This is a genomic window from Acidimicrobiales bacterium, from assembly GCA_035547835.1.
Classification (GTDB): Bacteria; Actinomycetota; Acidimicrobiia; order Acidimicrobiales; family Iamiaceae; genus DASZTW01.
The window spans coordinates 230,686-271,901 of sequence record DASZTW010000001.1 but is presented as its reverse complement, the minus strand read 5'-3'; the positions used below and the strand labels follow the sequence as shown (position 1 = coordinate 271,901).

Genomic DNA, 41,216 nt, shown 5'->3' with positions numbered 1-41,216 from the left:
GTGCATGCCGGGTGACAACACGGAGATGACCGTGGAGTTGATCCACCCGATCGCGATGGACGAGGGGCTTCGTTTCGCGATCCGCGAGGGTGGCCGCACGGTCGGCGCCGGCCGCGTCACCAAGATCATCAACTAGTCAGGCAGGACCATGGCAGACGCGAAGCAGAAGATCCGGATCCGGCTCAAGGCCTACGACCACGAGATCATCGACCAGTCGACGAAGAAGATCGTGGAGACGGTGCTGCGCACGCAGGCCACCGTCCGAGGCCCGGTGCCGCTGCCGACGGAGCACCACCGCTACACGGTGATCCGTTCCCCGCACAAGGACAAGGACTCACGCGAGCACTTCGAGATGCGGGTGCACAAGCGTCTGCTCGACATCCTCGACCCGTCGCCCAAGACGGTGGACTCCCTCCAGCGCCTCGAGGTGCCGGCGGGCGTCGACATCGAGATCAAGATCCAGTCGGCCTGAGCTCCCAGAGCCGTTCGGCCTCGTCACGAGGGCGCCCTGCGGGGCGCCTTCGTCGCGTCGAGCCCGGCGCCAGAGCCGCGCGTTACGGTCGATGCTCGGCCGAGTCAGGAGGGTGTGATGCGCGGTGTGCGATCGGTCGCGGTCTTGGCGGTGGCGGTTGCGTTGATGGTGGTCGCCGGCTGCGGCAGCGGCGGCTCCACGCGCGCATCGTCGAGCTCGACGTCCGTGTCGCCGAGCGCTCCGCACGATTGGGCCAGCGTCCACATCGTGGCGATCACCCACAACGGTGGTGAGGACGAGTTTCCCTCCGACACGCTCTACGCGCTCCAGCAGGCACACGATCTCGGCATGCAGGTGCTCGACGTCGACTTGCAGGAGAGCAAGGACGGCCAACCGGTGCTGACGCACAACGACACCCTCGACGCGCGGACCAGCGGTCACGGCCCAGTGGCCAACCTGACCGCCGAGCAGTTGGGGCAGCTCGACGCGGCCTACTGGTTCGTGCCCGGCTGCGGGAACTGTTCCGGCAAACCGGCGAGCGCGTACCCGTACCGAGGCGTGCGGACCGGGACCAGACCGTTGCCGGCGGGCGCCAAGCGTCGTGCCGACTTCGGTGTCCCCACGCTGCGCCAGGTGTTCGAACGCTTCCCCGACAGCGTGATCGACATCGAGCTGAAGCCGCAGTCGCAGACCGCGACCACCGTCGCCGCGCTGATCCACGAGTTCCATCGCGAGAAGCGCACGATCGTCGCCTCGTTCGACGACGACCAGATCGCCGAGTTCCAGAAGTTGGCGCCGACGGTGGCGACGTCGCCGGGCCAGAAGGCCACGACGGCCTTCTTCTTGGGCAAGCCGCTGCCGGCCGGTTTCAAAGTGATCCAGATCCCGTACAAGTACGAGCTGTCGGGACAGCAGGTCACCGTGCTCACACCGGCGTTCGTGCAACGGGCCCACCAAGAGGGCCTTGCGGTGTGGGTGTGGGACGAGGGTGGCACGCCTGGCGCAGCGCTGTACCGCGAGCTCGTCGCCCTCCACCCTGACGGCATCTTGGGTGCCAAGCCTGGCGACTTGCTCCACGTCCTGCGCGCGACCGGCACCTTGTGGAACGGCAAGAGCTGACGGAGCCTGCGAGCTGGCACGCAACGGGGTTCCTGCCGGGCGTGGGTGGCGCCGTTCGCTGCGTTGCTTCCCGATCGTGACGGCGCGGTCGGTGCTCGGGGTCACGAGGCGCGAACCTCGACTTGGACGCCCCCGACCTGCACCGCTAGTGTTTCCTCCTCGTGCGTGTGGGCCCGCTGCGCCGGCCCGGACGTGAAGCTCCGCAACTGACGTCTGCGACGGCCTGGGTTCAGGTACCCCGCAGCACAACCGAGATGACGCTCCGCCGGGCCTGCCCGAGCGGAGCGTCCGCGTGAACGGCGAGTCCGTTCCTCCGCGAGAAGAAGAGGCAGCAGCCCCATGGCAACCAAGGCATTTGTCGGCGAGAAAGTCGGCATGACACAGGTCTGGGACGACCAGAACCGGGTCATCCCGGTCACGGTCGTCCAGGTCGCGCCCTGCCGTGTCGTCCAGATCAAGACGCCGGAGACCGACGGTTACAGCGCCCTGCAGGTCACGTACGGCCATCGCAAGGCCAGCAAGCTGAACAAGCCGCAGCTCGGCCACTTCGCCAAGGCCGACGTCGACCCCGGCGCCCGTGTCGTCGAACTTCGTCTCGACGACGTGTCGGAGTACACGGTCGGCCAGGAGATCAAGATCGACTCCGTGCTCGAGGCGGGCGACCTGGTCGACGTCATCGGCGTCAGCCGAGGCAAGGGCTTTGCCGGCGGCATGAAGCGCCACGGCTTCTCTGGTCAAAAGGCCAGTCACGGTGCGCACCGCATCCACCGTGCGCCCGGCGCCATCGGTGCCTGCGCCACGCCAGCCCGTGTGTTCAAGGGCCAGCGGATGGCCGGTCGCATGGGCGGCGAGAAGGTCACCACGATGAACCTCACGGTCGTCGAGGCCGACGGCGAGCGGGATCTCCTCCTGGTGAAAGGTGCGGTCCCGGGGCCCAAAGGTGGCCTCGTGTTGATCCGCGACGCAGCGAAGGGTGGCAGCCGATGAGCTCGGTCGACGTCGTGTCCGTCTCCGGCAAGAAGTCGGGCTCGGTGGAGCTCGACGATGGCGTGTTCGGCGTGCAGGTCAACGTGCCGCTCATGCACCAGGTGGTCACCGCTCAGCTGGCTGCCAAGCGCCGCGGCACCCAGAGCACCAAGACCCGCGCCGAAGTGCGCGGTGGTGGTGCCAAGCCCTGGAAGCAAAAGGGCACCGGTCGCGCCCGGCAAGGCTCGATCCGGGCACCGCAGTGGCGGGGCGGCGGCGTGGCGCTCGGTCCCAAACCCCGCGATTACGCCCAGCGCACCCCCAAGAAGATGATCCGCGCCGCCCTGCGGTGCGCCTTGTCCGACCGGGCAGCCGACAACAAGGTCATCGTGGTCGACGAGTGGGGTTGGGACGAGCCCAGGACCAAGCAGGCCCGCATCGCGCTCGAGCAGCTCGGCGTGACCGGGCGGGCGTTGGTGGTGCTGCGCCGCGACGAGGTCACCGCAGCCAAGAGCTTTCGCAACCTGCCGGGCGTGCACCTGGTCGAGCCGGGTGAGCTCAATGCGTACGACGTGCTGGTGTCGGACTACGTGGTGTTCACCAAGGCCACGCTGCCGAGCTCGGCGCCTGCCGAGCACGCCGGGCCGACCAAGACCACGGTCGAGGTCACCCCGACGCCGAAGGCGGCCGAGTCGAAGGTTGACGGCGACGCGGCCGACGCCGACACCCCTGACGATGCCGACACCGAGGAAGGGGGTGCCGAGTGAGGAACCCGCACGATGTCATCCTCCGCCCGGTGGTGAGCGAGAAGTCCTACGGGCTGCTCGACGCCAACGTGTACACGTTCTTGGTCCACCCGAGCGCCAGCAAGCCCGAGATCCACGACGCGGTCGAGCACATCTTCGGCGTGAAGGTCGCCAAGGTGAACACGCTCAACCGCAAGGGCAAGGCCCGTCGCAACCGGCGGACCGGCAAGCTCGGCAAGCGTCCTGACACCAAGCGAGCGCTGGTCACGCTCGCCGAGGGCCACAAGATCGACCTGTTCGAGGGATAGTCCGATGGCCATCCGCAAGCGCAAGCCCACCAGCCCCGGTCGCCGTTTCCAGACCGTCTCCGACTTCTCGGAGATCACCACCACCAAGCCCGAGAAGTCACTGCTCGAGCCCAAGCACGGCACCGGTGGCCGCAACAGCCAGGGCCGCAAGACGTCGCGCCACCGCGGCGGCGGCCACAAGCAGCAGTACCGCCGGGTCGACTTCCGTCGCAACAAGGACGGCGTGCCGGCCAAGGTCGCCTCGATCGAGTACGACCCGAACCGCACGTGCCGGATCGCGCTGCTGCACTACGTCGACGGCGCCAAGTCGTACATCCTCGCCCCCCGCGGGCTGAAGGTCGGCGATCGGGTGCAGAGCGGCCAGGGTGCCGACATCCGACCCGGCAACGCGCTGCCGATGCGCTACATCCCCGTGGGTACGGTCGTTCACAACGTGGAGCTCCGCCCGGGCGGCGGCGGCAAGATGGGTCGGTCCGCCGGTACGGCGATCCAGCTCGTCGCCAAGGAAGGCGTGTACGCGACGCTGCGCCTCCCGAGCTCCGAGATGCGCCGCGTCCCGATCGACTGCCGGGCCACGGTCGGCGAGGTCGGCAACTCCGAGCACGAGCTCGTGAAGATCGGCAAGGCCGGCCGCAACCGCTGGAAGGGCGTGCGCCCCCAGACTCGCGGTGTGGCCATGAACCCCGTCGACCACCCGCTCGGCGGTGGTGAGGGCAAGACCTCCGGTGGCCGGCCACCTGTGTCGCCCTGGGGCAAGCCCGAGGGTCGCACCCGCAACAAGAAGAAGCCGTCTCAGCAACTCATCGTCCGCCGGCGCCGCGGCCGCGGCCAGCGGAGGTAGGTCTCATGCCACGTTCATTGAAGAAGGGCCCGTTCGTCGACGACCACCTGCTGAAGAAGGTCGACGATCTCAACAGCAAGGGCGAGAAGCGGGTCATCAAGACCTGGTCGCGCCGGTCCACGATCATCCCCGACATGGTCGGTCACACCGTTGCCGTCCACGACGGCCGCAAACACGTGCCGGTGTACGTGACCGAGTCGATGGTCGGCCACAAGCTGGGCGAGTTCGCCCCGACCCGCACGTTCAAGTACCACGCGGGCCAAGAGAAGCAGGTCAGGGGGCGGCGCTGATGGCCTTCGGTGTGAAGACCAACGAGCGTCCCGGCACGCGCGCCTCGGTGCACCACGTGCGGGTGTCGGCCTACAAGGCGCGCGAGGTCCTGAACCTCATCCGCGGCAAGCACGTGAACGAGGCCGACGCGATCCTCTCGCTCACCGAGCGCGGCGTCGCCCCGATCATCCGCAAAGTGCTCAACTCGGCCGTCGCCAACGCCCAGAACAACGACGACCAGGACCCCGAGACCCTGTACGTGTCGGCCTGCTACGCCGATGAAGGTCCCACCATGAAGCGGTGGCGGCCGCGTGCGCGCGGGCGGGCCACCCGCATCCGCAAGCGCACCTGCCACATCACGGTGATCGTCAGCCGCATGTCGGACGACGACCTGCGGATCCGCGCCGACCGCGAGACCGCGCGGACGGCCCGGGGTGGCACCAGCCGCCGCAGCGCCGCCAGCGCGGCCGAGGCACGCCGTCGTCGTGTCGCCGGCAGCCGTCGTCGTCGTGGCGAGACGCACGACCACGACCACGACCACGATCACGAAGCGGACACGGACGAGGCCGATGCCGACGCCGAGGTCGTCGAGGAGGCGGCCGACGTCGCCACCGCGGAGGAGGCCGTGACCGACGAGACCTCCGGCGCGGCGACCGAAGAAGCCACCGCCGAAGAAGCCACCGCTGAAGTAGAAGAAGAGGCCCCATCCGCCGAGGCCTCCGGCGCCGACGAGGCCGGCGCTGACGAGCAGGCGGATGAGCCGCAAGAAGGGGCCGAAGACTGATGGGCCAGAAGGTCAACCCGTACGGGTTCCGCCTCGGCGTCACCACCGACTGGAAGTCTCGGTGGTTCGCTGATCGTGACGAGTACGCCCGCTACATCATCGAAGACTCGACCATCCGATCGCGGATCATGGGCGACCTGCCGCATGCCGCGATCAGCCGCATCGAGGTCGAGCGCACCCGCGACCGTGTGCGGGTCGACGTCCACACCGCTCGACCGGGCATCGTCATCGGTCGGCGCGGGTCGGAAGCCGACCGCCTGCGTGCCGAGCTCGCCAAGATCACCGGCAACAACCGGGTGCAGCTCAACATCCAGGAGATCAAGCAGCCCGAGCTCGACGCGGCGTTGATCGCCCAGGGCGTGGCCGACCAACTCGTCAACCGCATCGCGTTCCGCCGCGCCATGAAGCGCGCCGTGCAAAACGCCCAGAAGGCCGGCGCGCTCGGCATCCGCGTGCAGTGCTCGGGCCGCCTCGGCGGCGCCGAGATGAGCCGCACGGAGTGGTACCGCGAAGGCCGCGTGCCGCTGCACACCTTGCGAGCCGACATCGACTACGGGTTCCGCGAGGCACGCACCACCGCCGGTCGCATCGGCGTGAAGGTGTGGATCTACAAGGGCGAGATCCTTCCGTACAAGAGCACCGCCGAGGACAAGATCGCCCGCGAAGCGGCCATGGCCGTGGGCGAGACGTCGGGAGCCGAACGCCCGAAGCAGGTCGTGTCGTCGTCGGCTGCTCGTCGCCGGCCCGCCGCTGCCGAGGCCGTCGACGCCGCCGCAGTCGGCGAAGCCGAGTCCGAGGCCACGCCGTTGCTCAAGGAGGCCGACCCCGAGCTCGAGCGCCTTCTCGCCGAGGAGGAGGAGATCGAGCGCTCCACCCGCGAGCACCACGAGACCCCCCACTTCCGTCCCGGGGATGGTGATTGATGTCGCGCTTGCCAGCGGAACTCGCCTCGTCGGTCGCTCGTCTGGGCGCTTTGGAGGTCATCTCATGTTGATGCCACGCAAGACTGCGCACCGGAAGCACCACCGCGGGCGCCTCAAGGGCGTCACCAAAGGCGGGAGCGAAGTCGTGTTCGGCGACTACGGGATCGTCGCGCTTGAACCGGGCTGGCTGACGGCCCGTCAGATCGAGGCCGCCCGTATCGCCATGACCCGTCACATCAAGCGTGGCGGCAAGGTCTGGATCACGGTCTTCCCCGACAAGCCGGTCACCGCCAAGCCGGCCGAGACCCGCATGGGCTCCGGCAAGGGCAACCCCGAGCGGTGGGTGGCGCCGGTTCGTCCGGGTCGCGTGCTGTTCGAGCTGTCGTACCACGACCCCGAGATCGCCCGGGCCGCGCTCGAGCGTGCGATCCAGAAGCTGCCCATCAAGGCCAAGTTCGTCACCCGGACGGAGGGCGTGTGATGGCCCGCAAGACCGACATCCGCGAGCTGCCCGACGGCGAGCTGCTCGACGCGCTCGACGAGGCGAAGAAGGAGCTGTTCAACCTGCGGTTCCAGCTCGCCACCGGCCAACTCGACAACACGGCCCGCATGGGCGACGCCCGCCGCCACGTGGCGCGGGTCAAGACCGAGCTGCGTGCTCGCGAGATCGCGGCGCACGAAGCATTGGTCGACGAGAGGGAGAACGCCTGATGGCCACCGAGAACGCGGCCGGCGTCGAGCGCAACGCACGCAAGGTGCGTGAAGGGCTCGTCCGGTCCAACGCCATGGACAAGACCGCTGTGGTCGAGGTCGTCACTCGCAAGCCGCACCGCCAGTACGGCAAGACGATGGCCCGCACCGCGACGCTCTACGTGCACGACGAGGAGAACCAACTCAACGTCGGCGACCGGGTTCGCGTGGCCGAGACCCGTCCGCTGTCGAAGCTGAAGCGCTGGCGCCTGCTCGAAGTGCTGGAAAGGGCGAAGTGACCCCATGATCCAGCAAGAGACGCGACTGAAGGTCGCAGACAACTCGGGTGCCGCCACGAGCCGTGCGCGGCTCGTGCAACAAGCATCGTTGGGGTTGATCCGATGATCCAGCAAGAGACGCGACTGAAGGTCGCAGACAACTCGGGTGCCAAGGAAGTCTTGTGCATCAAGGTGCTGGGGGGCTCCAAGCGGCGCTACGCCTCGATCGGTGACGTCTTCGTGGCCACCGTGAAGGACGCCATTCCCGGCGCCGCGGTCAAGCGGGGCGAGGTCGTCCGGTGCGTCGTCGTGCGCACCAAGAAGGAGAAGCGTCGCCCCGACGGCTCGTACATCCGGTTCGACGAGAACGCGGCGGTGCTCATCAACGAGCAGCAACAGCCGCGAGGCACCCGCATCTTCGGTCCCGTCGGCCGGGAGCTGCGCGACAAGCGGTTCATGCGCATCGTCTCGCTCGCGCCGGAGGTGTTGTGATGTCCGGTCTCAAGATCCGCAAGGGTGACCGCGTCCAGGTCCTCACGGGTAAGGACAAGGGCAAAGAAGGCGTCGTGTCGCGGGTGATCCCCGAGCGCAATCGGGTGATCGTCGACGGCATCAACGTCGCCCGCCGTCACCAAAAGGCCCGGAACATGAACGAGCCGGGCGGCATCATCGACAAGGACATGCCGATCCACGTCTCCAACTTGGCGCTGATCAGCCCCAAAGACGGTCGGCCAACCCGGGTCGGCTACAAGATCAACGACGACGGCACCAAGGTGCGCGTCTGTCGCCGCACAGGAGCTGAGCTCTGATGGCTGACACCGCGACGCTGCCGCGCTTCAAGCAGCGCTACCAAGATGAGATCCGCACCAAGCTCAGAGAAGAGCTGGGCCTGGGCAACATTATGGAAGTGCCCCGGTTCGAGAAGGTCGTGATCAACATGGGCGTCGGGGCGGCGCTGCAGCAGCAGTCGCTGCTCGACGGCGCGGTCGCCGATCTCACGGTGATCAGCGGCCAAAAGCCCGTGGTCACCCGGGCCAAGAAGTCGATCGCTGGTTTCAAGCTCCGCGAAGGCAACGCGATCGGCGCCAAGGTCACCTTGCGAGGCGACCGGATGTGGGAGTTCCTCGACCGGCTGATCACGTTGGCGATCCCGCGGGTGCGTGACTTCCGCGGCCTGCCCGCCGACAGCTTCGACGGCCGGGGCAACTACACGTTCGGTGTCACCGAGCAACTCATCTTCCCGGAGATCGATTACGACAAGGTCGACACGATCCGAGGGATGGACATCACCATCGTCACCACGGCACGCACCAACGCCGAAGGCCGCGCCCTGCTGGCCGCGTTCGGCTTCCCGTTCAAGCGCGAGGGGCAGTAATGGCCAAGAAGGCGCTCATCCAAAAGCAACAGCGCACCCCCAAGTTCAAGGTCCGCGGCTACACGCGGTGCCGTCGCTGCGGTCGGCCGCGCGCCGTGTTCCGCAAGTTCATGTTGTGCCGCGTCTGTCTTCGCGAGCTCGTCCACGCCGGTGAGGTCCCCGGCGTGACCAAGGGAAGCTGACGGGGAGGTTCGACGCAATGACCATGACCGACCCCATCGCCGACATGCTGACTCGGATCCGCAACGCCAACCAGGCGATGCACGACGACGTCCGCATGCCGTCCTCCAAACTCAAGGAGGCGCTCGCCGCCATCTTGTTGAAGGAGGGCTACATCGCCGGCTTCGAGGTGACCGACGACCCGAAGGGACCCGGTCGCACGTTGACGGTGACGATGAAGTACTCGTCGGACCGTGAGCGCACGATCTCCGGTCTCCGGCGCGTGTCGAAGCCGGGCCTGCGTGTGTACTCGGCCGCCCAGAAGGTGCCCCGCGTCGTCGGGGGCCTCGGCGTGGCCATCGTCTCGACCAGCCAGGGGCTCATGACCGACCGCGACGCCCGCAAGCGTCGCGTCGGCGGCGAGATCCTGTGCTTCGTGTGGTGATCTGCGATGTCGCGAATCGGTAAAGCCCCCATCCCCGTCCCGAGCGGCGTCGACGTCACCGTCGCCGACCAGCGGATCACCGTGAAGGGCCCGAAGGGCACGCTCGAGCGCCCGATCCCGGGCGCCATCACGGTGCGCCAGGACGCCGACACGCTGTTGGTCGAACGTCCCGACGACGAGCGCGAGAACCGCGCGCTCCACGGGCTCGTCCGCTCGCTGGTGAACAACATGGTCGTCGGCGTCACCGAGGGCTACACCAAGGAGCTCGAGATCGTCGGCGTCGGTTACCGCGCCACGGCACAGGGCCCCACCAAGCTGGACTTGGCTCTGGGCTACAGCCACCCGGTCGTCTTCGAGGCGCCCGACGGCATCACGTTCGAGGTCCCGGCGCCGAACCGCCTGTCGGTCAAGGGGATCGACAAGGAGGTCGTCGGCCAGGTGGCCGCCAACATCCGAGCCCTCCGCAAGCCCGAGCCGTACAAGGGCAAGGGCATCCGGTACGCCGGCGAGCGGATCATCCGCAAGGCCGGCAAGGCCGCGAAGTGATCGACAGGAGCTTCACGTGAGCACTTCGAAGCAGCGCCGCGACGCACGAGTGCGTCGCCACAATCGAGTCCGCAAGCAGGTGGTGGGCACCGCCCAGCGCCCACGCCTCGCGGTGTTCCGTTCCGACAACCACCTCGTGGCGCAAGTCATCGACGACACGCAGGGCGCCACGCTCGCGGCCGCGTCGACCCACGAGGCGAGCTTCCGCTCCGGCGGGCACACCGGCAATGTCGCCAGCGCCACCAAGGTGGGCCAGCTGCTCGCCGAGCGTGCCAAGGCCGCCGGGGTCACCTCGGTCGTGTTCGACCGGGGCGGGTTCCTCTACCACGGCCGGGTCGCGGCGCTGGCTGACGCCGCCCGCGAAGCCGGACTGGAGTTCTGATGCCTTTCAACGACGTGCAGTTGCGCGACTCCCGGGTCATCAACATCAACCGGGTCGCCAAGGTGGTCAAAGGTGGCCGCCGGTTCTCGTTCACCGCGCTGGTGGTGATCGGCGATGGCGCCGGCCACGTCGGCCTCGGTTACGGCAAGGCCAAGGAAGTCCCGCTGGCCATCCAAAAGGGCACCGAAGAGGCCAAGAAGAACTTGTTCGCGGTCCCGCTCGCGAGCGGCACCATCACGCACCCGGTCATCGGTCAGACCGGTGCGGGCCGCGTGCTGCTCAAGCCCGCTGCTCCTGGTACCGGCGTGATCGCCGGTGGCGCTGCCCGGGCGATCCTCGAAGAGGCCGGCATCTCCGACGTGCTGTGCAAGTCGCTCGGCTCGTCCAACCACATCAACGTCGCGCGGGCCACGATCGCCGGGTTGCAGAGCCTGAAGCGTCCCGATGTGGTCGCGCGCCTGCGCGGTTTGTCGCCAGAGGAGTTCGTCCCCAAGGGGCTGCTCGAGGCGTACAAGGAGTCCGAGCGCGGTCCGGTCGAGTTCGAAGAGGTCAAGTGATGGCCGAACTCAAGGTCACCCAGACCCGGTCTGCCATCGGCACCAAGCCGAAGCAGCGCGGCACCCTCCGTGCGCTCGGCCTGGGTCGTATCGGCAAGACCAACGTCCTTCCCGACCGCCCCGAGATCCGCGGCATGCTGGCCAAGGTCCCGCACCTGGTCACCGTCGAAGAGGCATCGCAGTCATGAAGATCCACGACCTGAAGCCAGCTCCCGGCTCCAACACCCGCCGCAAGCGCGTCGGTCGCGGCATCGGCGGCAAGGGCGGTAAGACCGCCGGCCGTGGCACCAAGGGTCAGCGCGCCCGCGGCTCGGTCGCGCTCGGCTTCGAGGGTGGTCAGATGCCGCTGCACCGCCGCGTGCCGAAGCTCAAGGGCTTCAAGAACCCGTTCCGGGTCGAGTACCAAGGGGTGAACCTCGACGTGCTCGACGCGACGGGTCTCACGGATGTGACCCCTGGCGACCTCCACGCCAAGGGCCTGGTCCACAAAGGCGCCCTCGTCAAGGTGCTCGGCCGCGGCGAGATCACCCGCGCGGTGCACGTGAAGGCCCACGCCTTCTCCAAGTCGGCTGAAGCGGCGATCACGGCGGCCGGCGGTAGCGTCGAGACGCTGCCCTTGCCGTTCGGTGGTGGCCGCCCGCCGGCCAAGGGGAACCACCTCACCAACCGCTGATCCGTTGGTCCCGCCCGGTTCCGGTCATCTGCTCAGGAGCAGACCGTGCTGTCGAGTCTGAAGAACATGTTCAAGGTCCCCGATCTGCGGGGCAAGATCCTGTTCACCCTGTTCATCTTGCTGCTGTACCGGTTCGGCAGCCACTTGCCGGTACCGGGCATCGACATCAACGTCATCCAGCAGATCCAGAAGGAAACCGAGCACGGCGGCGGCGCGCTGCAGTTCGTGCAGCTCTTCTCTGGCAGCGCCATCACCGGGTTCGCGGTGTTCGCGCTCGGGATCATGCCGTACATCACCGCGTCGATCATCTTGCAGGTGCTCACGGTGGTGATCCCCAAGCTCGAGGAGTGGCAACAGCAGGGCGCGATCGGCCAGCGCAAGATCACGCAGTGGACCCGCTATGTCACGCTGGGCATCTCGGTCCTGCAGGGTGTCGGTCTCACCTTCCTGTTCCACAGCGGCGGTAGCGCATTCTTCGGGCCGGGGAACCAGACGGGTCATGACTTGTTCGGACCCGGCAACTTCACCGCGCCGCGCATCTTGTTGTGCGTGCTCAGCCTCACGGCCGGGGCGATGTTGCTGATGTGGATGGGCGAGCTCGTCACCCAGCGCGGCGTGGGCAACGGCATGTCGCTCATCATCTTTTGCGCGGTCGCCAGCCGGATCCCGTCCGACTTCGGCACGGTCAAGGCCGAAAAGGGCCTCACCACGATGTTCCTCGTGGCGGTGCTGTTCACCGCGATGATGGTCGCGATCGTGTTCGTGCAGAACGGCCAGCGACGAATACCCGTCAACTTCGCGAAGCGCGTGGTCGGCCGGCGAATGTACGGCGGCCAGAGCACGTACATCCCGCTGCGCGTCGACTCGTCCGGCGTGATCGCCATCATCTTCGCCAGCGCGGTGTTGTACCTGCCGGTGATGATCAGCCAAGCCGTGCCGGTGAAGGCAGGGCAGAAGGGCTGGGGATACGAGGTCCAACGCTTCGTGAACAAGTACCTGGTGTCGCCCACCAGCCTGTTGTACATCGCGATCTACGCCGTGCTGATCGTGGGCTTCTGTTACTTCTACAACGCGATCCAGTTCGACCCGCATCAGCAGGCCGACAACATCCGCAAGCAGGGTGGGTTCATCCCCGGGATCCGGCCGGGCCCGCAAACCGAGCGGCACCTGTCGAAGATCCTCAACCGCATCACGTTGCCGGGTGCGTTGTTCACCGCGGTGATCGCGCTGGTGCCCGCCTACTTCCTCGGGCGAACGTTGTCCGGTGGGTCGGGCGCGGCGATGGGCTTCTTCGGGATCTCGGTGTTGATCATGGTCGAAGTTGCACTCGAGACGGTCAAGCAGATCGACTCACACCTCATGATGCGCAACTACGAGGGCTTCTTGAAGTCGTGAACCCGGCGGCAACTTCTCGAAGGCGGGTTGGATGACGCGCGGCGTGAAGCTCGTCATGCTCGGCCGTCAGGGCGCCGGCAAGGGCACTCAGTGCGTGCGCTTGTCGCGCCACTACGTGGTGCCGCACGTCTCGACCGGCGACATGCTCCGAGCCGCCGTCAAGGAGGGCAGCCCCCTCGGTTTGAAGGCCAAGGAGTACATGGACGCCGGTGACCTGTTGCCCGACGACCTCGTGGTGCAGATCATCGACGGCTTCCTCAACACGTCGAACACCACGCAACGGGGCTTCATCCTCGACGGGTTCCCCCGCACCGTGGCGCAGGCCGGCGAGCTGCGCCGGATCGTCGAGGGGCGCGGCGGGCTCGACCTGGTCGTCAACCTCGAGGTGCCGACCGACGTCGTGTTGGACCGGCTCGCCAGTCGGCGGGTGTGCACCGACTGCGGCGCCAACTACTCCACGTCCGAGCCGCCCAAGAACGGCTGGGTGTGCGACGACTGCGGCGGCGATGTCGTGCAGCGCGACGACGACACCGAAGAAGCGATCTCCCGTCGCTTGGCGCTGTACGAGAAGGAGACGGCGCCGCTGGTCGACTGGTACCGCGACGCAGGCCTGCTGGCCGAGATCGACGGGCTGGGCGACGCGGCCGAGGTCACCGAACGGGTCGTGGCCGCCATCGAAGACCGCATGGGCCGGTCGCCGGCCTGATGGGCGGCGCTGCCCGCCGTCGCCGCGACGAGGTCGCCAAGATGCGGGTGGCCGGCCGTGTCGTGGCCGAGATGCACGAGCGGACGCGGGCGGCGCTGCGGCCCGGTGTCACCACCGCCGATCTCGACCAAGTGGCGCGCGAAGTGCTGGAGCGACGTGGCGCGCAGTCGAACTTCCTCGGCTACCACGGCTTTCCCGCGGTGATCTGCACATCGGTGAACGACGTCATCGTGCACGGGATCCCCGGCGAGCGGCGCCTCGAGGAAGGCGATCTCGTGTCGGTCGATTGCGGCGCGATCGTCGACGGTTGGCATGGCGACGCCGCATACACCGCGGGGGTGGGTGAGCTGCGTGCGGAGGACCGACGCATGATCGACACCGCGGAGGCGGCGCTGGCTGCCGGCGTTGCTGAGCTGGTCGACGGTCACCGCCTGGGGGATCTCGGCAACGCGGTGGAGCGGGTCATCGAGGGGGCCGGCTATGGGCTGGTGGCCGAGTACACCGGCCATGCGATCGGTCGTGCGATGCATGAATCGCCGTCGGTGCCGAACTGGGGGGAGCCGGGGAGCGGCCCCCGGATCCGGGTCGGCAACGTCTACGCGATCGAGCCGATGCTCACTGCGGGGTCCCCCGACAGCCAGGTGCTCGACGACGGCTGGACCGTCGTCACGCTCGACGGTGGCCGCGCGGTCCACGTCGAACACACCGTCGCCGTCACCGGCGACGGCCCCGAGATCCTCACCCTCCCGTAGACCGCCGAGCACCCCGCGCCCAACCCCCTTTCGCGCCTGGATTCCGACCGTGACGGTGGGTTTCTGCGCGCAGAACGCTCAGGGCCGTGTGCGCGCGGAACGGCTGGTTGGGCGGACTTGGAAGGGTGGGGGCGTCGCGATAGCATGATCCGTCGGCCCTCGCAGGGATGGACCGTCGCGGTCCGCCCGCGAGCGCACCTTTTGTTCGTTCGTCCAGGAGTAGCACGCTGCCCAAGCCCAAAGAAGACGCAATCGTCCTCGAAGGGACGGTCATCGAGCCGCTGCCGAACGCCATGTTTCGGGTCGAGCTCGAGAACGGGCACAAGGTGCTCGCGCACATCTCCGGGAAGATGCGGATGCACTACATCAGGATCCTCCCCGGCGACCGGGTGCAGGTCGAGCTCACGCCCTACGACCTGTCCCGCGGCCGCATCACGTATCGCTACAAATGATCCTCCAACGCTGAAGGCCTGACATGAAGGTTCGTCCGAGCGTCAAGAAAATCTGTGACAAGTGCAAGGTCATCCGTCGCCACGGCCGCGTGATGGTCATCTGCGACAACCCTCGCCACAAGCAGCGGCAGGGCTGATGAACACCCAGGAGCTGAGGTAACCATGGCCCGTATCGCCGGCGTCGACCTCCCCCGCGAGAAGCGGTTGGAGATCGCCCTCACCTACATCTTCGGCATCGGGCGCACCACCGCGCAGCAGGTGTGCGAAGCCACCGGGATCGACCCGGGCACCCGCACGCGCGACCTCACCGACGAAGAGGTCAACCGCATCCGCAACTGGATCGACCAGAACATCAAGGTCGAAGGTGACCTCAAGCGCGACATCCAGCAGGACATCAAGCGCAAGATGGAGATCGGCTGCTACCAGGGCCTGCGGCACCGCAAAGGCCTCCCGGTCCACGGACAGCGCACTCACACCAACGCACGCACTCGTAAGGGCCCGAAGCGCACTGTGGCCGGCAAGAAGAAGGTGACCCGCAAGTAATGGCAAAGCCAAAGCCCGGGGGCCGGCGTCCCCGCAAGCGTGAACGGAAGAACGTCAACTACGGCGTCGCTCACATCAAGAGCTCGTTCAACAACACCATCGTCAGCTTCACCGACCAGGACGGCAATGTGCTGTCGTGGGCCTCGTCGGGCAACGTGGGCTTCAAGGGCTCGCGCAAGTCCACCCCGTATGCCGCGCAGATGGCTGCGGAGACGGCCGCCCGCCGCGCCATGGAGCACGGGGTGCGCAAGGTCGACGTCGTGGTGAAGGGCCCCGGCTCCGGCCGCGAGACCGCCATCCGATCGATCCAGACGACCGGTATCGAGATCACCGGCATCAAGGACGTCACCCCGGTTCCCCACAACGGCTGCCGTCAGCCGAAGCGGCGTCGGGTCTGAGGAGGCGACGACATGGCTCGATACACCGGTCCGGTCTGCCGTCTCTGTCGACGGGAGCGCATGAAGCTCTTCTTGAAGGGCGCCAAGTGCGAGACGATGAAGTGCGCCATCGAGCGGCGGCCATACCCGCCGGGTGAACATGGTCGTGCCCGCCAGCGCCAGGGCTCCGAGTACCTCCTCCAGCTCCGTGAGAAGCAAAAGGCACGTCGCATCTACGGCCTGGTCGAAAAGCAGTTCCGCAACTTGTACGAGGAAGCCAACCGGCGGCCCGGCGTCACCGGTGAGAACCTCCTGCAGATGCTCGAGCTGCGACTCGACAACGTGACGTTCCGCGCCGGTTGGGGTTCGAGCCGGGCCCAGGCCCGCCAGTTCGTCCGCCACGGTCACGTCAAAGTGAACGGCCGGCGGGTCAACATTCCGAGCTACCGCGTGCGCCAGGGCGACGTCGTGGAGCTCAACGACAAGGCCCGCGCCATGATCGTGGTGCGCCACAACCTCGACACGCTCGACCGCCAGACGCCGGGGTGGATCGAGCTCGGTGACGGTGGCATGAAGGCCACGGTCACCACCTTGCCGGCCCGCGACGCCATCGACGTCGCGGTGCGCGAACAGCTCATCGTCGAGCACTACAGCCGGTAGCCCGTCCTGACACCCGTCCCTGCCGCCCGCTCGCGGCGGGGCCCGATCCCTACTCCTGTTGCTCGAAAGTTCCTGAGGTAGCCATCCATGCTGGTCATCCAACGCCCGACGGTCGAACTGATCGGCGAGGAAGAAGGCAACCGCCAGCGGTTCGCAATCGGTCCGCTGGAGCCCGGCTTCGGTTACACGCTCGGCAACTCGTTGCGCCGCACGCTGCTGTCGTCGATCCCCGGCGCGGCCATCACCGAGATCCGCTTCGACGAGGCGCTCCACGAGTTCACGACGATCACCGGGGTCAAAGAAGACGTCACCGACATCATCTTGAACCTCAAGGACATCGTCTTGCGGTACACGGGTGACGAGCCGCTGACCGCACGCGTCGACGTGCGTGGTCCTGCCACGGTGACGGCGAACGACATCGAGTGGCCCGCCGATGTGGAGGTCGTCAACGGCGACGCTCACATCGCCGAGGTCAACAGCAAGGGCCGCCTGGCCGCCGACCTCACCGTGCAGCGGGGCCGGGGCTACGTGACCGCCGAGATCAACAAGAGCACGGCCACCATCGGTGTCATCCCGATCGATTCGATCTACGCGCCGGTCCGTCGGGTGGCCTACCAGGTCGAGCCCACCCGCGTGGAGCAGTCGACCGAGTACGACCGCCTCATCCTCGACATCGAGACCGACGGTTCGATCACGCCTCGTGACGCCCTCGCGTCGGCTGGCGACACGCTCACCAAGCTCATGGACTTGATCGCCACGATGAGCGACGAGCCCCAGGGCCTCGAGCTCGGCGAGACCTCCACCGTGGCCGCCGGCTCGCCCGACCTGGAGCTGCCGATCGAGGAGCTCGACTTGTCGGAGCGCCCCCGGAACTGCCTCAAGCGCGGTCAGGTCAACACGATCGGCGAGCTCCTCACCAAGACCCCCGAAGACCTTCTGGCGCTCACCAACTTCGGCCAGAAGTCGCTCGACGAGGTCATCGAGAAGCTCGACGCGCGCGGCCTGTCGCTGCGCGGCACCGGGAGGGAGTGACCATGCCCGCCACCCCGAAGAAGGGTCGCCGCTTCGGCGCCGACGCCGCGCACCAGCGGCTCATGATGGCGAACTTGGTCAGCTCCCTGGTCGCCGCCGAGGGGATCGTCACGACCGAAGCCAAGGCCAAGGCGTTGCGCCCGGTCGCCGAGAAGGTGATCACCAAGGCGAAAAAGGGCGGCCTGCACCGCCACCGCCAGATCGTGTCGTACCTCGGCGACAAAGAGGCAGCCCAGAAGCTGATCGAGGAGATCGGCCCACGCTATGCCGATCGCAACGGCGGCTACACGCGCATCTTGAAGTTGGGGCCGCGCCAGGGTGACAACGCACCCATGGCGCGCATCGAACTGGTCTGACGCCGCCGCGTCGGGGCGCGACGAACCGACCGCGGCCGCAGGGGCCGGGAGTACCCTGCGCTGCGATGCCGGTTGCCAATAGGACCACACCGTCCTGATGGACGCTCGGCATCTGTTTGCCATCGCATTGGCGGTGGCGTCCGCGCTCTCACTGGGCACAGCCGACGCGTTGCAGCTGCGCGAGGCCATCACCATTCCCGCCGACCAGGCGCTACGCCCCGGGCTCATCTGGCGCCTGATCCGGCGCAGCCGCTGGCTGTGGGGCGCGCTGTGCGACGCGGCGGGGTTCATCTTGTTGACCGTCGCCATCTGGCAGGGCTCGCTGGTGTTGGTCTACCCGCTGGTCACCTTGGCGCTGGTGTGGACGTTGGGCCTGCTGGCCGTATGGTTCCGCGATCCGCTCCAACGCCGCGAGTGGCTCGCGGTCGCGGCGGTCGCGGCCGGTGTCAGCTTGTTCGTGGCGACCACGGGTTCGCGCCACGAGCAGGTGAGCAATGCCAGCGGTGTGGGTTGGGTGACGCTCGCGGTGTGCGGCGCCGCCGTGCTCGCCGGCGCGGGCGCGGTGGCGCTGCGCTCCACCGGACGCCGCCGGGCGGTGCTCTTCGCCGTGGCCGGTGGGCTGGCCGAAGCGATCCTCGCAGCGCTCATGGCCGGCCTGAGCACCCGCTTCGACCTGGGTTTCAAGGCGGTGGTGACATCGTGGGAGGTGTACGCGGTGATCGGCGCGGGCGTGATCGACGTGCTCTACAAGCAGACCGCGTACCAGGCCGGCTATCCCACCATCACCTTGCCGATCATGCGGGTGATGGACCCTTTGCTGGCGGTCCTGTTCGGTTCGATGCTGTTCGACGAGCAAGCCTGGGCACACGGGGCGTCGTTCGCGCCCGCGTTGGTGGGTCTGGCGGCGATGAGCGCCGGGTTGATTCTGCTCGGACGCGAGCCGCGTCTCGCGGTGGACCGGTCGACCTGACGGCTGGGTCATCGCAGCGACCTCGACCGCGATCGGGTCGGCCTCGTTCGGCCATGCTGTTGGCGTGACGCTGTTCGACGTTGCCGCCGAGTCGCCCACGCCGCGCGCGCCACTGTCACGGGTGAGGTTGGTCGTTGCCTACGACGGCGGCGGGTTCCACGGGTTCGCGCGGAACCCGGGCGTCCGAACGGTCGCGGGGCTGCTGACTGACGTGCTCGAGAAGATCTTGCGCCATCGTGTCGAGCTCACTTGTGCGGGGCGCACCGACAAGGGCGTGCACGCGTGGGGTCAAGTCGTGACGTTCGACGCGTCGGCGGCGCACCTCGACCTCGCCGCGCTGGCTCGGTCCGTCAACGCGTTGTGCGGACCGGCCGTGGTGGTGCGGGACGCCGCGGTGGTACCGGCCGACTTCGATGCGCGGTTCTCGGCCGACAGCCGGCTGTACCGCTACCGGATCGTCAACCGGCCGGAGGCAGACCCGTTCCTGGCGGGCCGCGCCTGGCACGTCCCCGATCCGCTCGACGTGCGGGACATGGAGCTGGCTGGCGATCCGCTGATCGGTGAACACGACTTCTCGTCGTTTTGCCGGCGGCCGAAGCCGGGCCCCGACGGTGGCGACGTGTCGTTGCGTCGGCGGGTCCTGTCCGTGGCCTGGCACGACGAGGGTGACGGCCTGTTGCGATTCGAGATCGAAGCCACCGCGTTTTGCCACCAGATGGTCCGCTCGATCGTCGGGAGTCTGGTCGACACCGGCCTCGGGCGTCGCCGCGCCGGGGTGATGAAAGCGGTGCTCGAGGCCCGTGACCGGTCCGCCGCCGGCGCGGTGGCGCCACCTGACGGGCTGTACTTGTGGGCGGTCCGGTACGCGGGGTGGTCGTCGGATCGACCCTGACCGGCGACCGCCCACCGTGGCCGACCGCCGCGGCGGCGGGCGGTAGCGTGAGGGGCCGCCGAGAGGCACGGCCAAGTGCGGCCAAGCGGGCGACGGGTGGTGAGCGGTGCAACAGCGGGCGAGGTTCGTGGGCTGTCGGTGTCGCCGCGGCGTCGCGGGCACGCGCAGGTCGACTCCATGGAGGTGACCACCGAACTGTGGTGGTGGCCGGCTCTGCTGGGCCAGGCGGCGCTGGCCGGCGCGGTGGTGCTCGAACGCGCGACTCGCCGCCGCAGCCGCGGGTCGGTCGACGAGGAGATCGTGGCCGCGTCGTCCGTGAGTCTGTTGGCGATCGGAACCTGCTTGTTGGTGGTCCTCGGCGTTCCCCGCATCGGGATGGGCGACGGGCTCATGGCCATGGTGGCGGGCGCGCTGCTGTTCGCCCACGCGGTGCCGTACCGCCGGGCGCTCGACCTCGACGACGACGCGGTCGTCCAGCCGATGAGCCAGCTCGTGCCGGTGTTCGTCCTGGCGGGCGCGTGGGTGATCCTGCGCCAGCAACTTCCGCAGCACCAGGTGATCGGGTTCGTGGTGGTGTTCGCCGGGGCCGCGCTGTTCCTCCACGGCGAACTGCGCGGCGGCTGGACCGTCGACCAGAGGACCGCGGTGTTGATGATCGGGTCGAGCGCGCTGCTGGCTGCGGAGCTGGTCCTGCTCGGGCACGTCCTCACCCGGGCCTCGCTCACCGAAGTGCTGCCGCTGGTGGTGCTCGGCGCGGGGGTGGCCGGCGTGGTGACGTTCGCGGGGTCCTCGCGCGCCACGCAGGTCTTCACGGTTCTCGACCGCCGGACGTGGTTCCGGGTGGCCGTCGGCGCGCTGATGCTCGTGGCGGGCGAGGCGCTGCTGGTGCGCGCCTTGGCTCGGGGGCCGGTGGCGGCCGTTGCCGCCACGTCGGGCTTCGAAGCGCCGTTCCTGCTCGGCATCGGTGTGGTGGCCGCGCGGGTCGCTCCACGTCTGGGCGATCGAGGTCACGGCCGTCCCGCCGCGCCGACGTTGGTTGCGCGGGTGTGCGCGCTCGAGCTGCTGCTCGGCGGCTTGGTCCTCCTCGTCCGTTAGCCCCGCACCGCACCCCGCTCCGCCCCGGGTGCGCGACCCCCCGTCGTGCTGTGAGCAGCTGGCCACCTCCTGGGTGGTCAAGTGCTCACAGCAGCGGGGGTCTTGTCGTGGTCGGCGGGGGTCTTGTCGTGGTCGGCGGGGGGTCTTGTCGTGGTCAGCGGGGGACGAGGGCGGCGAGGCGGCGCCACTCGGCGCGGGGGAGCTCAGAACGATCGGCGCGGAGCACCTGGATGCACACGTGGTTCGCGCCGGCTGCTCGATGCTCGGCGATGCGGGCGGCGATCGTGTCCTCGTCGCCCCAGACCACCAGCGTGTCGACGAGTTCGTCCGATCCACCGTCGACGAGGTCCGATTCGTCGATCCCGTTGCGCAGCAGGTTGTTGCGGTAGTTCGGGAGCGCCAGGTAGCCCACCAGATGCGCGCGGGCGATCTGGCGAGCGACCTCGGGGTCACGCTCCAGCACCACTGGCTGCTCCGGGCAGACGAGCGCGTCGGGCCCGACCGCCGCACGCGTGCGGGCGGTGTTGTCGGGCGGCGCCAGGTACGGGTGCACGCCCGCGGCGCGCGCCGCGGCGAGCGCGAGCATCTTGGGGCCGAGCGCGGCGAGCACGCGGCCGTCGACGGGAACGGGCGGGTCGGCGGCGTCGAGGGCGTCGAGGTACTCGACCATGTGGCTGTAAGGGCGTTGGTACTTACCCGCCTCTTGCATGTCGATGAGCGCCGCGTGGCTGACGCCGATGCCGAGCAAGAGGCGCCCGGGTGCCGAGGCGTCGAGCTCGGCGCGGCGCGTGGCCACCTCGTCGGGGGTGTGCATCCACATGTTGAGGATCCCGGTCGCGACCACGGCGGTCGAGGTGGCCGCGAGGAGGTTCTGCAGCGACGCGAACACGTCGCCTCCCACGTCGGGGATCCACATGGCGGTGTAGCCGAGCTCCTCGAGCTCGGCGGCGGCGTCGGCGGCTTGGGCCGGGTCGCCGTACCGCAGCCCCCCGTCCCACACTCCGAGTCCTGCCAGGTCGTTCGTCATCGTGTCCGTGCTCCTCCTGGATCGTGGGTGCGGGTTGCCCGCGTGGTCGTGGGTTCCGGTAGTGGGACGTCGGCCCGGTGGCAGCTACATCAAGTCGACCGTGAAGCCCGCGGCGCGGAGCTCGTCGACGACGGCCACTCGGTGTTCGGGATCGCGGGTCTCGAGCGTGACGAGCACCTCGACCTCGTCGATCCCCAGGCGCACGCCGGCGCGGTGGTGTTCGACGTCGAGCACGTTGAGGCCGAGCTCGGCGATGGTCTCGGTGATGCGGGCCAGCGCGCCGGGCCGGTCGGCCACCACGATCCGCAGGCGAACGTAACGGCCCGCCGCCGACAGGCCGTGCTCGATCAGCCTCGTCAGCATGAGAGAGTCGACGTTGCCACCCGAGAGCACCGCGACGACCGGCCCGCTGCCGGGCGCCCTGCCGGCCAGGAGCGCCGCCACGCCGACGGCGCCCGCTGGCTCCACCACCGCCTTCTCGCGTTCGAGCAACAAGATGAGCGCCTGGCCGATCTCCTCGTCGGTGACGGTCACGAGCTCGTCGGCCAACGCGCTCGCGTGCGCCAGGGTGAGCGCGGACGGCGCCTTCACCGCGATGCCATCCGCGATCGTGTGGACGTGGGCCACTGTGGTGGGGGTGCCGGCTCGGAGGGAGGCCACCATCGACGCCGCACCCGCGGCCTGCACGCCCACCACGTGGACGTCGGGTCGCCGTGCCTTCACGGCGACAGCGACACCTGCGAGGAGTCCCCCGCCGCCGACCGGCACCACGACCGTGGCGAGGTCCGGCACCTGGTCCAGGATCTCGAGCCCCACCGTGCCTTGGCCCGCGATCACCGCCGGGTCGTCGAACGGCGGCACGAGGTGGGCGCCCGTGGCGTTGGCGTGGGCTTCAGCGGCGGCCATGGCGCCCTCGACGTCGTCGCCGACCAGCCGGACCTCCGCCCCGTACGCACGGGTGGCCTCGACTTTCGGCAGCGCCGCGTGGACCGGCATGAAGATCGTGGCGCGGCGGCCGGCCAGGGAGGCGGCCAGCGCCACGCCTTGCGCGTGGTTGCCAGCGGACGCGGCCACCAGCTCGGCCGCCGAGCCCGGCAGGCCGGCGATGTGGTGGTACGCCCCCCGGACCTTGAAGCTGCCGGTGCGCTGGCGATACTCGGCTTTGAGCAGGACGGGACGGCCGGCCCGGGCCGAGAGCGTGGCCGACGTCTCGACCGGGGTGACGCGGATGTGGCCACGGAGCGCGGCGCGTGCTGCCTCGACGTCGTGCACGTCGACCAACGTGACCGGTCGTGGCAGCGGTGCGGTGGGCGGGCTCACGGACGACCAACGTAGCGAGGCGCATCGCCGGTGGCCGTGGCGGGCCCCACCAGGGCCATTTGCCGTCCCCTCGACCGGCTGCGTATCGTTGTCCGTTGCTTTGCAGGCCTGCGCGCCCCGCGCCACGGCCCTGCGGTGCGTCGCTCGGGCGACCCACCAGCCGCCATACGAACACGAGGAACCCGCGTGCCCACCTACACCCCGAAAGCCAGCGAGATCGAGCGCTCGTGGTACGTCGTCGACGCCGAGGGCGTGGTGCTGGGCCGGCTCGCGACCGAGGTCGCCCGGGTGCTGCGTGGCAAGCACAAGCCGGTGTACGCCCCCCACATGGACATGGGCGACCACGTGATCATCGTGAACGCCGACAAGGTGGTGCTCACCAACAACAAGGCGGGCGCCAAGCAGGTGTACACGCACTCCGGCTACCCCGGCGGCATCAAGGCCGAGTCGTATGAGCACCTGCTCGAACGCAAGCCGGAAGACGCGCTGCGCCGCACGGTGCGCGGCATGCTCCCCAAGAACCGCCTCGGCCGCCAGATGCTGAAGAAGCTCAAGGTGTACGCCGGGCCCACCCATCCGCACGCGGCGCAGGACCCGCAGCCGCTCGCTCTCGACGCCCGCGCTCGGGCTCGCGCGTAGGAGGCCAACGTGTCCAAGCCGCTCACTCAGACCACTGGGCGCCGCAAGGCCGCGGTCGCGCGGGTCCGCCTGCGGGCCGGCGAGGGGAACCTCACGGTCAACGGCCGTGCGCTCGAAGCCCACTTCCCCTCCGCCGCCCACCGCAACCTGCTCACCGAGCCCTTGCGACTCACCGAGACCGAAGGTCAGTACGACATCGACGCCACGCTCGACGGTGGCGGTGTCGCCGGGCAGGCCGGTGCGATGCGGCTCGGAATCGCCCGTGCGCTCGCCGAGCTCGACCCCGAGCTGCGCGCCTCGCTGAAGAAGGCGGGTTTCCTGCGGCGCGATGCCCGCATCAAGGAGCCGAAGCACTACGGCCTGAAGAAGGCCCGCAAGGCACCGCAGTACTCCAAGCGCTGATCCTCGGGCCTCCCGAGGCGCACATGACCCTCCCGTCATGACACTCAAGTTCGGCACCGATGGCGTGCGTGGCGTGGCCAACGCCGAGCTCACGCCCGAACTGGTCCTCGCGCTCGGGCGCGCCGCCGCCCGGGTGATCGGCGGTCGCCGTTGGCTGGTGGGCCGCGACACTCGGCTTTCGGGTCCCATGCTGCAGGCCGCGCTGTCGGCTGGCTTGGCGTCGGAGGGGATCGAAGTCGTCGACTTGGGCGTCATCCCGACCCCTGGCGTGGCGTGGGCGTCGGCATCGCAGTCCGCGCCCGCCGCGATGATCTCGGCGTCGCACAACCCGTTCGGCGACAACGGCATCAAGTTCTTCACGGCCGGCGGCCGCAAGCTCAGCGACGAGATGGAGACCCGGCTCGAACGCGAGTTGGCTTCTTTGGCGGACACCGACGCGCTCCCGCTGGCCGCATCACCGCCGGCCGAGACGGTCGCGTCGACCGAAGGCCGCGTCGTGATCGTCGACCCGGCGGTCGCCGCGCCACCGATCCACGTGGGTGCCCGCACGGCAGGACAGATCGCCGGACCCCGGGTCGGCGCGCAGGTGGGCGACCTCGTCGGGGCACCCGAAGTGGTCGACCGCTACGTCGACCACTTGGAGCGGGTCGTGCTCGAAGGACGACGGCTCGACGGGATCCGGGTGGTGATCGACTGCGCGAACGGGGCGGCTTCGGTGACCGCGCCGCGCGTGTTGCAGACGCTTGGTTGCGAGGTCACCGTCCTGCACGCTCAGCCGAACGGACAGAACATCAACGACGCGTGCGGCTCCACCTACCCCGCCGACCTCCAGCGCGCCGTGCCACAGCGCCGCGCCCATCTGGGTCTGGCGTTCGACGGCGACGCCGACCGGGTGATCGCGGTCGACGCCGAGGGCCACCTCATCGACGGTGACCAGCTCATCGCCCTGCTGGCCATCGACCACAAGCAGCGCGGCCAGCTCGCGGACGACACGGTGGTGGTCACGATCATGAGCAACCTCGGTTTTCGCCTGGGCATGGAGCGCCGGGGCATCCGTGTCGTGGAGACCCAGGTGGGCGACCGCAACGTGCTCGAAGCGCTCGAGCACGGCCGGTGGAGCCTCGGCGGCGAGCAGTCGGGCCACATCATCTTCCGGGACCTCGCCACGACTGGTGATGGGCTGCTGACCGGCCTCCAAGTGCTCGACGCGCTGGCGCGTACCGGCAAGTCGCTCGGCGACCTCGCCAACTTGGCCATGACGCGCCTGCCGCAAGTGCTGGTGAACGTGAAGGTCGCGCAGCGTCGCCCCGACCTGCTCGACGATCTCGCCCCCTTCGTCGCCAAGGCCGAGGAAGAGCTCTCGGGTGAGGGGCGCGTCGTGGTGCGTGCGTCGGGGACAGAGCCCGTCGTGCGGGTGATGGTCGAGGCGTCCACTCGGGAGACCGCGGTGGGCGTCGCCGACCGACTCGCGGAGGCTGTCGGCCAGGTCAGCCGTGGCGCGACCGCCGACTGAGCCGCGCCGGTAGCCTCGAAAGCCATGTGCGGGATCGTCGTCCTCGTCTACCGACGCACTGACCGCCCTGTTCCGAGCGCAGACCAGCTGCTTCCCGGCTTGGCCGGACTTTCGTCGCAGCTCCGCGACGCTGCGGCTGCGCCGGGCGACGGGGGCGGGTTGCTCGGGGTGACCCGCGCGGCCGGCACTGCCGCAGGCGCTGCCGACCACCTGCTGGGCGGCATTCCCGGCGTTCGCGCGCTCCTGGAGCAGCCGGGCCTGGCCGAGGCCATCGAGGAGCGATGTGCCGAGATCACCGCCTGCTTCCAGGCGGTCGAGGTCGCCATCGACGAGGCGGGCGCGGGTTGGCCGGCGGGTCGTGTCGAGGAAGTCAACGCCGCGCTCGTCGACCTTCGGGACGCCACCTGGGCCCTGCAACACGACCGGCTCCGCACCGCTGCGGCTGTCGCCGAGCTCGCCGGAGTGGGCGCCTCTCTCCGCGCGGTGGAGGGCTACACCGCGATCCAGCAGACGTTGGCCGGGATCGACCGGCTCGAGGTGCGGGGGCGGGATTCCGCCGGCATCGAGGTGTTCGTCACCGGTCACGGCCTCGACCTCGAGTCGTCCACCGTCGCCCCGCTCCTACGCCAGCGACCGTCGGATCCGTTGTTCCGGAACGGGTCGGTGCACGTGGTCGACGGCGGCGGGCTGAGCTTCGTGTACAAGGCCGCCGCCGAGATCGGCGAGCTGGGCGACAACACGGCTGCCATGCGGTCGACGATCGCTGCCGACCGGCTCCTCCGCCTGGCCATGAGCGGTGACGGCGCGAACGTCCGGGTGCTCGCCCACACGCGCTGGGCGAGCGTCGGCATCATCTCCGAGCCCAACGCGCACCCCCTGAACTCCGAGGAGATCGGCGTGGCGGACGGGCCTTACGTGGTCGCCGCCCTCAACGGCGACATCGACAACTTCGCCGACCTCAAGGCGGCTGAGCGGCTCGAGATCGCCTCGGACATCACCACCGACGCCAAAGTGATCCCGACGGTGGTGTCGCGAGGCCTGGCGAAAGGCGAGGCGCCGATCGAGGCGTTCCGCCACGCGGTCCAGACCTTCGAAGGTTCGGTCGCCATCGCAGCGGCGACGGCCGCCGACCCGGGTCGAGTGCTGCTGGCACTGCGCGGCAGCGGCCAGGCGCTCTACGTGGGACTGTCCGACGACCTGTACATCGTGGCCAGCGAACCGTACGGGGTGGTGGAGTTGGCCGACACGTACCTGCGTCTCGACGGCGAGACCCCGTCGAATCCCGACGCGCCGGCCGCGAGCCGCGGCCAGATCGTGGCGCTCGACCGCGACCAGGCGGGCACGTTGGAGGGCATCGGCCGCTGGTCCTACGACGGGACCCCGTTGCCGGTCACCGACGCCGACCTCGTCCGGGCCGAGATCACCACCCGCGACGTCGACCGCGGCAGCGCTCGCCACTTCCTGCTCAAGGAGATCACCGAGGCACCTGCGTCGTTCCGCAAGACGTTGCGCGGCAAGTTGCTCGACGGGCCCGACGGCCTGCGCGTGTCGGCGGGTCCCACCACGCTGCCCGAGTCGGTGGAGGCGGCGCTGCGCAGCGGCCGGATCGACCGTGTCGTCGCGGTGGGTCAGGGCACCGCGGCCATCGCTGCCGAAGCGGTCGCGCTCGCGTTGGGCGACGTGCTGTCCGGGACCGACGTCCGCGTGGAGGCCACGCTCGCCACGGAGTTGTCGGGCTTCCGGCTCCGACTCGACATGTCCGACACGCTGGTCATCGCCGTGAGCCAGAGCGGCACGACCACCGACACGAACCGCACCGTCGACCTCGCGCGGGCCCGCGGCGCGGCGGTGGTGTCGATCGTCAACCGCCGCGACAGTGACCTGACCGACAAGTCCGACGGCGTGCTGTACACGTCCGACGGCCGCGACGTCGAGATGAGCGTGGCGTCGACCAAGGCGTTCTACAGCCAAGTCGCCGCCGGCTTCCTGCTCGCTGGTGCCATCGCGCAGGTGATCCTCGAAGGTGACGCGCGAGGCGACGCCGCCGCGCGGCGCCGCGCGCTCGCCGACCAAGCCGACGTGCTCACCGCGCTGCGGGCGCTTCCCGACGCGCTGGAACAGGTGCTCGCCACCCGTCCGGCCATTGCCGAGGCGGCCCGACGGTTCGCCCCGCCGAAGCGGTACTGGGCGATCGTCGGGTCGGGCCCCGACCGCATCGCCGCACGCGAGATCCGCATCAAGCTGTCGGAGCTGTGCTACAAGGCGATTGCCTGTGACACCACCGAGGACAAAAAGCACATCGACTTGTCGTCCGAGCCGTTGATCTTCGTGTGCGCGGCCGGTCTGCAGGGGTCGACCGCTGATGACGTCGCCAAAGAAGTGGCGATCTACCGAGCGCACAAGGCAACGCCTGTGGTGGTGGCCACCGAGGGCGAGGATCGCTTCAACGGCGCACACGCGGTGCTCACCGTGCCGGCCACCCACCCGCGGTTGGGCTTCGTGCTGGCCACCATGGTGGGTCACCTGTTCGGCTATGAGGCCGCGCTGGCGATCGATGCGTCAGCCCGACCGCTGCGAGAAGCGCGGGCGGCCATCGAGCAGGCGGTCATCGATCACCTCGCTGCCGACCAGCTGCTCGACTTGCTGCGCCCGCAGCTGGCCCCCGCCCACCAGCGCTTCGCCGACGGGCTGCGCACCGGCACGTACAACGGGCACCTCGAAGCGTCGACTGCCGTGCGGCTCGCGTCGCTGCTCCGCTACGCCGGCGGTCTCTCCCCGCTGGAGAGCTACCAGCTCGAGTTCGGCAAGCAGGGCACGCCGAGCCTGGTGCTCGAAGACCTCACCGCCGCCCTCACCGACGCAATCGACGAGCTCACCCGCCCCATCGACGCCATCAAACACCAGGCGAAGACCGTCACGGTCGGCATCTCGCGTTCGGACGAAGGGCTGCTGCAAGTCCCGCTGGTCGCCGCGGTGCTCGACGCGGGCGCGGGTCGCGATCGGCTCAGCTACAAGGCATTGCGTGCGTTGGCCGCGCTCGATCCTGCGGTGGCCGAGGTGCGGGGTTTCACCCGCTATGCGATCGACGAGACCGACCAGGCCACCCCCACGATCGAGGTGGTCGACCGCGGCGGCGTGTCGCGCGACATCCCGTCGCGCACCGCCGGCAACCCCCTGCTGCGCGGCACCAAACGGCGGGCGGTCACCGAGCGAGAGGTCACTGCGGCGGTCGGATCCGACCAGCGCCACCTCGTGTTGGTGCCCGAGGTCAAGGGCAACCAGTGCACGGGGCTCACGCTGCTGCAAGTGCAGTTCCACGACCGGCTCGCCGAGCCGGTGATCCGTGGCGTGATGGAGGGCTACCGCAGCCGCTACGGCGCCCTCCGCGACGCCGTCACCGAGTCCGAGCCGGTCTTCCGCGACGATCTGCTCGCCGACCAGCCCGTCGTCGAGCTGTTGACCCAGCCGGTCCTGGTGCTGGCGAAGCGGTGGACTGAGGGTTGACCCTCCCGGTGGACGGCGGTCTTCGCGGGGGCCGTCGGTGATCGGCATCGGCGTCGACCTGGTCGAGGTCGAGCGGATGCGAACCACCCTCGCCCGCACTCCCGGGGTGGCACGCCGGTTGTTCACCGACGACGAGCGGGCGTACTGCGAACGGCGCCGGGACCCGACCGAGCGCTACGCCGCCCGGTTCGCCGCCAAGGAGGCGGTCATGAAGGCCCTTGGGGTGGGGCTCGGGGCGTTCGGCTTCCACGACGTGGAGGTCGTGAAGGCCCGCTCCGGCGACCCGTCGGTCCGCTTGTCGGGCAAGGCCGCCACCCTGGCGGCCGAACGAGGCGTGCGCGAGTGGCGCTTGACGTTGACGCACACGGCGTCGCTCGCGGAGGCCATCGCCGTCGCGCTCTGACGGCGGGCGCGGGTCGGGAGCCGCGGCGTTGCCGTGGTGCCGCGTGCTAGCCCGGGATCGGCGAGCTCGTCAGCAGTTCGAGCCAGTGGGGGTACGGCAGGCCGTGGCTCGCGCCGGCCAGCACTTCGAGCCGGGCGTGTGGCAAGTGGCCAAGGAACCATTCGCCGAACGCCGGGGGGCAGACGAGGTCGGCGGAGCCGTACACCAGCCGCACCGGCGCCGCGACCAGGCCGAGGTCGACGCCGAGGGGGCTGAGCTGGACCACCAGCTCGCGCTCGATGCCGTCCAGCCCTTGGCGGACCGCTTCGACGAGCGAAGCCGTGCTCTGGTCGGTCCCACCCGGGACGGCGGCGATCTCGGCGGCCTCGGCGTGGTCACGGATCGTCTCGAGGTGGGTGCGGGCGTCGTCGAGCGAGCAGGGATACGGCACCATCATCGGTGCGACCAGGGCAGCGGTTTCGTCCGCACCGAGCTCGTCGACCGTGTCGAGCATGCCGCCACGGCTGTCGGTGACCCGTCGACGCAACGCCGGGTCGTCGAAGGCCTCAGCGGGAACCAGCCCCGCAGCGAGGGTGACGCGCCCGACTCGTGGACCCAGCTCGACGTCGGCCGCGACCGCGAGCGCCGCGAGCGCGCCGGCGGACCACGCGACAACGTCGAAGCGCTCCACACCCAAGTGCGCGAGCGCGGCCGCCAAGTCGCGGGCGAACGTGGCCGCGGTGGCGTGCGGATCAGCGTCGGAGGCGCCCAGGCCGGGACGGTCCGGGGCTACCAGCCGCACCCCCGCGCCGGCCACTTCGGCGTCGAGCGGCGGCCGACCGAGCCGGCAACTGGGGCTTCCGTGCAGGAACACCACGGGTTTCCCGTCGGGTGTCCCCACGTCGTCGACCGCGAGCCGCCGCCCGTCGGGGAGCGGAACGAGAGTCGGAGGCGCCGCGGCAGGCATGGCGGGCGACGCTATCTGCCAACATCGGGGGATGCAGCCCGTCGTCACGCCGGCCGAGATGGGTGTGATCGACGCGGCCGCTCCCGAACCCGTCGACGTCCTCATCGACCGCGCCGGCGCCGCGGTGGCACGGACCGCGCGGCGCATGTTGGGAGGCACGTACGGCCGGCGTGTCGTCGTCGTGGCCGGCAAAGGCAACAACGGCGCCGACGGCCGCGCCGCAGCGGCGCGGCTGCGGGAGGCAGGGGTCCGCACCGTCGAGGTCGACGCCGCAGATCCACCACCCACGCTTCCTCCGTGTGATCTGGTGATCGACGCCGCGTACGGCACCGGCTTTCGCGGCTCGTACGAAGCGCCAGCGCTGACCGGTCCGCGGCCTCCGGTGCTGGCCGTCGACATCCCGTCGGGCGTGTCGGGCCTGACTGGCGCGGCATCGGGGTCACCGATGGCGGCCGACGAGACGGTTTCGTTCGCGGCGTGGAAGCCCGGGTTGTTGTGGGGTGCCGGCCCCGAGCTGGCCGGCGACGTCGAAGTGGTCGACATCGGGCTCGACACCTCGAGCGCCACCGCCCACCTGCTGGAACCGTCCGACGTCGCCGCATGGTTGCCGGCGCGGCCCCGCGAGAGCCACAAGTGGAAGAGCGCCGTGTGGGTCGTCGCCGGGTCGGCAGGGATGACCGGCGCCGCGCACCTGGCTGCCCGCGCGGCGATGCGGGCGGGTGCGGGTTACGTGCGACTCTCGTCGCCGGGGCTCGCCGACGACGGACGTCGCCCCATCGAGGCGGTGGGCCACGACATTGCCGCCACTGGTTGGTCGAGCGACGTGATCGCGCAAATCGACCGCTTCCGCGCCCTGGTGGTCGGGCCTGGCCTCGGTGTCGGCGACGACGTCACCACCGACGTGCGCGCGCTCGTGGCCGGCGCGACGGTCTCCACGCTCGTCGACGGCGACGGCCTCACCGCGCTCGGGGCGGCCGCGGCCGACACGATCGCCCGACGCAACCCGGAGGCGGGCGCGGTGGTGCTGACCCCGCACGACGGTGAGTTCGCTCGATTGGCCGGCGACGCGCCGAGTGAGGATCGGATCGGTGCGGCCCGCGGGTTGGCCGCCGCGACCGGCGCCGTCGTGCTCCTCAAGGGCTCGACCACGGTCGTGGCGCACCCGGATGGGCAGGCACTGGTCGTGTGCGCCGGCGACGCCCGGCTGGCCACTGCCGGCACCGGCGACGTGCTGTCGGGTGTGATCGGCGCCCTGCTCGCTCGAGGCCTACCGGGGTTCGAGGCCGCCGCAGCAGGAGCGTGGTTGCACGGTCGCGCGGCCCGGCACGGGCCGAGCGAGGGCCTGGTGGCGTCCGACCTTCCCGACCTCGTTCCCGCGGTGCTGGCGGAGCTGGCCGAGTTGACCGAGCCCGTCGCACCCGTCGGTCGCGTTGGGATGGTGGGGAACCGGTGACGCGCCCGACGCGCGCCGAAGTCGACCTTGGCGCGATCGCCCACAACATGGGCGTGCTGCGCGCCGCGTCGGGGCACGGCTCGGTGTGTGCCGTCGTCAAAGCGGGCGGCTACGGCCATGGCGCGGTCGAGGTCGCGAGAGCCGCCCTCGGCGCAGGGGCCGCCATGTTGGGGGTGGCCACCATCGAGGAAGGGGTCGAGCTGCGCGACGCGGGGATCGACGAGCGGATCCTGTTGCTGAGCGAGCCACCGCACGGCGCGCTCGACGCAGCTGTCGCGTACTCGTTGCGTCCCACGTTGTACACACGCGGCGGAGTGGCCGCCGCAGTCGCGGCGGTCCGTGGCAGTCGTCGCGCCGAACCGTTGCCGGTCCACTTGAAGGTCGACACCGGCATGCGGCGAGTCGGTGCGGCTCCTGGCGATCTCGGCGGCCTCGCAGCGGCCGTCGAGTCGGCGCCGGAGCTCGGCCTCGAAGGCGTGTTCACCCACTTGGCCGTCGCCGACGAGCCCGATCGCGACTTCACCGCCACGCAGCTCGCACGGTTCGACGCGGCGCTGGCGGCGCTCGACCGTGCCGGCATCCGGCCTCGCATCCGCCATGCCGCCAACTCGGCGGGCACGTTCTGCCACCCCGGGAGTCGCTACGACCTGGTGCGCTGCGGCATCAGCTTGTACGGCCTCGCGCCTGCCGCGGCGCTGGCCGGCCGGCCCGGTGTCGCCGACCTGCGCCCCGCCTTGCGCCTCCGGTCCGAGGTGGCCTTCACCAAGCGCGTGGCCGCGGGGGAGGGCATCTCTTATGGTCTGCGGTACGCACCTGCACGTGACGCCACGGTGGCCACCGTGCCGATCGGCTACGCCGATGGCGTGCCCCGCCTGCTGTCGGCCCGCGGTGGCGAGGTCCTCATCGGTGGCGTGGCCCACCCGATCGCCGGCACGGTGACCATGGACCAGATCACCGTCGACTGCGGCGACCACCCGGTCAACGTGGGTGACGAGGTGGTGTTGATCGGCACGCAGGGCTCGACAACGATCGGCGCGGACGACTGGGCCACCGCGCTGGACACGATCTCCTACGAGGTCGTGTGCGGCATCAGCTCCCGGGTGCCGCGACGCTACGGATAGGAGTACGGACATGAAGCGCAGCCAGCTCATCGGCATCGGGGCGGCCGCAGCCGCCGCCGCGGTTGGGGCCGCGGTGTTGACCCACCGGTCGGTGACGAAGCTCCGGGCGCGGACGAATCCCGAGCTCGATCCCTTGTACGACCTGCCTGCCGATGTCGTGCACCACCAGATCCCGACCCGAGACGCTGCGGTGATCCACGCGATCGAACGCGGGGAGGGCCGCCCCCTGCTGCTCATCCACGGCATCACGTTGCAAGCGTCGGTCTGGTCGCCCCAGCTCCACCAGCTCTCCGACCGCTTCCGAGTGATCGCTGTCGACGTGCGCGGCCACGGCCGTTCGACCGTCGGTTCCGACGGGGTCGGCCGGGAGGTGGCGGCACGCGACGTGGCCGAGGTCCTTGCGCACTTCGACCTGCGCGAGGCCGTCGTGGTCGGCCACTCGATGGGCGGAATGATCCTGATGGAGTTCGCGGGCGATCATCCCGACGTGCTCGCCGAACGGGTCGCGGGGCTGGTGTTCATGGACACTGCGGCGTTCCAGATCCTGCCGCCGCTGGTGCAACCGGTCGGCAAGGCGATGGGCCGGCGGCTCGTGGGACGGGTCGAGGCCGGTAAACCGGTGCCCCAGCGCCAGATCGGCGACGACGACATGTCGTGGTTCATGACGCGGCTGGCGTTCGGCGCCGACCCGCCGGCCAAGGCCGTCGACCAGGTCCGCCGGTTCCTGGCTGAAGTTCCGCAGTCGACGTCGCTGCCCTCCGGTGTCGACTTGCTCGACCACGATGCTCGCGACGCGCTGGCCGCCACGGCGACACCGTCGCTCGTGCTGGTCGGGTCGCGTGACCTGCTGACGCCGGTGTGGGCCGCCCGGCGGATCGCCACGTTCCTGCCCGACGCACGCCTCGAGGTCCTCCCGGGTGCAGGTCACCAGCTCATGCAGGAACGGCCCTTCGAAGTGGCCGAGCTGCTCGACGCGTTCGTCGCCCGGATCGGCGCCGCGCCGCCGCGACCCCTGGTCGATTCGGTGGCGAACTCGGCAACCAACGGCCAATCCGGCGCGCGCTGATCCAGCCCATGGTCACCGACGTCGCCGGGGTCCGGGTCGGTCATTGGACCGACGCCGAGGCACGGACCGGTTGTACCGTGGTGCTGCTACCGGCCGGGACGGTGGCGAGCGTCGACGTGCGGGGTGGCGCCCCGGCCAGCCGAGAGCTCTCCTTGCTCGAGCCGCATCGCACGGTCCAGCGATGTGACGCGGTGTTGCTCACCGGCGGGTCCGCGTTCGGGTTGGCGGCCGCCGACGGTGTCATGCGGTGGTGCGAGGAACGGGGCATCGGCGTGCCCACCGCAGCTGGTCCGGTGCCGATCGTGCCGACACTGGCGTTGTTCGACTTGGCCGTAGGCGACCCGTCCGTCCGCCCCGGCCCCGACGAGGGCTTCGCGGCGTGCGAGTCCGCCACCGGCGGACCGCTCACTCTCGGCCCGGTCGGCGCCGGTACCGGCGTCACCGTCGGCAAGTGGCGCGGGCCCGCTGGTGTGAAGCCAGGTGGCCTGTCGGGCGCCACCCGTCGCTCGGGCGCGCTGATCGTGTCGGCCCTCCTCGCCGTCAACGCGTTCGGCGACGTCGACCGCGACGGCTCCGCGCTGTCGTCGGCCGCTGACCGGCTCGAGTCGGCGGGTGACGGCTCGACGCTCGGCACCGAGGGCACGTTCGCCAACACGACCATCGGTGTGGTGGTCACCAACGCTGCGCTCGACAAGACCGGCTGCCTGATCGTGGCGCAAGGCGGGCACGGTGGCCTGTCGCGCAGCTTGGTGCCGGCGCACACCCGCGTCGACGGCGACGGGCTCGTCGCGGCGGCCACCGGGGAGGTCGAAACCGACGTCGACACCGTTCGGGTGTTGGCCGCTGCGGCAGTCGAAGACGCCGTCCGGCACCTCGGCTGACCCAGGTCAACAAGCGTCCGGCGGGCGGTACCATCGGGCTGTGCCCTCCGCCCTCGAAGCGTTGGCCGTCGAGGCCAGTGGCTGCACCCGCTGCGCCCTGGCAGGCGGCCGCACCCAGGTCGTGTTCGGCATGGGCGACCCCTCGGCCGACCTGATGTTCGTCGGCGAAGGGCCCGGCGCCGAGGAGGACAGACAAGGCCTGCCGTTCGTCGGCCGTTCCGGGCAGCTGCTCGACCGGCTGCTTCTCGAGGAGACCGGGCTCACCCGCGACACCTGCTACATCGCCAACGTGGTCAAGTGCCGCCCACCCGACAACCGTGACCCCAAACCCGACGAGATCGATGCCTGCCGCCCCTACCTCGAGCGCCAGATCGACCTCATCGACCCCAAAGTGATCGTCACGCTGGGCAACTTCGCGACCAAGCTCCTGCTCGACACCAGACAAGGCATCACGTCGCTGCGCGGCGCCAGCTACCCGTACCGCCACGGCGTGGTCGTGCCCACCTTCCATCCCGCGGCGGTGCTGCGGGGTGGTGGCCCGGCCCTGGCGCAGATGCGGGCCGACCTGGTGCGAGCCAAGGTGCTGCTCGCTGGGAGCAGCTCGTGAACGCGGCGCCACCGGGCGGGTCCACGCTGGTCTTGGGGACCTCGACTCCTGACGAAACACGAGCGGTCGCCGGTGCCGTCGCCGAGCTGGTCGTGCCCGGCGACGTCGTGCTCCTCGCCGGTGAGCTGGGTGCGGGCAAGACGGCGTTCACGCAGGGCTTCGGGGCGGCGCTCGGCATCGTCGACCGCATCGTGAGCCCCACGTTCACGATCGCCCGTGAGTACACCGGTGGCCGCCTCGTGCTCCATCACCTCGACGTGTACCGGCTCGAGCACCTGCGCGAGGCCACCGACCTCGGCCTTTCGGAGCTGATCGACGACGGCGGCGTGATGGTCATCGAATGGGGCGACGCCATCGCCCCGGTCCTGCCGGCCGACTACCTCGAAGTGCAGATCTCCTTCGGTGACGGCGACGACGACCGCTGCATGACCCTGACCACCGTCGGCAATCGGTGGACCGCCCGCCGCCGTGGCCTTGCCGATGCCCTCGCTCGCTGGGCGGGCCGCGCCGGATGCTGATCCTCGGGATCGACACCGCAACGGCCCAGGTCGGCTGCGCGATCGGCGGACACGAAGGCGTGTTGGCGTCGTCGCACTCGTCGCGGGGTCGGCGCCATGCAGAGACCTTGACGCCGGCCATCGAGTTCGTCAGCCGACAGGCAAGGGTGCCCCTGGCCGAGATCGGGGCCGTCGCCGTCGACGTCGGGCCGGGGCTCTTCACCGGCCTCCGAGTCGGGATCGCGTCGGCCAAGGCGATCGCTTTCGCCCTGCGGGTTCCCATGATCGGCGTGTCGAGCCTCGACTTGCTGGCCTTCCCTGCCCGTTTGACCCCTCGCCGCATCGTGGCGGTGATCGACGCCCGGCGCGGCGAGCTGTTCTACGCGTTCTACGTGGCCGTCCCCGGTGGTGTGCAGCGGCTGTCGGAGCCCGTCGTCGGGACGCCGCAGGACTTGGTGTCGGAGCTGTGGGCCACCGGCGAGGAGCACTTCCTCGTGGGCGACGGCGCCCTGCGCTACCGCGACGAGTTGGCCGACGTCCCCCGCGTCGAGTTCGCCGAGCAGGGCCTCGCGCACCCGTCGGCCATCTCGCTCGTGCAGCTCGCCCACGCTCGTGCGCTGCGCGAGGAGTGGGTGGCGCCGTCGGACCTCGAGCCGGTCTACCTCCGCAAGCCCGACGCCGAGATCAACTGGTCGACCCGTGCCGCCGCCCCCGGTGCGCCGCGCGTCCCGGGTCCGTCCCCCCGGAGCGAGCTGTGAGCACTTCGGCACGTTCGAACCTCGTGGTGGTGCTCACACCGATGCAGCACGACCACTTGCCCGAGGTGCTGCGGATCGAAGCGCAGGCGTATCCGCGTCCATGGTCGGAGGGTCTGTTCAAAGGTGAGCTCGCCCTCACAGGTTCGCGGGTCTACGCCGTGGCCACGGTCGCTGACGCGGTGGTGGGCTACGCCGGTGCGCTGTACATCGCGGGCGAGGCCCACGTCACGACCGTTGCGGTCGACGAGCAGTGGCGGCGCCACGCGATCGCGACCCGGCTGGTGCTGCTGCTGGTCGAGGCCGCGATCGAGCGCGGCATCGACCAGATGACCCTCGAAGTGCGGGTGAGCAACACCGGCGCCCGCGACCTGTACCGCCGCTTCGGGTTCGCCCCGGCCGGCGTCCGCAAGAACTACTACCCCGAGACCAATGAGGACGCCCTGGTGATGTGGGCCCACGAGCTCGGGTCGCCCGCCTACGCAGAGCGGCTCGACGCCGTGCGGGCCGCCATCCCCGGACGCACGACCGTCGTCCCGGCCGTGGCCGGATCGAACCCGGAGGTCGAGGTCTGATGGGCGGTGTGGTGCTCGGCATCGAGACGTCGTGCGACGAGACAGCCGCCGCGGTGGTCGAGCGCGGCGAGCAGGTGCGGTCGTCGGTGGTGTCGAGCCAGGTCGACCTTCACGCGGTCTACGGCGGTGTGGTGCCCGAGATCGCCAGCCGCGCACACGTCGAGCTGCTCACCCCGGTCGTCGCCCAGGCGATGGTCGAGGCGGGGCTCGACGGGACGCAGCTCGACGCGGTCGCCGCCACCCACGGCCCCGGGCTGGTCGGCGCGCTGCTGGTCGGGGTCAGCGCGGCGAAGGCGCTTTCGCTGGTGTGGGGCGTGCCGTTCGTGGCGGTCAACCACCTCGAAGCGCACTTGTACGCGGCGTTCCTCGATCAGCCCGACATCGAGCTGCCGCTGGTGGTGCTGCTCGTGTCGGGTGGCCACACGATGTTGGTGGCCATGCACGGTCACGGCCGTTATGAGCTGCTGGGCCAGACGCTCGATGACGCAGCGGGCGAGGCGTACGACAAAGTCGCCCGCTATCTCGGGCTCGGCTATCCGGGTGGGCCGGCGATCGACAAGATCGCCACGGAGGGTGACCCCGAAGCCATCGACTTTCCGCGTGCCGTCCTCCACGAGGGTTTCGACTTCTCGTTCTCTGGCCTGAAGACGGCCGTCGTCAACCACGTGCGACGCAACCCGGGGGTCGCCACCGCCGACGTGGCCGCCAGCTTCCAAGAAGCCGTGGTCGACGTGCTGGTCGCCAAGACCACCCGAGCGGTTCAACAGGTCGGCGCCAGCGGGATGTGCATCGGTGGCGGGGTGGCGGCCAACTCGCGGTTGCGCGAACGCTTCGCCGCGGCGGGTCACGACTTGGGCGTGCCGGCCCTGATCCCGAGCCGGGCGATGTGCACGGACAACGCCGCCATGGTCGCGGCGGCGGGGTGGTGGCGCCTCGAAGCCGACGGCCCGAGCCCGCTCGACGTCGGTGCCGACCCCAACTTGCGCCTGCCCACGTAGCTTGCGCGTTGCCGCGGAGTGGGTGGGGATCGGGTCGCCCTGACGACCAGCTCCCCACCCGGTTCAGGCTTGGCTCGGGTCGGGTCGGGCTTGGGTTGCGCGGCTCGATCCGACCATCTGACAAGATCTCCCGATGGGCGTGTTCCGTCGCAAGAGCAAGGATCCGTTCCGGGGCGACGAGCCGACCGCCAAGCGTCGCTCGCACGACCACGAGCGGGCCTGGTTCGAGGACCTGCCCGAGAGCGACGTCGAGATCGACGTCAACCGCAACGCCTCTTTCACCGAGGCAGATCGCGAGTGGCTCGAGCGCGATCCCGGTGAGGACATCCGCCGGCGCAAGCGCTGAACGCCGCGGGCGGCTCATCCGGTCCCACGGCGTGAGATCTGGCTGATTGTTGCGGGTCGCGGGTTGCCTGGCCGCGGGCCGGGGCCTAGGGTTAGCACTCGCAAGTCGAGAGTGCTAAGGATGCGCGCGGCGAGGTCGCCCGCCTCCTCGCTCCGGCAGACGCCAGAAACAACCGCCATGGGAGGCGCAATGACCCTTCAGCCGCTGGAGGACCGTATCGTCGTTCGGCCGAGTGAGGCCGAGGAGACCACCGCGAGCGGCCTCGTGATTCCGGACACCGCCAAGGAGAAGCCCCAGCAGGGCGAAGTCCTGGCTGTCGGCCCCGGTCGTCGTTCGGAGCAGACCGGCGAGTTGATCCCCGTCGACGTGAAGGTGGGCGATGTCGTCGTCTACAGCAAGTACGGCGGCACCGAGATCACCGAAGGCGGCGAGGACCTGCTGATCCTCAACGCCCGCGACGTCCTCGCCATCGTGGCGAAGTGAGGATCTGACAGCAATGGCAAAGATGTTGAAGTTCGACGAGGACGCCCGGCGCGGCCTCGAGGCCGGCGTGAACAAGCTGGCCGACACCGTGAAGGTCACCCTCGGCCCCAAGGGTCGCAACGTGGTGATCGACAAGAAGTTCGGCGCTCCCACCGTCACCAACGACGGCGTCTCGATCGCCCGAGAGGTCGAGCTCGAGGACCCCTACGAGAACATGGGGGCCCAACTCGTCAAGGAAGTCGCCACCAAGACCAACGACGTCGCAGGCGACGGCACCACCACCGCCACCGTGCTCGCACAGGCGCTGGTTCGTGAGGGCCTGCGCAACGTGGCTGCGGGCGCGAACCCCATGGCGCTGAAGCGGGGCATCGAGGCGGCAGTCGGTGCCGCGGTCGACCAGATCCGCAAGGCCGCCAAGGACATCGACGGCCGGGAGGAGATCGCGCAGGTCGCGACCATCTCCGCCAACAACGACTCCGCCATCGGCGAGGTCCTCGCCGACGCGATCGACAAGGTCGGCAAAGACGGCGTGGTCACCGTCGAGGAGTCGAACACGTTCGGCCTCGAGCTCGACTTCACCGAAGGCATGCAGTTCGACAAGGGCTACCTGTCGCCGTACTTCGTCAGCGACGGCGAGCGCCAAGAAGCCGTGCTCGAAGACCCCTACATCTTGTTCAACGAAGGCAAGATCTCCTCGGTTCAGGACCTGCTGCCGGTGCTCGAGAAGGTCATGCAGTCCGGCAAGCCGTTGCTGGTCATCGCCGAGGACGTCGAGGGCGAAGCCCTGGCCACCCTCGTCGTCAACAAGATCCGCGGCACGTTCGCCTCGGCGGCCGTGAAGGCCCCCGGCTTCGGTGAGCGCCGCAAGGCGATGCTCGGCGACATGGCCACCCTCACGGGCGGTCAGGTCATCAGCGAGACCGTCGGCCTCAAGCTCGAGAACGTCACGCTCGACCTGCTCGGTCGGGCCCGCAAGGTGGTCATCAACAAGGACACCACCACCATCGTCGAGGGCCTCGGCTCGGGCGACGAGGTGAAGGGCCGGATCGCGCAGATCAAGCGCGAGATCGAAGACACCGACTCCGACTGGGACCGCGAGAAGCTCCAGGAGCGGCTCGCCAAGCTGGCCGGCGGTGTCGCGGTCGTCAAGGTCGGCGCGGCCACCGAGGTGGAGCTCAAAGAGAAGAAGCACCGCATCGAGGACGCGCTGTCGGCCACCCGCGCCGCCATCGAGGAAGGCGTCGTCGCCGGTGGTGGCACCGCCCTGCTGCGCGCCCGCGCCGCGGTCGCCAAGGCCATTGACGCCCTCTCGGGCGACGAGGCCACCGGCGCCCGCTCGGTGCACCTGGCCCTCGAAGCGCCGGCTCGCCTCATCGCCGACAACGCCGGTCTCGAAGGCGCGGTCATCGTGCAGAAGGTCGAAGCCGAGAAGGGCAACAAGGGCTTCAACGCTGCCAGCGGCGAGTTCGAGGACCTGCTGAAGGCCGGCGTCCTCGACCCCGCGAAGGTGACCCGTGCGGCGCTGCAGAACGCGTCGTCGATCGCCGCGATGCTGCTGACCACCGAGGCCATCGTCGCCGACAAGCCCGAGAAGGCCGACCCGGCTGCGGCCGCGGCCGCCGCTGCGGCGGGCATGGGCGGCATGGGCGGCATGGGCGGGATGATGTGACCCACCCGTAGCGGGCCGGCCATCGGCCCACTCGAACCAGCCCCACCGGTCTCGCGCTGCGCAGTTCGGTGGGGCTTCGTTCGTTTTCGGCCCGCCACGGATCGGTCGATGACCACTACCGAGTGTGGTGAGATCGGTATCCTCGACGGGTCCGGACCATGCAGTGGGGAGGGAAGCATGGGCGGCCACCCGGGCGGGCGGTCGGCGTGCACGAACGGTGGGATCAGCAGGGCTTGCGCGAGGAAGA

54 protein-coding genes and 2 pseudogenes are annotated in these 41,216 nt (G+C 69.7%); 53 read left to right on the top strand and 3 right to left on the bottom strand.

What is annotated here, in order from left to right; all coding sequences use genetic code 11:
* The 36 genes and pseudogenes from tuf to VHA73_01085 form a co-directional block, all read left to right on the top strand.
* The coding region (gene tuf, locus VHA73_01260) for an elongation factor Tu (protein ID HVX16634.1) at window positions 1-136 on the top strand (136 nt) is incomplete at its 5' end.
* A 12-nt stretch (window positions 137-148) separates the two neighbouring features.
* A complete protein-coding gene (rpsJ, locus tag VHA73_01255; GenBank protein ID HVX16633.1) occupies window positions 149-472 on the top strand; it encodes a 30S ribosomal protein S10 in 324 nt (107 codons plus the stop codon).
* Between the two features lie 117 nt (window positions 473-589).
* Window positions 590-1,591, top strand: coding sequence for a glycerophosphodiester phosphodiesterase family protein (locus VHA73_01250; GenBank protein ID HVX16632.1), 1,002 nt, complete (start codon window positions 590-592; stop codon window positions 1,589-1,591).
* A 339-nt stretch (window positions 1,592-1,930) separates the two neighbouring features.
* Entirely contained in the window at window positions 1,931-2,578 is a 648-nt protein-coding gene (gene rplC / locus VHA73_01245; protein HVX16631.1) for a 50S ribosomal protein L3, read from the top strand.
* Window positions 2,575-3,324 carry a 50S ribosomal protein L4 gene (gene rplD / locus VHA73_01240; protein ID HVX16630.1) on the top strand — a complete coding sequence of 250 codons (750 nt, stop codon included), beginning with the start codon at window positions 2,575-2,577 and terminating at the stop codon, window positions 3,322-3,324. The genes rplC and rplD overlap by 4 nt, the downstream gene beginning before the upstream one ends.
* On the top strand, window positions 3,321-3,611 hold the full coding sequence (rplW, locus tag VHA73_01235) for a 50S ribosomal protein L23 (GenBank protein ID HVX16629.1): 291 nt from the start codon (window positions 3,321-3,323) through the stop codon (window positions 3,609-3,611). The genes rplD and rplW overlap by 4 nt, the downstream gene beginning before the upstream one ends.
* Window positions 3,612-3,615: 4 nt before the next feature.
* A complete protein-coding gene (gene rplB / locus VHA73_01230) occupies window positions 3,616-4,452 on the top strand; it encodes a 50S ribosomal protein L2 (GenBank protein HVX16628.1) in 837 nt (278 codons plus the stop codon).
* 5 nt (window positions 4,453-4,457) lie between these two features.
* Complete coding sequence (gene rpsS / locus VHA73_01225; GenBank protein ID HVX16627.1) at window positions 4,458-4,742, top strand: 30S ribosomal protein S19; 285 nt, start codon at window positions 4,458-4,460, stop codon at window positions 4,740-4,742.
* A pseudogene (gene rplV / locus VHA73_01220) lies at window positions 4,742-5,095 on the top strand (50S ribosomal protein L22). The gene rpsS and the pseudogene rplV overlap by 1 nt, the downstream one beginning before the upstream one ends.
* 410 nt (window positions 5,096-5,505) lie before the next feature.
* A pseudogene (rpsC, locus tag VHA73_01215) lies at window positions 5,506-6,135 on the top strand (30S ribosomal protein S3).
* Window positions 6,136-6,493: 358 nt separating this feature from the next.
* Entirely contained in the window at window positions 6,494-6,910 is a 417-nt protein-coding gene (rplP, locus tag VHA73_01210; GenBank protein ID HVX16626.1) for a 50S ribosomal protein L16, read from the top strand.
* On the top strand, window positions 6,910-7,140 hold the full coding sequence (gene rpmC / locus VHA73_01205; GenBank protein ID HVX16625.1) for a 50S ribosomal protein L29: 231 nt from the start codon (window positions 6,910-6,912) through the stop codon (window positions 7,138-7,140). Before rplP ends, rpmC begins: the two co-directional genes overlap by 1 nt.
* Entirely contained in the window at window positions 7,140-7,418 is a 279-nt protein-coding gene (rpsQ, locus tag VHA73_01200; GenBank protein HVX16624.1) for a 30S ribosomal protein S17, read from the top strand. The genes rpmC and rpsQ overlap by 1 nt, the downstream gene beginning before the upstream one ends.
* Before the next feature lie 102 nt (window positions 7,419-7,520).
* On the top strand, window positions 7,521-7,889 hold the full coding sequence (gene rplN, locus VHA73_01195; protein ID HVX16623.1) for a 50S ribosomal protein L14: 369 nt from the start codon (window positions 7,521-7,523) through the stop codon (window positions 7,887-7,889).
* Entirely contained in the window at window positions 7,889-8,206 is a 318-nt protein-coding gene (rplX, locus tag VHA73_01190) for a 50S ribosomal protein L24 (protein HVX16622.1), read from the top strand. The genes rplN and rplX overlap by 1 nt, the downstream gene beginning before the upstream one ends.
* Window positions 8,206-8,772: a 50S ribosomal protein L5 gene (gene rplE, locus VHA73_01185; GenBank protein HVX16621.1), complete on the top strand. Its 567-nt coding sequence runs from the start codon at window positions 8,206-8,208 to the stop codon at window positions 8,770-8,772. The genes rplX and rplE overlap by 1 nt, the downstream gene beginning before the upstream one ends.
* Window positions 8,772-8,954, top strand: a complete 183-nt coding sequence (locus tag VHA73_01180) for a type Z 30S ribosomal protein S14 (GenBank protein HVX16620.1) — start codon at window positions 8,772-8,774, stop codon at window positions 8,952-8,954. The genes rplE and VHA73_01180 overlap by 1 nt, the downstream gene beginning before the upstream one ends.
* A gap of 17 nt (window positions 8,955-8,971) precedes the next feature.
* The gene (gene rpsH, locus VHA73_01175) at window positions 8,972-9,376 is read left to right on the top strand and encodes a 30S ribosomal protein S8 (GenBank protein HVX16619.1); all 405 of its coding nucleotides are present in this window, start codon (window positions 8,972-8,974) and stop codon (window positions 9,374-9,376) included.
* A 6-nt stretch (window positions 9,377-9,382) separates the two neighbouring features.
* A complete protein-coding gene (gene rplF, locus VHA73_01170) occupies window positions 9,383-9,922 on the top strand; it encodes a 50S ribosomal protein L6 (protein ID HVX16618.1) in 540 nt (179 codons plus the stop codon).
* Window positions 9,923-9,938: 16 nt separating this feature from the next.
* Entirely contained in the window at window positions 9,939-10,304 is a 366-nt protein-coding gene (rplR, locus tag VHA73_01165) for a 50S ribosomal protein L18 (protein ID HVX16617.1), read from the top strand.
* Complete coding sequence (gene rpsE, locus VHA73_01160; GenBank protein HVX16616.1) at window positions 10,304-10,861, top strand: 30S ribosomal protein S5; 558 nt, start codon at window positions 10,304-10,306, stop codon at window positions 10,859-10,861. Before rplR ends, rpsE begins: the two co-directional genes overlap by 1 nt.
* The gene (gene rpmD, locus VHA73_01155) at window positions 10,861-11,049 is read left to right on the top strand and encodes a 50S ribosomal protein L30 (protein HVX16615.1); all 189 of its coding nucleotides are present in this window, start codon (window positions 10,861-10,863) and stop codon (window positions 11,047-11,049) included. The genes rpsE and rpmD overlap by 1 nt, the downstream gene beginning before the upstream one ends.
* Entirely contained in the window at window positions 11,046-11,534 is a 489-nt protein-coding gene (rplO, locus tag VHA73_01150; GenBank protein ID HVX16614.1) for a 50S ribosomal protein L15, read from the top strand. Before rpmD ends, rplO begins: the two co-directional genes overlap by 4 nt.
* A gap of 45 nt (window positions 11,535-11,579) precedes the next feature.
* A complete protein-coding gene (gene secY / locus VHA73_01145) occupies window positions 11,580-12,929 on the top strand; it encodes a preprotein translocase subunit SecY (protein ID HVX16613.1) in 1,350 nt (449 codons plus the stop codon).
* A gap of 31 nt (window positions 12,930-12,960) precedes the next feature.
* Window positions 12,961-13,635, top strand: a complete 675-nt coding sequence (locus tag VHA73_01140; protein ID HVX16612.1) for an adenylate kinase — start codon at window positions 12,961-12,963, stop codon at window positions 13,633-13,635.
* Complete coding sequence (gene map, locus VHA73_01135) at window positions 13,635-14,387, top strand: type I methionyl aminopeptidase (protein ID HVX16611.1); 753 nt, start codon at window positions 13,635-13,637, stop codon at window positions 14,385-14,387. The genes VHA73_01140 and map overlap by 1 nt, the downstream gene beginning before the upstream one ends.
* Window positions 14,388-14,614: 227 nt before the next feature.
* Window positions 14,615-14,839 carry a translation initiation factor IF-1 gene (infA, locus tag VHA73_01130; protein ID HVX16610.1) on the top strand — a complete coding sequence of 75 codons (225 nt, stop codon included), beginning with the start codon at window positions 14,615-14,617 and terminating at the stop codon, window positions 14,837-14,839.
* 23 nt (window positions 14,840-14,862) lie between these two features.
* Window positions 14,863-14,976 (top strand): 50S ribosomal protein L36, encoded by a 114-nt coding sequence (gene rpmJ, locus VHA73_01125; GenBank protein HVX16609.1) that lies wholly within the window; start codon window positions 14,863-14,865, stop codon window positions 14,974-14,976.
* Window positions 14,977-15,001: 25 nt separating this feature from the next.
* Window positions 15,002-15,382 carry a 30S ribosomal protein S13 gene (rpsM, locus tag VHA73_01120; protein HVX16608.1) on the top strand — a complete coding sequence of 127 codons (381 nt, stop codon included), beginning with the start codon at window positions 15,002-15,004 and terminating at the stop codon, window positions 15,380-15,382.
* Window positions 15,382-15,780 (top strand): 30S ribosomal protein S11, encoded by a 399-nt coding sequence (gene rpsK / locus VHA73_01115; GenBank protein ID HVX16607.1) that lies wholly within the window; start codon window positions 15,382-15,384, stop codon window positions 15,778-15,780. Before rpsM ends, rpsK begins: the two co-directional genes overlap by 1 nt.
* 12 nt (window positions 15,781-15,792) lie before the next feature.
* Complete coding sequence (gene rpsD, locus VHA73_01110) at window positions 15,793-16,419, top strand: 30S ribosomal protein S4 (protein HVX16606.1); 627 nt, start codon at window positions 15,793-15,795, stop codon at window positions 16,417-16,419.
* Window positions 16,420-16,506: 87 nt separating this feature from the next.
* A complete protein-coding gene (locus VHA73_01105; GenBank protein HVX16605.1) occupies window positions 16,507-17,451 on the top strand; it encodes a DNA-directed RNA polymerase subunit alpha in 945 nt (314 codons plus the stop codon).
* A gap of 2 nt (window positions 17,452-17,453) precedes the next feature.
* Window positions 17,454-17,807, top strand: a complete 354-nt coding sequence (gene rplQ / locus VHA73_01100) for a 50S ribosomal protein L17 (GenBank protein HVX16604.1) — start codon at window positions 17,454-17,456, stop codon at window positions 17,805-17,807.
* 97 nt (window positions 17,808-17,904) lie between these two features.
* Window positions 17,905-18,777, top strand: coding sequence for a DMT family transporter (locus VHA73_01095; GenBank protein HVX16603.1), 873 nt, complete (start codon window positions 17,905-17,907; stop codon window positions 18,775-18,777).
* Window positions 18,778-18,841: 64 nt separating this feature from the next.
* Window positions 18,842-19,669 carry a tRNA pseudouridine(38-40) synthase TruA gene (gene truA, locus VHA73_01090; GenBank protein ID HVX16602.1) on the top strand — a complete coding sequence of 276 codons (828 nt, stop codon included), beginning with the start codon at window positions 18,842-18,844 and terminating at the stop codon, window positions 19,667-19,669.
* Window positions 19,670-19,846: 177 nt separating this feature from the next.
* A complete protein-coding gene (locus VHA73_01085; protein HVX16601.1) occupies window positions 19,847-20,764 on the top strand; it encodes a hypothetical protein in 918 nt (305 codons plus the stop codon).
* A 154-nt stretch (window positions 20,765-20,918) separates the two neighbouring features.
* Here VHA73_01085 and VHA73_01080 read toward each other — a convergent pair whose 3' ends face one another.
* Together VHA73_01080 and ilvA are read right to left on the bottom strand one after the other, a co-directional pair.
* Window positions 20,919-21,791: an LLM class F420-dependent oxidoreductase gene (locus VHA73_01080; GenBank protein HVX16600.1), complete on the bottom strand. Its 873-nt coding sequence runs from the start codon at window positions 21,789-21,791 to the stop codon at window positions 20,919-20,921.
* An 84-nt stretch (window positions 21,792-21,875) separates the two neighbouring features.
* Window positions 21,876-23,111, bottom strand: coding sequence for a threonine ammonia-lyase (gene ilvA, locus VHA73_01075; protein ID HVX16599.1), 1,236 nt, complete (start codon window positions 23,109-23,111; stop codon window positions 21,876-21,878).
* Between the two features lie 186 nt (window positions 23,112-23,297).
* Between ilvA and rplM the strand changes: the two genes are divergently transcribed.
* The 5 genes from rplM to VHA73_01050 are packed head-to-tail and all read left to right on the top strand — an operon-like array spanning window position 23,298 to window position 29,572.
* Window positions 23,298-23,750, top strand: coding sequence for a 50S ribosomal protein L13 (gene rplM / locus VHA73_01070; protein HVX16598.1), 453 nt, complete (start codon window positions 23,298-23,300; stop codon window positions 23,748-23,750).
* A 9-nt stretch (window positions 23,751-23,759) separates the two neighbouring features.
* Window positions 23,760-24,152 (top strand): 30S ribosomal protein S9, encoded by a 393-nt coding sequence (rpsI, locus tag VHA73_01065; GenBank protein HVX16597.1) that lies wholly within the window; start codon window positions 23,760-23,762, stop codon window positions 24,150-24,152.
* Between the two features lie 37 nt (window positions 24,153-24,189).
* Window positions 24,190-25,665 (top strand): phosphoglucosamine mutase, encoded by a 1,476-nt coding sequence (locus VHA73_01060; protein HVX16596.1) that lies wholly within the window; start codon window positions 24,190-24,192, stop codon window positions 25,663-25,665.
* Between the two features lie 24 nt (window positions 25,666-25,689).
* Window positions 25,690-29,169 carry an SIS domain-containing protein gene (locus VHA73_01055; protein ID HVX16595.1) on the top strand — a complete coding sequence of 1,160 codons (3,480 nt, stop codon included), beginning with the start codon at window positions 25,690-25,692 and terminating at the stop codon, window positions 29,167-29,169.
* A gap of 37 nt (window positions 29,170-29,206) precedes the next feature.
* Window positions 29,207-29,572 (top strand): holo-ACP synthase, encoded by a 366-nt coding sequence (locus VHA73_01050; protein ID HVX16594.1) that lies wholly within the window; start codon window positions 29,207-29,209, stop codon window positions 29,570-29,572.
* A gap of 46 nt (window positions 29,573-29,618) precedes the next feature.
* Here VHA73_01050 and VHA73_01045 read toward each other — a convergent pair whose 3' ends face one another.
* Complete coding sequence (locus VHA73_01045; protein HVX16593.1) at window positions 29,619-30,518, bottom strand: alpha/beta hydrolase; 900 nt, start codon at window positions 30,516-30,518, stop codon at window positions 29,619-29,621.
* Window positions 30,519-30,549: 31 nt separating this feature from the next.
* Between VHA73_01045 and VHA73_01040 the strand changes: the two genes are divergently transcribed.
* From VHA73_01040 to groL, 12 genes are all read left to right on the top strand, one after another.
* The gene (locus VHA73_01040; GenBank protein HVX16592.1) at window positions 30,550-31,971 is read left to right on the top strand and encodes an NAD(P)H-hydrate dehydratase; all 1,422 of its coding nucleotides are present in this window, start codon (window positions 30,550-30,552) and stop codon (window positions 31,969-31,971) included.
* Entirely contained in the window at window positions 31,968-33,092 is a 1,125-nt protein-coding gene (alr, locus tag VHA73_01035; GenBank protein HVX16591.1) for an alanine racemase, read from the top strand. The genes VHA73_01040 and alr overlap by 4 nt, the downstream gene beginning before the upstream one ends.
* 10 nt (window positions 33,093-33,102) lie before the next feature.
* Window positions 33,103-34,158, top strand: coding sequence for an alpha/beta hydrolase (locus tag VHA73_01030; GenBank protein ID HVX16590.1), 1,056 nt, complete (start codon window positions 33,103-33,105; stop codon window positions 34,156-34,158).
* A gap of 8 nt (window positions 34,159-34,166) precedes the next feature.
* On the top strand, window positions 34,167-35,039 hold the full coding sequence (locus VHA73_01025; protein HVX16589.1) for a P1 family peptidase: 873 nt from the start codon (window positions 34,167-34,169) through the stop codon (window positions 35,037-35,039).
* A gap of 40 nt (window positions 35,040-35,079) precedes the next feature.
* Window positions 35,080-35,646 carry a uracil-DNA glycosylase gene (locus VHA73_01020; GenBank protein ID HVX16588.1) on the top strand — a complete coding sequence of 189 codons (567 nt, stop codon included), beginning with the start codon at window positions 35,080-35,082 and terminating at the stop codon, window positions 35,644-35,646.
* On the top strand, window positions 35,643-36,164 hold the full coding sequence (gene tsaE / locus VHA73_01015; GenBank protein ID HVX16587.1) for a tRNA (adenosine(37)-N6)-threonylcarbamoyltransferase complex ATPase subunit type 1 TsaE: 522 nt from the start codon (window positions 35,643-35,645) through the stop codon (window positions 36,162-36,164). Before VHA73_01020 ends, tsaE begins: the two co-directional genes overlap by 4 nt.
* A complete protein-coding gene (gene tsaB, locus VHA73_01010) occupies window positions 36,158-36,901 on the top strand; it encodes a tRNA (adenosine(37)-N6)-threonylcarbamoyltransferase complex dimerization subunit type 1 TsaB (GenBank protein ID HVX16586.1) in 744 nt (247 codons plus the stop codon). The genes tsaE and tsaB overlap by 7 nt, the downstream gene beginning before the upstream one ends.
* Window positions 36,898-37,473, top strand: coding sequence for a ribosomal protein S18-alanine N-acetyltransferase (gene rimI, locus VHA73_01005; protein HVX16585.1), 576 nt, complete (start codon window positions 36,898-36,900; stop codon window positions 37,471-37,473). The genes tsaB and rimI overlap by 4 nt, the downstream gene beginning before the upstream one ends.
* The gene (gene tsaD / locus VHA73_01000; protein ID HVX16584.1) at window positions 37,473-38,471 is read left to right on the top strand and encodes a tRNA (adenosine(37)-N6)-threonylcarbamoyltransferase complex transferase subunit TsaD; all 999 of its coding nucleotides are present in this window, start codon (window positions 37,473-37,475) and stop codon (window positions 38,469-38,471) included. Before rimI ends, tsaD begins: the two co-directional genes overlap by 1 nt.
* A gap of 133 nt (window positions 38,472-38,604) precedes the next feature.
* Entirely contained in the window at window positions 38,605-38,817 is a 213-nt protein-coding gene (locus VHA73_00995; protein HVX16583.1) for a hypothetical protein, read from the top strand.
* 189 nt (window positions 38,818-39,006) lie between these two features.
* Complete coding sequence (gene groES, locus VHA73_00990; GenBank protein HVX16582.1) at window positions 39,007-39,300, top strand: co-chaperone GroES; 294 nt, start codon at window positions 39,007-39,009, stop codon at window positions 39,298-39,300.
* 13 nt (window positions 39,301-39,313) lie between these two features.
* Window positions 39,314-40,969 carry a chaperonin GroEL gene (gene groL, locus VHA73_00985; GenBank protein ID HVX16581.1) on the top strand — a complete coding sequence of 552 codons (1,656 nt, stop codon included), beginning with the start codon at window positions 39,314-39,316 and terminating at the stop codon, window positions 40,967-40,969.
* Window positions 40,970-41,216: the final 247 nt, after the last annotated feature.

Coding starts and splice junctions, on each gene's coding strand:
- VHA73_01045 (HVX16593.1), bottom strand. CDS start 30,518: ATGCCTGCCGCGGCGCCTCCGACTCTCGTTCCGCTCCCCGACGGGCGG.
- rpsS (HVX16627.1), top strand. CDS start 4,458: ATGCCACGTTCATTGAAGAAGGGCCCGTTCGTCGACGACCACCTGCTG.
- map (HVX16611.1), top strand. CDS start 13,635: ATGGGCGGCGCTGCCCGCCGTCGCCGCGACGAGGTCGCCAAGATGCGG.
- rplQ (HVX16604.1), top strand. CDS start 17,454: ATGCCCGCCACCCCGAAGAAGGGTCGCCGCTTCGGCGCCGACGCCGCG.
- VHA73_01095 (HVX16603.1), top strand. CDS start 17,905: ATGGACGCTCGGCATCTGTTTGCCATCGCATTGGCGGTGGCGTCCGCG.
- VHA73_01105 (HVX16605.1), top strand. CDS start 16,507: ATGCTGGTCATCCAACGCCCGACGGTCGAACTGATCGGCGAGGAAGAA.
- rpsJ (HVX16633.1), top strand. CDS start 149: ATGGCAGACGCGAAGCAGAAGATCCGGATCCGGCTCAAGGCCTACGAC.
- groL (HVX16581.1), top strand. CDS start 39,314: ATGGCAAAGATGTTGAAGTTCGACGAGGACGCCCGGCGCGGCCTCGAG.
- VHA73_01180 (HVX16620.1), top strand. CDS start 8,772: ATGGCCAAGAAGGCGCTCATCCAAAAGCAACAGCGCACCCCCAAGTTC.
- VHA73_01060 (HVX16596.1), top strand. CDS start 24,190: ATGACACTCAAGTTCGGCACCGATGGCGTGCGTGGCGTGGCCAACGCC.
- tsaB (HVX16586.1), top strand. CDS start 36,158: ATGCTGATCCTCGGGATCGACACCGCAACGGCCCAGGTCGGCTGCGCG.
- rplE (HVX16621.1), top strand. CDS start 8,206: ATGGCTGACACCGCGACGCTGCCGCGCTTCAAGCAGCGCTACCAAGAT.
- rpsK (HVX16607.1), top strand. CDS start 15,382: ATGGCAAAGCCAAAGCCCGGGGGCCGGCGTCCCCGCAAGCGTGAACGG.
- rpsD (HVX16606.1), top strand. CDS start 15,793: ATGGCTCGATACACCGGTCCGGTCTGCCGTCTCTGTCGACGGGAGCGC.
- rplF (HVX16618.1), top strand. CDS start 9,383: ATGTCGCGAATCGGTAAAGCCCCCATCCCCGTCCCGAGCGGCGTCGAC.
- VHA73_01025 (HVX16589.1), top strand. CDS start 34,167: ATGGTCACCGACGTCGCCGGGGTCCGGGTCGGTCATTGGACCGACGCC.
- VHA73_01030 (HVX16590.1), top strand. CDS start 33,103: ATGAAGCGCAGCCAGCTCATCGGCATCGGGGCGGCCGCAGCCGCCGCC.
- rpmD (HVX16615.1), top strand. CDS start 10,861: ATGGCCGAACTCAAGGTCACCCAGACCCGGTCTGCCATCGGCACCAAG.
- rplX (HVX16622.1), top strand. CDS start 7,889: ATGTCCGGTCTCAAGATCCGCAAGGGTGACCGCGTCCAGGTCCTCACG.
- VHA73_01140 (HVX16612.1), top strand. CDS start 12,961: ATGACGCGCGGCGTGAAGCTCGTCATGCTCGGCCGTCAGGGCGCCGGC.
- rpmJ (HVX16609.1), top strand. CDS start 14,863: ATGAAGGTTCGTCCGAGCGTCAAGAAAATCTGTGACAAGTGCAAGGTC.
- rpsQ (HVX16624.1), top strand. CDS start 7,140: ATGGCCACCGAGAACGCGGCCGGCGTCGAGCGCAACGCACGCAAGGTG.
- VHA73_00995 (HVX16583.1), top strand. CDS start 38,605: ATGGGCGTGTTCCGTCGCAAGAGCAAGGATCCGTTCCGGGGCGACGAG.
- groES (HVX16582.1), top strand. CDS start 39,007: ATGACCCTTCAGCCGCTGGAGGACCGTATCGTCGTTCGGCCGAGTGAG.
- VHA73_01055 (HVX16595.1), top strand. CDS start 25,690: ATGTGCGGGATCGTCGTCCTCGTCTACCGACGCACTGACCGCCCTGTT.
- rpmC (HVX16625.1), top strand. CDS start 6,910: ATGGCCCGCAAGACCGACATCCGCGAGCTGCCCGACGGCGAGCTGCTC.
- rplD (HVX16630.1), top strand. CDS start 2,575: ATGAGCTCGGTCGACGTCGTGTCCGTCTCCGGCAAGAAGTCGGGCTCG.
- rplP (HVX16626.1), top strand. CDS start 6,494: ATGTTGATGCCACGCAAGACTGCGCACCGGAAGCACCACCGCGGGCGC.
- rplO (HVX16614.1), top strand. CDS start 11,046: ATGAAGATCCACGACCTGAAGCCAGCTCCCGGCTCCAACACCCGCCGC.
- VHA73_01085 (HVX16601.1), top strand. CDS start 19,847: ATGGAGGTGACCACCGAACTGTGGTGGTGGCCGGCTCTGCTGGGCCAG.
- VHA73_01080 (HVX16600.1), bottom strand. CDS start 21,791: ATGACGAACGACCTGGCAGGACTCGGAGTGTGGGACGGGGGGCTGCGG.
- rplN (HVX16623.1), top strand. CDS start 7,521: ATGATCCAGCAAGAGACGCGACTGAAGGTCGCAGACAACTCGGGTGCC.
- rpsE (HVX16616.1), top strand. CDS start 10,304: ATGCCTTTCAACGACGTGCAGTTGCGCGACTCCCGGGTCATCAACATC.
- rpsM (HVX16608.1), top strand. CDS start 15,002: ATGGCCCGTATCGCCGGCGTCGACCTCCCCCGCGAGAAGCGGTTGGAG.
- rplC (HVX16631.1), top strand. CDS start 1,931: ATGGCAACCAAGGCATTTGTCGGCGAGAAAGTCGGCATGACACAGGTC.
- rpsH (HVX16619.1), top strand. CDS start 8,972: ATGACCATGACCGACCCCATCGCCGACATGCTGACTCGGATCCGCAAC.
- VHA73_01250 (HVX16632.1), top strand. CDS start 590: ATGCGCGGTGTGCGATCGGTCGCGGTCTTGGCGGTGGCGGTTGCGTTG.
- tsaD (HVX16584.1), top strand. CDS start 37,473: ATGGGCGGTGTGGTGCTCGGCATCGAGACGTCGTGCGACGAGACAGCC.
- VHA73_01040 (HVX16592.1), top strand. CDS start 30,550: ATGCAGCCCGTCGTCACGCCGGCCGAGATGGGTGTGATCGACGCGGCC.
- rplB (HVX16628.1), top strand. CDS start 3,616: ATGGCCATCCGCAAGCGCAAGCCCACCAGCCCCGGTCGCCGTTTCCAG.